The following is a 55228-nucleotide window of genomic DNA, read 5'->3' as shown; positions in this document are numbered from 1 at the left end:
GATCCCTGTTGAAAGTTCTTTTATCAACGTCGCATTTTGTTCATAGAATAACTCGTCCATTCCTTTTCCACGATCCCCTTCAACAAATCCTAGACCATGTTTTGCAATCATACGACTCAACCATTCATTATACGCCAAACTTACCGTAATATCTTCTGACGTAGCTGTCGTTTTTCCTTTTTCTACCCAAAGCCATATTTTTCCATACCCTAAATCAATTAATTTATATTCCCGATTCCCTACATCCGGTTGCTTATCTCCTGTGATCCCATTTAAATCACTTGCTTTTTTCAATTGATTAAACCAACTTTTATCGACTCCTTCTGGCAAAGAGTACGAGCCGTCACTATTCACAATCGTATTCTCTAAAATTAAACAATTTTGCATGGCCACTTTCATGTCATTCAGACTATTACTGAACAAGCCGTTTGTTTGGGAAGAAAAGGTGTGCAGCTTTTCCAATTTTTTTTCGAGCTCCCGTATATCGTCTTCGTAATCATTCGACATGCGAGCCAAATTGGATTGAACGTTTAATAAAGCATCCAAAACCTTTGCTACAGGATTATTTCGGGATAGTGCTCTAGCTAATGCTGCCGAAGCATCAACAGACGCTTTCATCGCTTTTTTCGTGGCTATTTGTTGCATTAATTTATCTTCATCCAATGTCCCCTCACCTGAAACCAATGCATCGGCAGAACTGTAGGTCTGTAACTCACTTTCAATGCTATCTATTGCAGAAGTTACTTTGCTAATGGTGGGTACAATTAAATCACTAAATAATCCTTTACCAGCCGTGTAAGCTGCTCCAGACAATGTTTTACCGTCTACCGCAGCTATCACCTGTTGACTTCCAGATTTTAATTGTTCAGAAGCTTCCTTGCCACTTTGGATGTTTTTCTGTAATGCAGAGATTAATTGTGAAGAATCTGAGTTAGAATAAATCAATCCCAAGGAATTTCACCTCTCTTTTTATATAATTCTTCGGTTTCTTTATCAAGTATTTTTCGTTGCTCGGAATAACAATTATTTAAATTATCTGCATCTTCTCGCAATTGACGAGCAAAAAAATGTTCTTGTTCTTCGTTTCTTCGTTGAATACGAATTCCTTCAGTATTACCATCAAGAACAACGTCTTCGTTTAACATGGATAGCGTACGATATCCTCGTTGTAACTCTTCTTGTAAATCTAAGAGGCTCATTTCGATCTTCTTCTGATCTTGTTTCAATTCATCCATACTTGTTTCTTTTTCTATAATGAAACGTCCATACTTGGCTCGTTCTGCATCATTTTTATTCTCCATGAATTAGCTCCTTAAAATTTGATTTTGCTGTCTTCAATTGCCATAATTTCAGCAATTTTGGGGAATTTCTGACTTTGCTCTTTCACGCAATCAATTAATTGGGCTAAATCTGACAATAATTGATTATTTATTTCTGTTCCTTGTTTCATACTAGAAACGTTACTTTTTCCTAATGTTACTTGTGTCCCTTTATTGACAGATACGGATTTTATTCCTGAAACTGCACCTGTGGCGGAGCCAATATCTGATGCAATATTCACCATATATACACCTCTTTCTTCAACTTAAAGTCATATATTATTTTATCATAGATTAAAATTCTTATACATAGCTATTTAACATCTTTGTAGCCATAATCTCGATTAACCAAAGTAACACCACCACGTACTGTAACCTTTCTTAACTTGTACCACTATTCCTATCTGTGCTCTTTGCTTCATTAATTGGCTTGTTTTATCTCCAATCCCTTATACTTTATCATGAAAAAATAATAGTAGATACTTACTTTTAACTATCAAAATAAACTAAAAATATCATCATTTATGATACGGTTCATCAATTCTGGTTAATTTTTATAGCATTGTATGCTAATGAAAAACGCTTAAAATAAGGACTTGCAGCTTATTTATTAAAAATTCATTTTCAATAATTTCGTAAGCATACGGTATTTTTGCCCCTTTTATGCTCCCTTTTATTAATAAAAAGGCATGTTGGAATAGAGGTTTTTAATATTCTGTTCGCTTTACAACGCGAACATATATTCGTATAATTTATTTAAGAAATTTCTAGAAAAGGATGATTATATGGATAAAAACAGCTATATAGGTGTTGTTGCTAAAATAAGAGTAATTAAGTCGTTTCCTAATATTTTAGTTCGATTTACTTTAAAAACGAACACGGCTAACATTAACTGTCTAGTTCATAAAAAAGACTTAGCTAACCTTATATTATTTTTAGACGAGGATAAATTTGAACTTGCTACATTCGGACATTACAATAATAGAAACCAGTTCATAATAGAAAAATTTACCATACGAAATCCTGATAGTTTCATTCGGGAATTCGTGCTTAAACCATTGTCAAAAATAGCTTAGTTTCTGCTGAAATTAGTTTCTGCTGAAACCAGTTATCGGTTTAATCTTAACGTTTTGTTTGATATACTTATTTAGAAAATTATCTTAGGAGGATTAACATGAAAAAAGTAGTTTACGGAGTTTTATTAATTGCTGTATTTGGACTTACAGCGTGTGGAAATGATAAAAAAGAAACGTCTTCTAGTAGTAAGGTGGAACAATTAGAATCTAGAGTAAAAGAACTGGAGAGTTCGTCTACTAAAGCATCTGAAATGTCAAAACAAGATGAAGAAAAAATTTTATCTGATATGACATCAGAGACAAATAAAAAGATTGCAAAAGCTTTTATGTCTCATAATTTGAAAATGGATTATCAAGATGGTTTAACTTCGTATGAATATCTACCGAATTCTTATGATCTCGAAAATAGTCAGACGAAGTTTATTAGTCAGTTTGGATTCAATGCAGAAGAGCTAGCAGACGGAGGGGGTATCGGTATAGAAACATATCAATCAATTGAAGACTTAAAGAATGGGGAAAAGTATTTAAAAGAAAGTTCTTCTAGCCCTCTTTACATGGCGACTAATGATAAAATATTATCCCTGATGTATACTTATCAACCGAAAGATTCTGCAAATAAAACAAAAATGGATGAAGAATTCAACAAATACAAAGAAGTATTTGAGAAAATCCAATAATTAAGTCATTACTATGTATAAGCCCTCCATTCAAGGAGGGCTATTTTAACGAAAAAAACGCCTAATACAAATCGATCATTGTATCATATAAATTAAATTATTCAAAAGGAAAACTCTCATGAGCTTTGTATATGAAAAATTATTCCTTATGCCTTATACTTAAAAATATTAAAGAAGGAGGAATACTTATGAAAGCTTTAGACTCAGTTGCATTAGCCTTAATTATTGTCGGTGGATTAAATTGGTTGCTAGTCGGACTATTTGAATTTGATTTAGTAGCAGCTATCTTCGGTGGATCAACTACTATACTTGCAAAAATCATTTATGTATTAGTAGGACTCTCTGCTATTTATTGTTTAAAATTATTTCCAATGATTGCTAATAAAGACAAAGTAGATACCATGTAAATATCAATCGCTTAGTAGCAACTGCTAATAAAGGTGGTTGCTTTTTTCAGAAACAAAAAAACCCACCTCAAAAGAGATGGGGTAAACTTATGTACAAGCCCTCCGTAAAGGGCTTTTTTATTTAATTAAAGAATCCATTCCTGCAAGTTGTATCAGTTCGTTCGTCATCTGGATCAACAGAAACATAGCGGCGTTTACCACACTTAAAAGCAAATTGTCCTACTTTTTATTTTAAAGCTTTAAGTTTAGTCACTTCTTCCAATCGTTTGTTAAATGGAGCTTTTCTAGAATAAGTGATATGCGGCATATCTTTGCCATTGTTACGTTTGTAAATCTCACGTAACGCCACCGCTTGATCTGGGTGTGTGAGTGCTTTAATTACCTGCCCATCAAAATAATAAAGTGTCTTGCCGCCCTCTACTTGATAAGTACATACCATTGTTATTTCCTCCTGTTGTTTCGGTTTATTTATATTTGTGTTTTGGTTATTATTTGGTGTATCACTAAATCCATTAACTAAGTCTTTTTCCAGTTGACCTGCAGTTATTCCCCACTTGTTTAGGTATGGGTACGGGTCAATATGATCGCTTTCGTTCTCTGGTTGGTTATACGTACAGTACATATGAGTTTTGATACCTTCTAAATCATTTGTATCAAGCGTTTTTGGTATTTTTGCTTCATTCGCCAATTGTCTTGCCAACTCAACCCACAACTTGTAATCACGCTCAAATTCTGCACGTGTTGCGTGGCTCTCGATTAATTCAAGCGCCGCATAAGTCTCGTAATTCCACCCTCCACCGACATCATAGGCACCTTTGCCCGTTGGAGCAGTTTGGATCGCACGACCATTCCCGACAACATGCGTATAATAGCCACTGTTAATATCTTTACGGTTCATATAGTCCGCTTCATTTTGAGAGGTACTATTAGGATTAGCCGTACTATGCAAATGTATTTGCCGATATGGGTTATAACCTAACGTCGGTAGGCCTTGCCTAATTTGTTTCGTTATCTCCATTACTATCACCATCCTTATTATATTGGCTCGTGCTGTGTAGCATAGTTGCGCCTAAAAAAGCTGTAACAGCTGTTAAGGTAGTAACTGCTAAATCAGTGTTTTCCCATCCATATGATTTTCCAAGCGTACCGATCAAGACACCCAATGCTGGTAATACAACCGATACCGCCCATTTTACTTTATTATACGTTTCGTTTGACATCTTCATGAAATCACCTCCTTATTCGGTAGTTCTAGAACTTTTTTATATAATGCTTCTCCAGTGCCGTTTCCACCTAATCCATAGTAACCTCGCCATATATAGTCTAGGTTTTCCAAATCATCAACAGGAATCCATCCTTGTTCTAAAAAAAATGAACACTGCTGATAAATTTTATCATGGAGCAACGCTAAATTTGCCTCTTCTAAATTTTTGAAACGTTGTTCTGTCTGTTGCTTACTATTTTTTAACTGCTTAAATATGTTAGTGGAGATAGCCACAATTCCTCCTAATCCTAATGCCACTAAAAAACTATTAACTTCCAGTAATTTATCTACAACTTCCACTTGCTTTCCGCCTTCCTACTCAACTCTTACCCACATATAAACCGCAATGTACGGCGGCATGTTATTATGTGATTGACCGCCAGCATTTGAAATCACCACTGGCCCTACATCCCCACTAGCCCCATAACCAGCTGTCCCACCACCAAAAGCAGTTGATTTAGAACCACCTATCGCTGTTTTTCCGGCTACAGTTAAACTTAAGTCTTTAGGGATGTGGTTTTTAGTCAATGTAACTGTTTTTTCTCCGCCTGTTTTTCCGGCTACAAAATCAGGATCAGTCGGATCAACACCTACCAATGTTCTACCATCAGCAAAGCTTTCCCATGTTCCACCAAAGAGTTGTGCTGGATCCGTCGCTTCAGTACTCTGATAAACACTACCAACTGGATAAGTCAGATCTAACAACATAGCTTTGACTGCTTGAGTTGTTTTTAACGGAGTCATATACTTATTATCAATTTTTCCAGCTTGTGCCTCTGATTGAGTAGCAATACCAAAGTTTTGGACATTCCCTAAACCAATATCTTCTTTGGTAATGCTGTCAATATCTGATTGCTTAGCGTAGCCAGCAGCATCTAAAATTTTCTGAGCATTTACAGTCAACTCGATTTGAACTCCGCAATAGTCCATATCTAAACTTGAAGAGCTAACTCCATTTGAAGCATCGGTATAACTCACTAAATGAATGTAACCATCATTAGTAATAAAGTTCTTATCGTTCACTTGAACTGTTAAGTCGACATAATCAGTCGCATTTTCTTGAATTTGATTTGTCCACGAATCTGTTGATTGTAGGTAAGTAGCGACTTTAATATTTTTGTTATTTGGTGAAGTAGCTTTTACTCTTACACTTACTGTGAATGAGACAAAATTAGTTTTTAATAACGTAGCCGATTGTGTTCGATCCAACCCCTCATATATTTGTGGAGTTAACCGTTTCGCTTCTTCCGCTACATCAAACGATGCCATGTGTTGAGGAATTACACCATTTTGGGTTGAGCCGGTAATAACACCCGAATCGTCACGGCTAGCCAACTTGTTATAATCTGCCTGAGAAACTTCATTCCAAACGTCAGTGGGTTTCTTTAACGTTGTAGCTGTAAAATCTGAAAAATATTTATGTGGATTAGTTGTTGTGTTACCAGCTGTTTTTCCGTTGAAATCCATCATCTTTTTGACGTTGGTTGAACCTGTAAAAAGTGAGATTCCTTCTGCCTTTGTCATCCGTTCGTTAAAGTCAACTTGTAAACGTGTGGCTAGTGTTGGTCTGGTGATCCCTTGTGTATCTGTACGAGCTTGAACGATTTCTGGATTGCTATCACCAGATTCTGCAACTAATTTATCAAAATCATTCCTTAATGAATCAAATTCTTGTTTATTGTTGTTAGCCGTAGACACAGCTTGATCTGCAGTAGTAATAGCTGTTTTCGAGTTAGACAAAGCTTGATCCGCTGTTTCATTAGCTTGATTTCCCGCTTCGGTCGCAATATTAACTGCCTCTTTGCCTGCTTCATCGGCTATCTTTTTTGCCTCTTTGATCCCCTCGGTCAACTCATTTTTATAACCATTTACTGTGTCAATAGATGCGTTAGATTGATCTAAAATAGCGTTAATTTTGACACGACCTTGATTAAGCGTGTCTGTTTCTTTGATTTGTTCAACTGCCATAGATTCTCACTCCTTTAGTCTGCATCGATATATTCGATAGTAGATTTTTGTAAAATTTTGTTTCCAATCTTGATGAATGGCGTACTATTATCAATTAACTGTTCAAAGTAATCGTCTAGCGTTTTGCCAATCTTATCATTAACAACAAATGGTTCTGTATCGCTGATTAACTTAATTTTTAATTTCATGTTCTTCCTCCTCGATAAGATCTATAATTTCGATTAACACAATTTCACTAACTCTAATTGTTACATTGTCAACTGCTACGCAAAACGTATCTTTACATTTTAAAATTTTATTACGTACAACCTTTGCTTCTTTTTCTTTTTCGAAGTATAGCTGCACATGAATTCCGTTTCTTAAAGTAATAACTAGATTTTTCATTTAAAATTGTCCTCCTAATTGTGATTGAATAAATACACGACAAATAACTTGCGCTTCGATACGTGCAAGTTTGTTTGGTTTTATTTGGATTGTGTGGTTACCTCTAGCTATTTTACCGCCAGTAGTTTTACGTAAAAAATCAACGATATTAAGCCTCTGTTGACTCGTGTCGTGTTGAGGAAGTGTTTTCCCATCTACGATTATATCCACGCTATTTGCGCTGTTTGGCGCCTCATATATGCCCCATTCAAGTGGGTGAGTGTGATCTGGTAACGTAACTTGGTGAGTATGTCCTGGAATCTTAACATTGTGAGAATGGTTAGGAATATTCACGTTAAAGCCATGGCTGTGATTTGGTATGGTTATATTAAAATTATGCGAATGATTTGGAATACCTACGGCATGACTATGATTACCTGATGTTCCTTCTGTCCACAAGTCTTTTGCGCCGCTTGTCGGTCCATCCACAAATATTATTTGCCCTTCATTTGCATCATATCTATTTGGCGTCTCTCCAGGCTTATGATTCACAACTCCTCTATAAGCAAACATGCGATGCCTATGATCTCCGCCCGATCCACTGGACTGAACGCTTCCTCCTCCGCTGCTCGTTGTAGAACCGCTAGAATAACCACCGCCACCAGAAGTGGTTGATCCTGATGAATATCCACCGCCAGCGGAACTCGTTTGTGTACTGGCTCCACCTGCAGAAGTAGAGGTGACTTTTGCCCCACCGCCTTTTACAGCTTTAGTGTAGCCTCGATATTTCTTCGTTTTAAACGTCAACTCGACGGTATTCACATGGAATACATCATCATCAAGATAAAACTCAATGATCGCAGGATAAGCCGTTTCACAGTTATCTTGGTAGCTGTAGTTCAAAATGTTCGTTGCACCTTGTGAATAGGTCTCATTAATCTGTTGCTTGCGTCCTAAATCTGACATAGTAGTTGTGATATCATCTTTTAAATTCCCTAAATCCAACTGCAAATCTTGCGGAGCACCAAACACATCATTTTTAGCTTCTTTCTTAATTCTCAGATTAACTGAACCATAATCATTTGTATTGATCATAGCAACGCCACCTTTACGGAGCTTATCCACGATCAGTGGATCATCAGTTAGTTTTGTTAAATCGGCAGCTGTTACGGACCAGCTAATTTTTGGAATGGACCACTTGCTTAGCATATTTATTGCGTTGTCTTTTAAAGCTTGCGGAATAGTAAATCTTTGATCTACCCATACATACTCAACCAATCCATATTTTTCTATAGACTTTTTATCCTCTACATAAGAAATACCATTATTGACTGATTTGATGTTTATTTGATTGACTCCCTCTCCAGCCCCTAAAGGAAACACTCGATTGACTAAATTATTTGGATCTCGTTCAATTTCAAAACCTTGCATGTTATAGCCTTCTTGTATTCGGGCAACAACTTCCGTTTGAGGTCTTACAAGCGACAATTCAAATGGATAAACTTGTGTGTTCCATTCCCATACATAGTCTTCATCGAAAGCTTGCGGGATACTAAAAAGCGCATCAGCTAATCCGTTCTCGTTTTCCCAAGCATACGAAAAGAATCGATTGAAATCACATTTTTTTAATACCCAATGTTTTGTTGTCTGTTTGTTTAAGACATAATTGATTACGTCAATTGTTTTACGGTTAACTAATTCATGGTAACCAAAAAGGACACTATCAAGTAGCGTCCCTAATGCGTGTATTGCTGTATAAGTAATTTTGTTATTGCTAGCATTCTTCTGGATCTTTGATGGCATAACCCGATACAATCCAATGTATTCATTTTCGTTATCAGTTAACTCTACCCATAACATTTCTTGCAAAAATTCATTTTTTTCATCGTCTAGCGGCATTGTAAATTCTATGTTGCCTATTTGATTTTCGATTTTTTCATAACTTACATTGTGAGCATTTTCGAGAATCGCTGTATATTCCCGTTTGAGATTCATCGCCATTAACAAGTTATCATCCTCCTTATAAATATCTATTTGGATAGCGGATTGTCAGAGTAAAATTGCTATCATTTGCTTGAATAAATAATGGTTCATTTGGATAAATATAAAAATCGTTCATCGGACGAATCATTGGTTTACCATTTTTTGTGATGTTAAACCTCTGAGTATCTATAATGATTTCAGCATTATCGAAATCACCCAAATCAATTGTATCGTTCCTAGTTTTTATCCATACTCCACGACCAGTACCTTTTATCGTGATAGTGGGCTTCACTTTTAGACCTTCAACGGTTGGATATATTTCAATCGGTTTTACTTCTTCGCCGTTGTCTCCCATTAAGTAAGAACGATTCTGAAAAGTAATCATCGTTGATCCCCAATAAGCTCCACCCTCAATGACAATAGGTAATTCTACGGCTCCTGATCCAGTATTACCCATTAGATAATTAGCCTGAAACGTGATTGTAGTTGATCCCCATGTCACGCTAGTTGCATCAGATCGGGTATATTTATATGGGTCACTCAACAAAATCGTGAAAGTACTAATAATTCTATTGATTCCCTCCGGAACACCAGCTGATTGTGATTTACTTCCGCTCCATATCATTTCCGGCTCATCATTAAACCATATTTCAACATCTTTCTCGCTAAAAAGCGCAATGTTTAGCCGATTAAAAAGATCTCGGAAATCTTCATTTGTAGGAGCTTCTAACAAATATTTTATTGTCAATTCTCTTTCGGGAATACGAGCATAAACATGTCTCTTACCATCTCTTATCCCCAATTGATAACTTTGAATTTCCGTAGAAGCAAGTTCTCTACCTGATACCGATAGCGTCCTATAACCTGGCACAAGTTCTTCCAAGAAATAACCATTAAAACTCATCGCTTCTTTCGGCAAACCTTTTTTTTCAGGAGTGTCTATAGTATCCACAAACTTATACATCAATATCTCCTCCCTAAAGATGTGTTTCTTTTGTTGCTGATTCCTTGTAATTCCGCAGCCATAAATGGCGCTGTTTCTTCAGCGATGACTTTACCATTCAACATAGATTCTACTGTCACATACAACGCTTGACTATTGCTGAATTGTAATTGACCGGATTGACCTAATGAATTATTGTTTACATTCATTGCAGAATTGGACAAAATATTACTAGCTTTATCAACCATCTTTGCGCTTTTTTCCATTCCAATCGCTAAACCTTCTCCGACAAATCCCCCTATTTTCATCATAACTCGCGAAGGGGAATGTACATCTAGAGCTTTACGCATTGTGTTTGCAACGTCATTCGCAATTCTATTTGCATTCGCAATTGCAGATTCTCCGCCTTGATTAATACCATCTGCAAAACCTTGCATCACATAATTACCTATTGTATTCATTTCATTAGGCAAGCCGTTAAATTCATCTTTAAGCTTTTCTGTGATAGATTGAATATTTTGAATAGGTTCATTTTCGCCATTCTTAATCCCTTGTGCTAAACCGGCAGTTATGTAGTTACCGTTTTCTACCATTACTCGAGAAGGCGAATGGATACCGAGGGAACTTCTTAGTTGTTCATCGACTGTGTCGCCCATTTTTTCGGATGCTTTTCCAGCAACCTCTGTATTTTCATTAATCCCTTTTGCTAATCCGTTAGGAGCCTCTTTTCCTGATTGATATAATTTAGGTTGTAAATCTTTGAGCGGATCAACAGCCTTATTGACCAATCCTTTTGAAGCCTCTTCAACTTGATTTGAATTCTTATCAATATCATCTTTAATTGTCCCTGTAATTCTGCCTCCGAGAGTGAATAGATCACTACTCTCAAACGCATTTTTTGAACTAACTGCAGCCTTATCCACCGTTTTGCTCATTTCATCCACAAAAGGTTGAGAACCTTCGCCAGCAGTTCTTACCATCGCTTCATTAGCAGCTTTAACGCTGTTGGAATACGTATCACTAAGCACTCTTAACTCCTCATCGCTTCGGTTAACCAACTCTGCCGCTTGTTGAGCGCCTGCAGGTCCCATCTTCTCTAGTTGAGTAATCAACCCTTGGTCGACACCTCTTTCAGCAAGCGTCGCTACATTTTCTGACCACATCCGCACAGCTTCGGCATTTTTATTCAAGTTTTCAACCATTTGTTCTAAGCTGATTGTTTGTTTTTGTTCGATGGCATCAAATGCACTAGTTGTTTTTTCTCTTAGTGAATCATATTGAGTTTGCATAGCATCAAATGCTGTTTTTTGTGACTCCGTTAAATCAGCATAATTAACCTTTTGTTGCTCAACCATTTGATTTTGTACTAAGGTTAATTCTTCAGCGCTTGCCTTCAAACCGTTGTCTCTTGTAATAGTCGCTTGAGCTATTTGCTCCTCAATGTTATTCCGATTCTCTTTAGCTGTAGTTAAAGCTTCTTCGGTGTTTTTAATCTCGTTACCCCAAGTGATGAATTTATTGTCTACTTCCTGTTTCGCTTCTTCAGCGTTTTTCAAATTTTCGGTAGCTTCGGCTCTTTTTTGATGCAACTCTATCAAACGTTCTTCTGCAGCATTTCCCATTTCTTGTTTTTCCTGTAGCTCAAGACGTTTTTCAAGCTGTTCATTGCTCATAGTAATGCCGTCAGCCTCTTCGTTATAAGCTAACCCAAGCCCTTGAACCTTACTGTTCAATTCATCAACTTTTGTTTTTAAAAGTTCTTTAGTTTCAGCAGATTTATTTTCCTGAGTGGCAAGATCGACAACCTCGTCTTTTAATTGACGATTCACGTCACTTTGAGCTCTGGTTTTCTCAATCCCTTTATCATATGATATCGTCGATTCCTCTAAAGAGTCTTTCATATCATCCTGTGCTTTTTTTAATTCTTTAGACGCTTTGGTATTTTTGTTTGTCATCCATATTACAGTTGCGCTTACAGCAGCGATCGCGCCCATAGCTATCCCTAACGGACCTAATGCAGCATATAATCCGCTAGCAGCAGCTTTAAATCCAATTGTCGCTTTTGTCGCTAACATTTGGGCTCCAGTAGAGAGACTTATTTTCCCTGTCAAAGCTCCGAGTAACACAGTAGTAGTTTTAATCGCTATGCTTCCGCCTGCTGTTGCAGCTTGATAAGCTTTCATTGATGCCATGCCTGCTTTTGTTGCTACAGTATATGTTTGAAATACATTCGTAGCTATCTTGACGGAATCACTCATTCTCGTGATCATTGGTGTTATAGTATTTATAACTTTCATAGTACCAATTGCTGTTCCAACACCTGTCAGTCCTATTGCAAGTGGTGGAAGTAAGGGCGTTAAACTACCGATAACTTTAAATAGTTGCCCAAAATATGGTGTTACTGCTTCGATTGAGCCGATAACAATCTTGAATGAGGTATTGATTCCTTCTTTCATTTTATCGAAAATCCCCATGATCCCATCCGCATTAATGCCAGCATCTTTAACAAATTGATCAAGTGCTTTGATAACATTAGCGACTCCTTTTGTGACTGCATTTCCCATGTTTTTAAAAGAAGTTCCAATACCTTTCGAGTTAGCTCTAGCAAGTTCAGCAAAACCGCCGACGCCATCATTTAATTTGATAATCTCATCATTAAATTGTGTAACGCTTATTTCTCCACTTTGGAGTGCTTTATACAAATCTTGAGTAGACGCGCCAGCACCAAGCATAGATGTTGCTGTCTTATCCAATCCAATACCCATAGTATCTTGCAGTGTTCCCCATATCTCCATATCAACCTTGCCCGAACGTAACATTTTTAAATATTGTTCTGTTCCTCGAGCCGCCTTATCTCCACTAGAACCACTAGCAAGTAATGCATTATTTAAAGCAATTGTGCTTTCTGAAGCCTTATCTGCGTCACGAAAAACCAAAAACATTTGTTGAGCTGTTCCAGTTACTTCATCCAAAGTAGATGGTAATCCATCTATCCCATCCGAAAGGATCTGCATTCCGCTGTCAGCTTCTTCTGCACTTGCCCCTAGCGATTGTAAGACAGTCGGATATTGATTCAATGTGTCAAAGCGTTTTATTGCACCACCTAAAGAATTTGTAATTGCTGAAACGCCTATATCAACTAATTTAAAAACACCAACACCTTTGGCAATGTCCAAGATGCTAGTGTTCGTTTTTTTCATTCCGTCATCTAATTTATCTGTCGTTCCTACGGCATCATTCATCTTGCTAGTAAAATCTTTATCTACCGCAGATAAAACAGCTTGTATACTGTATGATTGGGACATCGTTTACCTCCTTTCTTATATTTTCGATAGGAGCTTGTACATTTCTATTTCTGATTCATCCACGTCTAACGACTTACTAGATACGCCTGTTTCTATTAGCTTCTTATCATAAAAATCATAGAATGTAGGAAATTCTGGGACAATTTTATCTCCCTGTTTCTTCTTATTTTTGGCTACCGCAGTCTTATAAGCTAACAAATGCAGATTCTCCATTTCATCTATCTTTTGGAGCCTCATACCTTCCATCAACATCGAATATTCCCAAACAGTCATCTTTCCTATCACATCAAAGTCAGTAATGTTTAAATATCTAATTATGTTTAAAGTGATGTCATCATGAGTTAGTCGTTTATTTGAAGTTGTTTTTTCCACATCGCTAGTTTCTTTTTTGATATGTTAGACTCTCCAAGCGCTTTTAGAACTTGATTAAACAGTTCGTCCATATCTTCTGATTCTTCGATAAATTTATCGATTTGATGACCACTAGGGCGTCCTTTTTTCATATGTGCTGTTCCGTGATATATCACTTCTTGTAGTGCTGTTGCGCTTTCCGAATACAACTGTGGCAGTAAAGTATCTAGTCCAGCGCCAAACGTTAATCCTTGTCCTTCAATTCTATAAATCGTGTCGATTTCTCGATTAAACGCTAAACCAAAAATAATCTCAGTATCTTGTCCATTAATTTTTAACTCCATTAAGATTTCCTCCTAAAATAAAGGGACAGAAAAGTTCTGCCCCTTCTTCTTAAATTATTTTTTTGTCGTCCTAGCTTCTCCGCCAGTTTCTGGAACATATTTACCAGTATCACGGAATGAATATTGGATAACTTGTGATTGCTCATCAGTTACTGTAGCCATCCCTTTAGCTCCTGTACCATTGATGGCTAGACCAATAGATAACTCTGTTAAATCTTCCGCTCCGAACGTCGATTCAGTAGATGTGATATATCCTTGGTAATAAGTAGCAGGATATTTTTTCGTTTCCGCTGCTTTTGTAAGATCGTCTTCAGTAGTTTCCGTTTTAGTGATTTCCCAGATTTCGTAAAGACTCCCTTCAATGACAGCTTGTTCTAATTCGTCTTGTAACGTATCACCTTCTGCTAAAATTGAAGTAACATCCATTTCGACTGTTGCTACGCCTGGTACGTTTACATTCCCGTCTTTCGTGATCGTGTTACTTGAATCACCCTCAATCGTGCGACTGTGTTCAGTTTGAAAAGCTAAACGTTTCGCTTCAACTTTTTCAGCTTCTACTAATTTTCTAAAAAGTAAAAATACATTAATACCTTTAATTGCTGTTGCCATTAAAAATCCCCCTAATTTAAATAAATAGGCACAACTAAAATCCCATGTAATAGGACATCGGTTGTGCTTGTGTCAGTAATTGTTCTATCTTCTATTTCTGATTCTTTCACCTGAAAATGTTGGATCAAAGTATTTAATACAATGGTTTTAATTGATGAAAATTGTCTTCTTTCAGAAGCAAGCCCCCAAATATCAATAGATAAACTAATAGTTTGAATACTTCCACTCTTTGTTGGTAAGCGACCAGTATCGGTATTAATCATCTCTACAAATGGATAACCTACATCATTCATTTGTTTATATATATATATATCAAAGCCGAGTTTTTTTAGTAGTGTATAAGCCTTATCAAAAATATATTGATCATTCATTTGACTAACCTCTGCATACCACTTTTATATTTTTTCACTTGTTGCCTAAAAGCTGGTCCGATATAAGGTTGGGCTTTCATAAACCTAGTTCCTAACTCTACATATCCATCGTAGTCAGTGTGAGGCTCTGTAATACTAGTCAAGCCATTGTCTTTAATAGTTTGAGTTATTGACCTTTCAAGCGTTGCAGTATCGACTGGGGCATTCACCTCAGCTTCATGAGTTAACTCAGTACCATTCATCCTCACAACATTTTTCAAATCATCCAACGTCGCATTTCTTTTCAGGGCTTTTTTAAATTCTGATGCTCCAATAATAGTTTTTGATCTGCCCATTAATTGGTCACCTCTTCCACCACAAAAGCACATTTGCGACTCGGTTGTCTCTTCGTGGCCACTTTATACTTTTTACTCTGATAGATCACATGAGTAGGATTAAATTTCAAAAAAGTTAAAAGTCGAATAACTTTGATTCCTTTTCTCCAATCACCGAAAGTAACTTGCATAATCTCTTGTGATGCATCAGTAATATTAGCTCGTCTTTCTTTAAACTCAGTAACTTTTGTAATTTCTTTACCTTGCTTCGGATCATATTCTTTTTTCTCAATGCGAAACTCAATTTTTTCATTATATCTCATATAAAACGAGCAACTCCTTTTCGAGGAGAAACATTCTTTTCCGCTTCTTCTTTTGCTTTCCAAGCATCGATATCGTCTTGAAATTCATCCAAAAGTTTTCCGTAGTTGATTGTTTCTCCCTCTTGTCCATAGGAGTCCATCCCTTCGTTACCTTTGCGGTTGAATCGTTTAATAGTACACTCAACTACGATATAAGATAAAACGTCAGGAACAGCTTCTAGGAAGCCTAAGCGAACATTAAGCTGTTGAGAAATACGTTTGATAAAATCTATCAGTTGACTGTCTATATCAGTGTCTTCTATTTCAAGTGTTCGTTTAACTTCTTCTAAAATATCTTGATCACTCATGACTGCCTCCTTTCAAAAATAAAAAGGCTAGTCAATGACTAACCCTTTTTAGCTGCTTTTCCTGCTGGTGCTGGTAATACGGTAGCTTGGAATACGTTGTCAGCTTCTGGGAAGCTAGGTAAAGCTGTCCCTGCTGCTTTTGTCCATGTACCAACCGGATCGAGTGTTTCTTCGTATACCATTGCAATGATGTTTCCGACTGTATAATCGTTAGAACCGCCAGAAAGTAAACGAGATTCTTCAGGCGTTACACCAAAAATTGATTCCCCAGGGTTTTCTGATCCAAACATAACCAACTTATCTTCTGGGAAGTAACGCTCTTTAACTAAAATACCTGCTGCATTTTCTTTATTGTATTTTGCATCATACGTAGCGATAGTTGGTAACCCAAACTGTTGTAACATTTGATTTAATGATCCAGGAGTTGGTAATAGACCAGCATCTTTGAAATATGCTTTGACACCTGCATTTTGCAGAATAGCATTTCGAACTTTAGTTGATGTCAACATTCTAGTAGGCATAGTATCTAACGCTGATGCCCAATCTGTTAATAATCCGATGATATCCGTATCAGCTTTAGTAAAATCGGCAGTTGCTTGGTGATCTTCCGGAACTCCATAATCCACGACTAAATCAAGTCCGTTTTCATCAAGCGTTACAGTACCGTTTGCCAATACTTCCATACGCATCTTTTCAACACGAGCGTTTACAGATCCAACCATTGAATCTACATCGTTATAAACTTCTTTTTCTAAATAACTTTGTTCCGCCGCAGTACGAGGGTTACGCAAAGCAATAAGATCCTTTTCTTTTAATTGAATTTTACGCTTAATAAATGCTAATTCTTGCGCACTTTTTGACCCTACACGAGAAGCAATCTCTGCCTCGGTGTCAAATGCATGCACACTAGCAATTGTGGGAATTTTTGAACCTGCTTTTAATACATCAAACTCTAACCCTTGAACTTTACGAGACGGAAATAACGATTCTCCAAGTAAAATCGGTGCTTGTCGCCCATTTACATAATCTAATACATTTTTTTGTGAAAATAATTCTGCAATATTTGCCATTTGTTTATTCCTCCTATTTTATCCTTATTGTCCGCCACTTGGTGTAGTAGGCAGAGCTAACATTTTCCCTGTAGCATCATATAACTTAATTTCACGCATTGCTGTTTGTGCCGCATCTGTCGGTTTAACTGGTAAGCGATCGATTAAGATATGTCCTTCTACAATAACACCAACAGGTTGTGGGCCATTAGAAACATCTACATCATTAATAGTGATACCTTCTGCAGTTGAGTCGTTTTTAGGGTAAACAGAACCAGCTGGCAATACGCCATCCACCACCCCTGCGTGTGTATCGTCCACTTGTTTTGTGAAAGATAAGAAATTTGCACTTTTTAAAATATTAATATCTTTGAATGTTTGAGTTTTCTTTACATAAACCATTTAAATTCCTCCTAGTTTGTTGCCCAAGGATCTAACTCAGGCTTTTTAGTTTGATTGTTTATTTCTTTTGCCATTTGAGCACCACGAGAAAGAGTAGTTGATGTTGTGCCATCAAGTGGCATTTTAGAACCAAGTCGTTTTTCAAAGTCTTCCTTAATTGCTTCTCGTTCCACGTTGATTAAATCGACAAACGTTTTTACGCTCTCAGAAGTACCTTCTGCGCTGTCTTTGACAACAAACGATAAAATACCTTCGTTTGCTTTAATTCCTTTGTCAGCAAGCATAGAAGTAGCTGTGTTTGCCATTTCGACTAACGTCTTCTCTTTTTTTAACGCATCAATCTCTGCTTGCAGCTTTTGTTTCTCGTAATCTGTCTTTTCTTTTTCGTCCATTTCGGCTAATTTCTTTGCCTCGTCCTGTTCTTTTTGCTGTTCTGATTTCCATTTAGCAAATTTAGCGTCAATGATTTTGTTGACATCTTCATCCGAATATTTTTTATCGGATTCGTTTGTCTCTTGCTCATCTTCCAATTTTTCAACAATTTCACCGTTAGTAGCGTTATCCGGATTATCACCGCCACTATTAGATCCTGCATCTTCCGCAAAAAACTGCAAGTTCATTCTTAATTTTGTTATTTTCATGATAATCGTTCCTTTCCCATATCTTTTAACGTGGATAAATGCTTGCACTTCCATGGCTTTTAGAGTCTTCAATGCTTGGACATAATAAAAAGCCTAGTGATTTCCTAGACTTTAATCTTCTGTATAATTCATTTCATCGATCAACTTTGATTTTAACGCTTCAAGAATTCCTATCAGTTCTAGCCGATTGCTCAAAGAGTAAGACATTACTAGCCCTTCGTTTTCATCGATTCCCACAACTGCTATCTGCTCCAAATTAGTATGATTAAGTTCATCAATAATTGTTTGAACTGATACCCCTCGATCCTTCTCTTGTCGCTTTGCTAAAATGTTATTCATAGTTTTTTCTCCATCCAGCTAACAGTCTTTTCAAGGTGGAATAGCTTGCCTATTGCCAGCTTGAAAATTGTAACAGCGTCTTTCAAATCTGAATAGGCTTGCGAATAAGTTTTTTCTACTTTCATAACCCTTTACCCTCCAAATACTTCTCAAATTCTTCACGATCAAAATATGGTGCTGTACTACATCGGCAATTAGGATGAATAGGAGATGCGTTCACTCCTACTTCAAAATTATCAATCGATATCGGATCAGTTGATACGGCCTTGCATATCGGACAAGCTGTAGCTTCCCTTATGAAAATGAACTTATCAATCTTGTTAGAGTTATAGGATTGCTTCTGTACTTCTGATTGAACTCTTGCTAACTCAGTACGTGCTAATCGCTCAGCTTGGTTTTTAGCCACGTCAAAAAAATTTCTCAGTTGTCTAGCGATTTCACGAGGATTTAAACCTTGAACAATTGCTTTTAACAAAAGTTTTTCTAAAGCTGTTCTTAAATCTACTTGGATGATTCCCCAGATACGATCACTAAAGTAAGCATTTTTGTATGATCCATTAATGATTGAATCAATTTTACTTTTGTAGTCTCCAGTAACATTTCCTAAAATCCCTGACTGCCTATCGAATTCGCTTCTTGCTTCGGCTGATAGATATTCTTCAAATATTTTCTGTAACGCATCACTAGAAGCTGTTAACTCCAAAAGCAAATTAGATCTTAATAACTCGAGGCGATTGATCCTCATTTTTAAGTTATAGATTTTTAATTCACGATTGGCTTGAGACGAAAAGTCTTTTTCTTTAACGTATTTCTTAGCCTTTGACTCAAAAGCTTTAACATCCATATCAGATACTCTTTTTCTGGCCTCTTGCATAGATATGCTTTCTTTGCTTGCATACCTCCCTATAAATCCATCAATTTCTTTTTGGATTTCTGCAAGAGTATCAACGTATAGATTTTCAATTTCTTTCGCAATTTCTTTATCAGTTTTTTTACGAGCATTTATATTTTTCTGTTCTCGATCTTTCCAATAACTAATCTGGTTGTTCTTCATCATTGTTTAAATCAACCTCTTTTTCAGGTTCTTCATCGTAGACACGACTGACACTATCATCAGATTCTTTCTTAATGCGTTTGATTTCTGTTTCTACTGGAACCCCAGTCAACTTAGCAGCCATTTCGCATAATGTTTCATCAGAGACTATTCCGACCATGCCAGCAATAACTTTCATGATTTCCTCGTCAGATTGCGGAACGTTAGGTGTAAATAAAATCTCAATCTCATTTACTTTGTCATACAGTATTTCTTGTTCTTTATCTGCTGATATAAAAAGAGACTTCACTTTATCAGTAAAGCCTTGTGGTTTATTCAAATTTTCTTTCAATGACCAGGAATGAGTAAGCAATCTTAAACGCCGCATGATAGCTTTTTTAATCATGCGTTCTTTGTTCTTTCGATCGTTATCGTTCCCCCATCCTTTGAATCTAAATCCGATACCTGATTGATTACCACCCATATTTTCATCCGTAAAGTCAATCAGCGATGTAAAGCGCAACATGTCAGATACTAGCCTGTCATTATAAGCTTCTGTTCCTACTGTATCGTATTCTTTTTTGAGATAGTAGGCATCAGGTTCGCTTCCTGTTTGTCCCTCGCCATAATGCTTTTTATCCCCTAAAACCAATACTCTTGCTTTAATCATTGCGTTTAGAACTTCTAGTTTAGAATTCTCTCCCTCTTCATCTGCTGCCGTTTCTGGATTACCTTTGATAACTAAGTATGCTTCAGATGAATCTTGCTGAAAATTAGCCATAGATGATTGAGATAAGTCGTAAGCATCGATATTATCTAAAACCTTTTCGAAATCTCCTAACCGTTCCTCATTGTTAATCCATTCGTTGATTTGAACGGTATTAAAATAGGTTTGATCGTGATCATAAAGAGTTAGGTTATCGTAGTCTTGATCTTTAGTTTCGAACTGATAAAGAAATCCATCGTTGGCATAAATATCGACGTAGCTTGTTGTTTCGTCATTAAACTCCACATCGTAATGATTTACGCCACAAATAGAATTAGCATTTTTAGTTGTATCGTAGATGATAAACGTTCCTTCTGGATTAAGCTTAATCAGCGTTTCTTTTCCATATTCATCACGACCAACATACTCATAAGCTCTACCTAATACAAGCAAGTCATCCATCATTAATTGATTGTGATAATCTTCATTCGATTGACTAGCGAACTCATTAATTTTTTTCGCAATTGTTTTATCGCCACTATACTTTAATGGGTTTCCTAAAAGCACACCTTTTTTAAAATTTACAATAAAGCTTGCCCAGTCATTAGCGATCTTATTATCGGCCCGATCAGCGCTCTTATCCTTTGTAAATTTAATATTATTTTGTGCTAATGAATATCGCTTTAATTCCTGCAATCTAGGAACTTGCTTTTCTTTATGATGACGGATGATTTTAACAATCACCTTCAACGTATCTTCACTTTCAAAGTCGATCACTTCTTCTGTATATCCATCAGTTGTTGCCATTATTCTTTTTGGCAATTTATTCACTGGTAAGCGATAGACTTTGTTTGCTTCTTCATCAAACCTTGAACCGTTTAAAAGTTTCTTTTCCATTTTATCACCTACCTAATCCTAGTTTCTTGAATGTATCTATTGTTTTCTTAACGTTTATTGCTTCTGGCTTGAACGGCTCATAAAATGCCAATACTGCAGCATCAGCCACGTCGGGACTTCCTACTCCTCGTTTTTTCATATCATCCTTACTTTCGAGATGTATTTTGCCTCGGCTAGTAATCTTATATTTACGGTTACTTAATTGCTTAATTAAGACTGGATCGTTCGGTAACTGAAGAACAACTTCTTTGTTTTGGATATTGTTAGTCATGTTCTCTTCTAACATTTCTTTTAAATGGCCCCACAACTGAGTACCCAAGTTAAAGTAATAATCATCTGCGGCAGATGATCCGTTGTTAACGGGTATGATTTCATATGGCAAGCGTTCTTCTTTAACAACTTCTTTCAATCGGTCAGTTACGCCACCACCCACTCCAGTATCATCAACCTTTATTACACCTTTTTTAAGATTAGGATATTTGGACATTAAATCCTTCGCTAACATCAGAACATTACCCGCAGTTTCCATTGTGTCCTGCTTGTGGTATCTCTTATATTCCATGGCTTTATTATCAATCCGAGGAAATAAAATAGTGCTGTCATCACCGAAACGGGCAACGTCAACACCAATGTGAAATATTTGAGCTTTGTCTATGTCTGATTGTGGAATTGTGCTGTCAATGGCTAATTCCACTGTCTCCATGCTAATTAATGAATCAAGAGCACCTTTAGGAAAGTCTCCGTATATCCGTACCCTAGCAACATCGGATTCTTTACCATATTTAGAAAGTAACATCTCGATATTATCTTTACTTGTACGAGTACTATCAAAACTAGAAACTTTGTGCGTTTTATATTTGTCTCGATCGACATTGTGAGAGTCATAAAAAACACCTTCAAGCTTATTGGGGTTGCCACACATTAACAACTTATTGTCAAAGCCTGATAAAGTACCAAGGATAGCCTCCATAATTGGATCAGCTACGCCGGATGCCTCATCTACCACGATAAGCATGTGATCCTCGTGAAATCCTTGCATGTTCTCTGGTTTTGTTGCTGTCTTAGCTGTAGCAAACCATCGTTCTTCGTCGCCGACCATATAAATCTTAGTCTTCGTCCATTTGAGCAAGTCTTTGATTAATGATTGATTAAGCCATTTAGCAACCTCAGCCCACAACACATCATAGAGTTGTTGCATTGTCGGTGCCGTAGCAATAACTTTAGCGTATGGTCGACAAGTAAGAAACCAAATAATCGCCCCGGCTTCAAGTGCTGTTTTACCCACACCTTGTCCTGATCTGACAGAAACTTTCGAATGTTTAGCCAAGTCTGCTAATACATCATCTTGCCATTCGTCAGGATCCATAAAAAGAATATCTTGAAAAAAAGCAGATGGTTTATCGTAGTAATAATCAATCGCAGCACCAATATCTGTGAATGGTACAAATCTATTATTCATCTGTATCCACCGCCCGTTTGTTAGCTGCATCAATTACCGCTTGTTTCCAATCTTTAGATGCTGCGCCTTCTTTCGGACCGCTAAGTTTATCAAGTTGAGCTTGCATTGTTTCTAATTTTAAGCGTCTTTCATCTCTTTCGTCTGCCAATGATATAAATTGCTTAATAAGATTAGATAGCGTACCCATCGCTCTAGATTGAGCTGACAGGAAATTTGCTTGTTTATCCCAAGCGTATTGATATTCTCGTTTTTCCGATCGTTTGACAGGCATATTAGTCTGTGTATCTACAAGCGTGGGTTCGACGACAACCTCAGTTACGTTTGAGGTTGTGTCTAACTCATCTTGCACAAACATGATCCGTTGCGATCGGATGATAGCTGTATACTGGATCATGATGTTGTTCCAGATGATATCTGCTGGCTCAGATGTGTAAATTTCCTGAATCAACTCTTTAGTATCATCTGGCAACCATTTAGCAAACAGCCCATGCGATACAGCATTTTTATTATTAGGTGGTGCAGATCCACCCTTATTCCCTTTAGCATTATTATTGCCTTTAGCTGATTGGTAACGCTCCTTTTCATTCGTCACGTTACTATTGTCATTAGGAGCGTTACTTTTGATTTCGCTCTCCCAATTATCTTGAGATTTCCATTTACGTATCTGAGAGTCAGAACAACCTAATTCTTCAGCAATATCCTTTAGTTTCTTAGTTCCGTTGGATGCAATCCATATCTCTCTAGCTTTATCTCTATTTGGATTTCTAGCTCTAGCCATCCATATCACACCACCTCACTTTTTCGTGTTTGTTTTGTAAAACTAAAAAAACCGCCAAGAATGACGGTTAGTTGAAATATATCTCGTGAAAATGCGCCAATGCTTTATTGAGCTTTCTGTAAAAGCTACTTTCACTTATGAACATAGAAGTAGAAATTTTGATATTATTCCACTCATCAATTTGTATATATTTACGATTGATGATCGTTTTCTCAATTTCACTCAATTTTTCAACTGCGCTATTAATCTTGTCTAGTTCATCATTAGACCTTATGCGCCTTAGGCTTCTGTATCTGATTAATACATTATGCGCTTCGCTGCGTTTTCGCTTTTCGTCCAAAGGAATCACTCCTTAACAATCAAAGTTTATGTAATATAAAAAGCCACCGCATAAGCGATGACTATGTAGGCGCAATGCACCCGAATATTAATTTAAAGCGTGACAGAGTTCGAACAATCCTGGATCATTGCCTCTGTCACGCCGACTGGAGTCAAGCTCCTTGTAATACAAAGCAACCTACACGATGCGCTACGGTATAAACCGTCACATCCCTACCCCTTCGCTTCCTCGGTTGCCCTGAGATTGTTACCCAACAGTAGCCCTGGGGTAAACCAGTGATCTGATCGATTTGTGCTTAACTGTCCAATCTCTGTTTGGGTCGAACACTAAAAACCTAGGGTAATATAATCCTCCCAACTGAGATAACAGGACTCGAACCTGTAACAACCTGATTAACAGTCAGGCGCTCTACCAACTGAGCTATATCTCAATAAAACACCCACAGGCAAGAATGAAATAAACTCTATGAGGGAGAGTATCACCATCCTTATTTTTATTTGTTGTTCGCCTGCAAGTATCGTAAATAAGTGATCATCCGCTGGTATGTTAAAAGTAAGATTCATGCATCAGAAAATTAGAGTGTTCTTTCGTTTGCGGATGACCTACTTATTTCACGCTATCATAATAACATGGCAATAGTCGCATTGTGGTGCATAGAAAATGCATTTTACAATTCATTAAAAATATCTATACCGAAAAGCAATATTGATAAATCATCAATAGCATCATCTTTATTTCTTATAATCGTTGTTCTATCAACGTCGTAGCGGTCTGCTATAAGATCAATTGATATACGATTAATGTAAAAATCAATTAAAATATCGCATCTTCTGGCTTTAGATTTTTTATTTTCACCATTACAAATTTTTTGATATTTATCTAAACTATTATCAACATGCCCCATCATCTTCACTGTTTTAGCTCGGTTTTTCATAAGTGAGTCAACAGTTAAATATCCGTTATACCAAATAGACTGCTCTGCGCTTTCGTCAATTTGTTCTCGTACCCCTGCGGTATGTTCTTTTAATTTGTGATAATTTTCAAGTAGTTTTTTAGTATTATGCAATGATCTATTTTTAAATTCTTTTCTTGCTTTGTCACGCTCTTTTTTATCCAACTTGTATACTTCTTTAGCAATTTTTTTTATTGAATTTTCACTAAGCTCAACGATTTGAATTTGTTCTTCCATAAGCTAATCCTCCGTTCTATCGATATGATTTTAAAAGAAAACTCAAACAGTCTAACCAACCTGTTTTCTCATGCAAAGATTGGATTGTATCATCTTTTTCTTTCACGACCTCCAACGCCGCATCAATTGCTTTATTAATTTTTCTAAGATTTTCAAAGAAACCTATAAACATTCCTGCTGAAATTCCAGCGACAAACATAAAAATTTCTAATCCGTTCATCATGTTACCTCCCTGCTATTTGCTTATAACTTTCTTCTTGGACACCGATCAACACTGTTAGAAACCCCAATACCACAGGATGGTTATCATATTTATCGCCTAAATAACCCAGCGTTTGGACTAACCAATCCCAGTATTCATCGGTAGTAATCGGATGTTTTACTCTAATAATATTTGAAGCATCCATCCATTTTTGAATATCTGTAAAAACGTCTGACCAATTCAATTAAATCGCCTCTATTCTGATATAAATACCTGGAATGTCCGACCAGAACTTTTCAGCAATCAAACTGACCACATAGGAATCATCTTTCCAGAAATTTAATTTAGTCAAGCAATCTTGAATCAACTTATTGCTGTTGTCCAGATCTGGCTTAGTATATTTATACTCACCATTGGTATGATCACCAACAATCGGAAAACACCATTTTATGGTCATTCTTACTGGTCCACTCATTCTTTCATCTGGAACATGCTTGGCTAGATGGGCCATCAACTTAGATCTTGCTGCCTTTAAATCTCCCGGCTCATAAAATACCGGCTTGTTGTTTACCACATGAACTTTCTTTTGCTGATGAGTTGTTTCTGGTGGCACAATGTGTAGAAAAAATTCAATCATGTACCAACACCTCATTTTTTAAACGCTTTGCACACTTCGGACAATAAGGACCATCAAATGTTTTCGTCAATTGTAAATCTTGCTTATCCATTCCGAATGTAGTTTTACAATCAGAACATTTGATAAATATCTTTCCAAATAGTGTCAACTGAATTTTTTGTATACATTTTTTCATTCTTGCTCCTCCTGTTCAGTTCCGGACCACTTTCCAGTTTCTTGATCGTATTTAATATATCCTGCATCTTTAGCATAGCCTCTTAACCAATCTAATAATTCTTTCTGAGCGCCTAACCATTTAAGCACTTCGCTTTTTTCTATATCAAAATCTTGATTAGGCATTTTGTGATAAAGAGCAGGCATTCTTTTCAAGTCATCTAATCGTTTACTTCTTAATCTCTTTCTTCTTTCCAAAACTAAACCTCATTTCTTGTTATTTTATTTTGGTATATGCCGTTTCTTTTTTTCTCTGTCTCCTCCAAATTTTGTCACGCTGTATTCTATTGTCTAATCAAGGGGGGTAAACCCCTGATTAGACAAGAATAGCGGACAGCGGTATGACGGTATTTCTAGTAGTTGTCGGGGCTTGTCGGCGCTATTTAGCCCTTAACGTACAACTCGTTTTGTCGGGGCTTGTCGGCGCTATTTAGCCCAGACAATCATTTTTCTTTATTTTTATAGATGAATCCGTCTTCTGCTCTAAATATTTCGTGTTTTTTTACTCTTGTATAAACGGTGCTTCTTGCAATATCTAAATAGTCAGAAAGTTGTCCAACTTCTACAGAATCTCCATTTTCACTCAATATATTAAATGCCTCTTCTAGTTCTTTCTTGGCTTTCTCCGATCGACTCTCGTTTGATTTAGAAGTTCCTTTTTTCCATTTCTCTTTTGGATTATCCTCAAGAGTGATATCTTGTAACGAATCATCCAGAATATGAATAGGAAACTTGAACCAAGCATTGACAGTCTTGAATCTCGGAAACTCACGTAACGTACCATCTAATCGCCAAGCACTACATTGTCTGGCTGCCTCAACTGCTCTTTGACGTTCTTGTTCTACGATTGCTAGAGTTGGTTGTGCTTGAATAGCTGTCATTAAGTGATGGCTCATTTGTTTCTTACTAAGTAGATCATCAAGGCCTATCTCATTATAAGAAGGGTTATAAAACTTGATTGCTCTGGAATAGGTGTCACAAATTGCCTGATTTTCAAGTACCATATATCGATCTTCTGTGACTGGTAACTCAATCAAATCGAGGATTGCATCTGGATCTCTGGCGAATACTCCAGAACCGCTGGAACGATCCATTGAATTTTTGCCGCCTTGTGATCCCTTGCTGTGGTGATGGCAATAGATAACCGCACAACCAAGCTCAGTTGCAATCTTGTCAAATTGATTCGTAAAGTTAGCCATTTCATGTGCGCTGTTTTCGTCACCAGTTAATACTTTATAGATTGGATCAATCACAACTGCAATATACCCAGCTTTCTGAGCACGTCTGATTAACTTTGGTGCTAACTTGTCCATTGGACTTGTTTTACCACGTAAATTCCAAATATCAATATTTGCTACATTCTCATGTCCATTGCCTAATCGTTTGTAAATCTCAACAATTCGATTCTTGGCTGAATTAGCGTCAAGCTCCAGATTCACATAAAGAACTTTTCCTTGTGTACATGGGAAGCCCATCCAGTTTGTACCTTCAGCAATTGCAATAACTAGTTGCATCAACAGAAATGATTTACCAGCCTTACTAGGTCCAGCAATTAACATCTTATGACCTTGGCGCAGAACACCTTTGATTAATTCTGGCGCTAGCTCGATTTCAGTATCAAAGATATCAGCTAGACTTTCAGGATCTGGCAGATTATCGTTCATGTCTTCGATATATTCTTGCCATTCTTCCCATGATCCCTTGCCAATATTTTTAGCAATAAGGAATTGCTTTTTGTCACCTCTGATAAATCCTGGTAATCTCGTTAGTCTAGAAGGATTCTTATTTTGTTTATCTACTCTTAAACCGTTTTTTTCTACTATCTTATATAAGTAATCGACACGTTCTTGATACTGTGGGTAATTAACGGCATCAACTTTGACAATTGCATGAAGACTTTTTCCACCCGAATAAGTCAGTGCTACGATTGGCAACTCAAGTTCTCTAAGAATTTCATGCTGCTGTTCTATTTTCATGCTATCTGATTCAACTAGAGCATATCTGAAATCAACTACATTAGTATTTTTGATTCCTTCACCATCTAACGGGTTGAATCGAACCCAAGCGCCACATGATGGATTAGGATCTCCCATGACTGCACCGATGTCTCCGTTGTACTTTCTTAATCCTTCGATAAGATCACCAGCCGTTTTTGTATACACTCCAGAATTAGGAAGCCATTTTTCTATATCGCCATTTTTATGCAGATAGCCATCATTTACATAGCTGATAATATCCCCAGGAGAAAAAACAGCTTCTAAGTAATCTATAATCTCTTGTGAGGGATTCCAATGTTTTGGTTCTTGAATTTCTTTTCCCATGACCCAATCAGTTTTTACTAGTTTATAGCCCTTATCTACATCAGTAGCGATGAAGCTATCGTTCCAGTCTAGAAAAGAATCATCATCAGAATAAGAGCTTTGCCAGCCATTCTCTTTTGCTAGTTGTGTGATTGTTGCACCAGTAACTGGTGCGCCATTCCCTTTGAAAGTATCCCACTTTTTGAAACATTCCCCTGAATGATAGCGACCACTGTCTCTTTGGCTCCATCCATCCCAATCTTCTGGCGTAAATCCTTCATGCTTTAAAGCCATTCCACATTGATACCATTCTTCATACGATAGAATAGACGGATCAATGTGATCTAAAACTTCTAATAAATTAAAACTCATTCTAAGCACTGCCCCTCATTCTTCTGTTGTTAGCCTGCACTTTTGCATTTGCCCAACGGCAATTAGATGGTTCATAATTACCATCAACATTTATTCTGTCTATCGAAAGATCACTGTCATAACCATTTGCTAAAGCCCAATTTTCAAAATTCACGTAATCATTTTTCCATTCATCACAAACTGTAATTCCTCTGCCACCATAATTTCTAAACGCAAGACATTTTTTATTAAAACATCGTTTCTTCATTCCTGACCAGATTCTATAAAGTCGTTGTTTTGAACTTCCATGTTTATGATTGTTCCCCTGAATTCTGGATTCAATTTCAAGACACCCACAACTTTTTATCAAACCATTATTCAAATGATCGCTTCTTATCGATTTTTCCTTACCACATTCACACAGACACAACCAGTAAGCATGATTTCCAATATTATCTACACGCTTTAAAGCTACTAGCCGTCCGAATTTTTTATTTTCTAAATTTAATGCTGCTGGCATAATATCACCCCTCTGGTTTGTATTCCGATGCAATAATCCCGTTTGGAATACGCCATCCGTTACCTGCTATTCTGTCAATTAGTTTTCTAGCGCCTTCAAAATTCCAAGTTCCTACATGTTGGAATCCTCGTTGTTCTAAAAAGCGAATTTGTTTCGGCGTTGTTAGCCCTTCAACCTTCCTCTTGTTGAGACGATCAAGTAATAATGAAGCTTTACCAGCATTGTCAATTTCATCAGGCATTATTCCGAATTTTTCTAGTGTTTTAAGCTGATTATTCGTAGGTGGTGACATCTCGTAACCAAATGATGGTACATAACTGGATAAGTCTTCCGCTTGAATACTCATTTCAAATTGCAGAGGATCTACTAGCTTGCGTTTACGTTTCTTCATTTCAGCTAATTGTTTGGCTAGAGCTTCCTCACGTTGAGCAATAACATCATCTGCAGCCTTTGCTTCAGCTTCTTCTAAATCGATAGGACAACCAGCTTCTTCAATGTTTTCAGTCATCTTTTTGGCTACTTCTTCATTTTCAGCAATCAAATGTGCTGGATGACATAATTCATGACGTTCAGTATGCCAAAGGAAATCTAGCAGCAATAGTTCTTCTTTCCCTGGAAACAGTCTAGTACCACGGCCAACCATTTGACTGTATAGGCTCCTTACCTTCGTAGGTCGTAGAACAATAACACAGTCCACACTAGGACAGTCCCAGCCTTCAGTTAAAAGCATAGAATTGCAGAGAACATTGTACTTGTCATTTTCAAAGCCTTCTAACACCTCAGCACGATCTTTACTTTCTCCGTTCACTTCTGCCGCCCTAAATCCTTTGCGATTCAATATTTCTGTAAATTTTTGGCTTGTCTTAACTAATGGTAGAAAAATAACTGTTTTACGATCCTTGCAGTATTCCAACATTTCATCTGCTATTGAATCCAGATAAGGATCAAGCGCATTGCCTAAATCCTTCGTTTTGAAATCGCCTGCTTGTTGGCCCACTCCTGATAAATCTAATTTAAGCGGAACAGTTACCGCTTTGATTGGTGCTAAGTATCCCTCTTTAATCGCTTTTGGTAATGTATATTCGTATGCTAACGATTCAAAGTAACTACCCAAATTTCGCATATCTCCACGGTCTGGTGTAGCTGTAACTCCTAGAACATTGGCTGAGTCAAAATGTTTTAGTACACGTTGATATCCATCACTGATACAATGATGCGCTTCGTCAACTACAATGAAATCAAAGTAATCTGGTGGAAATTGACTCAAGCGTTTTTCTCGTTGCATAGTCTGAACAGAGCCAACCACAACACGGAAGAAACTTCCTAAGCTCGTTTGATCTGCCTTTTCGGTGGCTGTCTTTAGTCCTGTTGCCTTTTCTAGCTTATCGGACGCTTGATCAAGAAGTTCGCCACGATGTGCTAACACAAGTCCACGCTCACCCAAACGGACACGATCTTCAATGATCTTACTGAATACGATTGTTTTGCCGCATCCAGTCGGTAATACTAACAACGTTTTTTTCTTTCCTTCGCTCCATTCATTTTGAACGGCTGCTTTTGATTCATCTTGATACGGTCTAAGTTTCACGAATTAACCCCCTCCTGTATTATTTAAACAGTCCTCCAAAAGCTTGTTGCCTGCTCATGGTGCCGTTGCGTTTGTCTCCTTTTATTTTTAAGTCTAGATCAGGTTGTTTTGACAACTCTTTCCAACGGACCTGATCCACTGTCCCACTGCTTAACATCCTTGCTATACTCTCGCTAGCTTGCGCTGCTGTCATGCCTGTGTATATTAGATTACTCATTACTGTTGGGTATCTCCAATCAGGTATCACCCTCTACCTCCTCCAGCTTTCTGCCGCACATAGGGCAGTATTTTATCGGCACCGCTCTTGTACCGTGATACGTCACTCTAGATACTAGCAAATATTTGTATATTGATATCTCTTGCTCATGATCTCCAAAAGGCGTAGGCTCAATTCCTTTAACGATTGCTTTGCCACTTACGCAATACTCACACATCATCTATCACCATCCAATCTAACAGCAACCGTCCTCTTGCCTTTGTCACGCTTTTTTAGATACTTATCGAAATAATCGATTACAAAGCCGACCTCGTATGAGTTAAATTTTTCCACTGATACCATATTGATCGGATCGTCTGATTCATTGTCCGTTAAATAGATTGTGTAAGAATACAAATTACCATCTGTAGTTGTGCCATTTTCTTTCTGGTTTACTGTGTCTATCTCAATATGAGTTTTATCTGTATTGTAAATTTCAATTAGTTCGTACAACTTTAATCACAAAGGAGTAAAAAGCTTTTTAGTGTCGGCCGACAAACCTCCACTCCTTTCGTTTGGTTATCCTCTTAAAATTGTTTGCCGCCATGTTTAAACGGACGAGACTTGTTATACTCATGTTTTTGGATGATCGCCGATTGCAAATCAATACCATAATGCTCACTCATATCCATAATCCTGATAACTACGTCAGCAAGCTCAATCGGTACACCTTCAAGTGATCCGTCATGAGTGCTAACGTATGTTTCGTTAACTGCTAGACCTTTTCTTACCTCTTCTAACGCTTCAGACAGCTCGGAATGACAAAGAGCAATTAATGTACCAAAATCTTGTTCTTTCTCCCACCATCCGTGATCTACTGCATTCTGATGCACTTCTATTTGTAATTCGGAAATTGATTGTTTTTTCATTCCGCTTCCTCCTTCCATTGTTCAAAAATCAATTTATTTCCTGTTAATTCGTTTAATTTACAGACAAGCTCATTGTCACTATCTTCTAGCTCAAACTCCGCGAACACTAAACTTTCATACCATGCTGCCATTGTTGCTATTTCATCAACAGTGAGTTCAGTTGTGATTTTTTTATTTCTCAGTTCCGTCGGATATAGCATTTATTCTTCCTCCTCTACTGGTACAGCCATTGCCTTAATCTCTGGAAAATACTTATCTATTTGATCCTGGGTAAATTTATAAGCATTACCTTGTCTAAAACTGATCTCACCGTTATCTTTTAGACAATAGTGTAAATTGCCGTTATGCGTATAAGGTACTGGCATTGTAAAAAGCGGCTCTTTTTCCACGGTATAGCCGTCTAGCCATGCTCTAGCGAAAATTTCTACATTACTATTGATCCAGTTAAATAATTCAGGTGATCCTTTGCCGTCAAGCACATATATAATGGCAACGCCTAAACCGCCAACCGGAAACTGTTCTTTCCTCATTTCTAGATACTCAGCCACAAACTCTGGCACCAGAACTTTGTCCTGTTTGGTTGGTAGTGATGATTTATGCACAATCCGATAGCCGTTATCATAAAGTGTTTTATCGCCTCGTACTGGTACATTGAGATCTGCATGTTTAAATAAAATTCTCATATCATGATAAAAATCAGCTGGATTAAATGTGGGTTCATCAGTATCGGTTGTTTCTGCTATTTTCTTCCATGCTTGTAATTCTGTGATTTTTGAGTTGTTTAAACCAAATTTTGTAATGTACTGTAACGTCTCTTGGATGCCTTTGTTGCAGACTAACTTAAATTTGCGATCCAATTTTTCGTATTCCGCTGATTTTCTAAAAATATCAGTAAATTCCTCAATCTTTTCCATACGTTGTGTCCTCCTTATTCAAGAAAAGGCGGGTTTCCCCGCCCTTAAATTAAGCAATTATAGTGATTCTTTCTGACTCGATTTCTTCTTCTAACGCTTCAATTAAGAACTCTCGAATGTTTACTATTGCTTGGTTTCTCCATGCCCCACCATCAGCTTCAAAGATCGCAGCACGCGGACCATCTTTCATGCGGAATACAAATTGACTAGCTGGTTGTTCAACTTCTAAGAAAGTTCTGTATGGTGCCAATAAAACAGGATTAGGGATTTGAACATTCGCTTGCGTTGCTACACCTTGGTTAATAGTAATCGCTTGGCTAACACCGTCATCGCTTGCCTGTTTGACATTTTTTTCAGCTACATTTCCAACGACTTGTAACAACAATGCACGGTCATCTGGAATTTCTGAATTTTCGATCAAACTAACAAATTTTGATTGTAATGCAATGTTGAATTCTTCCATGTCATAGAAATTATCAAAATGAAATCTAGGAACGATTGCACTAGCTGTAGCTAAACATTCTCTACTTCCATCCTCTTCAATGATCCCTTTCAAGTGAACCGTTTGTTCATTTTTAATTTGTACGATCAATTTATTATCAATACGTTCTATATTCGCTTTAATATAATTCACAAATCCTGAAAGAGTATTGATTTCAAGTGGATCAGCTAGGTAAACTTTAGGTGCAATTTCTCTAGCATCCCCATTGTTGTTAATGACCATCCAACGTGTATCATTATCAAAATTAACTAAACGATCTTCTGGTTGAATTCCTTGTTCCATCAAATATTGGATTGCTTCTTTTGTCATTGTCATTTATTTATCCTCTTTTCTCTTGTAAGTTTATGATTTGTTGTTTTTGAGCTTCTTTGACAGCTTCTTCTTTTTCGATAACGTCAATAGGTTCACCGACATCCGTTTTTTGTTGGCCATCAACTGGATCAATAAAGGTCTGCCCTGGTGCCTCAGACTGTAATTCACGAGCAGCAACCTTTCCGCTGCTTAAATCCTTACCTGTTAAAATAGTAGTGTCAAAATCTCTTACTGGTGCAAGTTTTGTTGAAAAGCTACTATTTAGGACAATAACTTGACGGTTGTCATCTGGCGCAAATTCAAGTTTGATGGTGATTGCTCGTTTATCTTTCGCTTTAGTATTAGGATCATGGATATTATTAAATAATTTTTCTAACTCCCCATCCAGTTTTTCTTGGATAGCTCCATTCGCCATTGCTGATAAATTCAATTCAATTTCTTTAGACATTAAAATGCTCCTTTCTAGAATGCTCCTGGTTGAAACCCAGTATTTTGTTGTTGCGGTTGATTATTTTGATTGAAATTTTGTTGTACTGGTTGTTGATTTACATTTGTTTGTGGTTGCTGTGTGAAAGTTTGTTGTGGCGTTCCTGTTTGTGCTGTAGGTTTCAAAAATTCTTTGATTCGGTTATTTTGGCGTTCTTCCCCTTGGCTCTTGTAGCTATTGATTTCTAATTTTGCACGTCCGGTACTACCGATAATTGTTGACCAGTTCGGATTGAATGGCTGTCCAATAACTGGTGCTTGTCCAATAGCTGAAAAGAATTCTGTTAATTTCCATTGGAATTTTTTCATCATATATAAACGTTCTCTGACTACAGTTTTCCCTTCTGCTCCCGTTACTTCCAAAGATACTTCTGCATATGGCGCACCATTTGGAATCTTGTCACTAGCTCCGTCATAGATTTTGCGTTCCATATTTGTCACAGTAAATTGGTACTCTCCTGCTGGTAAAAGTGTGAACGAATTTTCTTCGGCCACAAAACCACCATTCCAGTCTAAAAACTCATTTTCGTTGTTGTTGTTCATTCAATATTCCTCCTAGAAATTTCTAATTTTTGTATTTAATAAATCCATTGCCTTACCCCAGTTACTTGATAAGTAACCCCAAAGATCGGCTGGAATATTATCCAATGGTGTATCGGCTGGCATAAAGCCGCCTTGATAAATAATTTGCATAATCTCATCGACTGTAACTTGATTAGTAACCATAAGATCAGCAACAGATTTTGGAACACTTTCAGGAATAACTTGATCTCGTTCTGGCGCAACATTTGGAATAGGAACATTTTCATCAGGTATACTTTGTGCTGCAGAAGCGACGTCAAATTTTGGATCAAGTTCTGGTTGAACTGGACTATTTTTTGGAATAGTTACTTGCATTAATGCCTGAGCAATCTGAGAATAATCAAAAGGCAATTCGTCAGCTAGTCCCATTCTATTTTTGGCATCCCAAGCTGGACGGTGAGTTGTATACATCATTCGTTGACCGCCTGTAGCCTTTTTGCTGTCTGTCTTGCTGTCCGTGATGATCGTTGTCTTGTAGTTCGCAAACAACACGGCATCGGCCCACTCTTTAACTATGGGAGCTGTCTTCTTCTCAAGCTTCAACTCATATCGATCATATGCCCCCATTTCGTCAGGCTCTTCTTTTTTCCGCAGCATTGCGTGGGCTGTGACAACAACATTGACACCAGCATCTACTACATCGCTTAATAGATTCAGTAAGCTACCCATTTCTTTTGCTAAGGCAACAAACTTTTTGCCGTAACCTTCTGAATCAATTGCTGACCATCCGTTAGAATCCATTAAATGGCGCTTGCAGATTTCTTCTGCCCAATCCATCGTATCGATCACTAATGTTTGGCAAGGCTTATTGGCCTTAACATATGACACTTGTTGTAGAAGCATCGTCCAGCTTGTTGGCTTGTCAAAACGTTTTACATTCATGTGTAACGTTGAATCCTCCGTATCAATAAACAATGGATCTGGAAACTGACTTGCAAACGTTGATTTACCGATTCCTTCAACGCCATACAAAACAATTTTTTGTGCTTTGGGTACTTTCCCGCTTGTAATATTCATTAAAATGCTGCTCCTTCCCATGATTTAGGTGCTGATGGAATGATATCGTTGACTGGTGCAACCTCGTCACCAGAAACATAACCGTCCTCGATAATTATCGAGCATTCATCACCAGTTGAAACTCTGGTTGCGATGGCTTGTAGTCCTTCATGTTCCAGCCACTTACCAAACTCTTCTAATGTTGCTAAATCCATTTGTTCTAATTTATCAATCAAAATGAACCCACAATCTGGTTTAAATTTACGAACAATCGCAGTTGAAACTCTAAGTTGTTCCGCTCCACTCATGTTGTCCCACTTCTGACCTTTATAGATAAGATCTCCATCCTCAACTGATAATTCAGGTAGTGGTAAATCAGCGTTATTCAATAAATCGGTTTTCTTTTTGCGAACATCTTCTAATTTTGATGTCAATTTTTGATACTCTTGACGCTGAACATTTGCATCTTCTTCTGCTTTGTCTTTATCCAAATTGGTACGAACTTTAGCGTTTATAGTTTCAATATCTAATAAATTACGTTCTAGCTCTGCTGTTGATTCGTCATTAAGGTTCTCAGCAGATTTTCTAGCTGTTTCAAGGTCTTTTTGTGTAGCTTCCTGTAATCCCATTAATGTTTGTAATTGGCCTTGTAACTCTTGGATTTGTTGGTTTACACGAGCTATATTATTTTCACCTTGTTGCAATTGATACTCGATCTGGCTTACTTGCTCACGTTTTCTCTGATTCTCACCATTACGAGCTAATATCTCCTGTTGCTGTTGAATCAACTCAGATGCTGATACAAGCTCTTTCGGTGCGTCAGGATAAAAGGGTTGCTCTTTAGCGAACTTCTCTTTCTGATCAGCGATTTGCCCGATTGTGCGGCGTTGATTGTAAATCTCATTCTCTTCTCGCTCAAGCTGCATGAGTTGAGGACCAACCCCGATAATTTGAAGCAAGGTATTTGCTTTTTCTTTATTGGACGATTCGATGAACTTCGGTAAATCGATGGCTAGCTCTTCCACAAATCCATTAAGTAATTGCTGACCAGCTTTTTCACCGTTAGGATCAATAACTTTCAATGTGCTATTTTTCCCCTTACGCTCAACGATCAATCCGTTACTCATAACAATATGAATATTTGGCGGTGTCACGGATCCTTCACGATGTGCTTTACTCGGTTTGTAACGATCGCCGCCTAATGCCCATGCGATGGAATCTAAAATACTCGTTTTCCCTTGGCTATTTGGACCGCCGATCACTGTCAATCCATTTTGAGTTGGTTCAACTTTCACAGCCTTTACACGTTTCACATTTTCAATCTCTAATTTATTTATTTTTACTGACATGATTTACCTCCTCTTTTAAAACTCATCCCACGGATCTTGATGATCTTCTTCTCTATCCTTCTTATTCATCTTTTTCAGTAACGTCCATACTCTCAAAAATGTTGAGATCAGGATAATTCCGATAATTATTTTTTGAATGAAAAATCCCATTTGATCACCTATTTCTTTGTATCAACAATTGCTTCGCCTGTTTGAACTTCAACCCAGCCATGTTTCATCCGTGCTTGAGCTTCTGTGTAGCGAACCAGTTCATCTGTTACAGAACTAGCAACTTTATTATTTGCTGTCGATTCTGCTTCAGCAGCTTTTACTTTTTGATAAGCATCACTATCAGCTTTAGTTTTTGCTGTTTCGGCATCCAGTTTGGCTTTTTCGTTGTCTTGACCAGCACGAATAATCCCGTCAATTGATTTTTGCGTTTCATCGTCCACCTCTGGAACTCCGACTGTTACATCCTCAACAACAAACCCTTTGGCTTCTACAGCTTTAGAAAAGTTTTCCAATAATGAAGCTTCTACTTTTGAGGAATCGCCCGAAAGAACGTTTAATAGGCTGTATTTTGAATACACTTCACGAGCTTCTTTTTGTAGTTTGGATTTTAACCATCCTTTTTCAATATCCTCTGACGTAATATTTCCGAATTCTTTGTACATTTTTGATGCATTAGTAGAATCAACTTTATAATCGTATTTGATATTAACCGTTGTTTTCTTTCCATCTGATGTTGAAACAGAAACGTCTTTTGCTTGAATTGTTTGCAAACGAATTGGGTATTGAATTACTTTATCCAATCCAACAAATTTAACCCCTTGAGACAATGTGTCGTCCTTGATACCACCGCTCATTGAATAGCGCACACCCACATATCCGTTATCGATCTTTTCAAAAAATTTGAACGCTCCGACTACTCCTAGACCGATTACAACTGCCCCTGTTACTAAAACCTTAGTTCCTGTGTTTTCTGACATTTAAAAATTCCTTCTTTCGTGTTATAATTTTTGTAAGAATAATTTATTTAATGGCTTGTATCGTTGGCAGACGATGCAGGCTCTTGTTTTTGTTCATCGTTAATTGGTAAATAACCTGTTAAAGTCAAAATTTTCAATGCAAATTGGTTTAACTCTTCTCTAGTCAACATGGGTTGAATTCCGCTAGTTATTAGCATATACTCAGCGTTTTGCGGTTCATGTTCAGCTGGCATAAATTCTCTAATCTCAGTACAGGTGTAATCTTTTGCATCTGTGAGATAAATCGAATCACCCCATCTATCTAATGAAAATTCTTGACCTGAAAAACTTAGTCTTTTTTCACTCATTTAATCACCATCTTTCAGTTTCACTGCAGTCAATGCTTTGTTTTTATCTTTACGAGATTCAAAACGTTTCTTTCCTGTCGGTGTGGTTAACCATTGTATAAAGCTTGGTTTCACTTCCAACCGCTCTGCGCACTCGTCTAGAGTTCCGATAAATTGAAATGAATCGCCTTTATAAATTGCGTATTCAATATTAGCCACTTCACATCCCCACTCTCTGAATAACATCCAGTATTAGATTGTACTGGTGATACATTTCTGTCAGCTGATCCGTTTTCTTTAAATCCTGATTTTTCAACGGTTTAGCATTTTCATTTCTGATTAATGCAGCATAGTTATCAGCTTTATCCTTTATTGCTTGGACAACTAGCTTAGTTTGTTCTGGATTTAGCAATTTATTCACACCTTTCTAATAAGCATCATTTGTTAAGATTTCAATATTCAACAAGATATCTTTTAAATAGTAATCTGCACCTTTTTCTGAATCAGATAAATCTGACTGCAAATTCTGAATAATACTTTTGACTCTTAATAGTTCATTCTTATCAAGCAATTCATTCACACTCCCACTTTCGGAAACACTTCTTCAACTCGACAATCCAATGCATCAGCTATTTTATACGCTAGTTCTAGTGATGGTTTGTACTTGCCATCACCAATGCGTACAACGGTTTTCTTTGATACGCCTACAGCATCTGCTAGTTGTTGAGACGTAATCCATTTATCTGCACAAATGACCTGCAAAGCGCTTGTAAATACTGCTTCTTTCTTTTTAAACATGGTCGGTTCCTCCCTAATTCACGTTTTTTCTACCATTCACATAAGAATGGAAATCTAACGTCCGTACAGCTACATAAGCGATAACTACTACTAAAGATATCCAAAAGGATATTGAAGCCGTAGCAATCACAAAAAGTGCCATAGGGATATCTTTTAATGTGAGTGTGCCGTTAAAAATACACAGGATCACGATTATCAGTCCTGCAAATACCCACATGCTTGATGTGATAGCCAGGAATAAAGCGAACGGTGTTTCGTCTAACGCGTTGAAAAATTTACGTTTCATTTTTTTATTGTCCTTTCTATTAGTATTGTTAGAAATCATTCACCTTGGTATACTTTATCTATCAGCAAGTGGTCTGCTGAAATAAATTAGGTGAGGTGGAAAATATGCAAAGACAATATGTCTCATCAACCAGAATTCGTAGTGTCGGTTGGTCAAATAACACTATGGAAATTGAATTCAAAGACGGAGCTGTTTATCAATATCACAACGTATCTCAGTCTGAATATCTTGCATTTATGAATTCAAGTTCTCTAGGTTCGGCATTATCAAGACTAGATAAATCACACACATACAACAGAGTTTAGTTTTCTTCTTTGATTGGTTGAAACCAGTCATCCGATACCACTTTTACCCCGTATGATTCGATCTCAACTCGGACATGCGGGTTTAATTCTTCTCGCAATATTTTTGCAATTGCCTCAGCGTGTTCGATAATTTCCTTGTTAATTTTATTCATTCTTCTTCTCCTCCTGATTTCTGTATTCTATCTACTACCCAACAGGTATACATCACCGCTAAAAACGCATAGGCTTGTACCGTCTCACCTGTGGCAAAGCAGATGATCGATACTGCTAGTAGGATTAGGTTTGCTGTTAGTTTCACATCGCTCTCGCCTTCCAACTGATGTTTATCCACTCGCTAGTGCGATAAATCATCAAACCAAATATCTTTCCTTCTCGAGTCTGCTCCTTGTGTTCAACTTGAAAACCACTACCAAGTTTTTCTTTCAAAAATTTTACAGTTCGATCGTCTCGTAACCGTCTAACGTAATAGCTTTGTTTAGTACCAAAATAAGACTCATTTTCGTCTTCTTTTTTAATGTAAATTTTAATACTGGTGAAACCTTTTTGAGCGTCCTTGATTATTCTTGTCTCCAAATTCAATTTCTTGTACCAACGTTCAAACCATTTTTCGAATGATTCATCAGTAACTTTATTAATCTGATCAATTAGACTCACTTTTCTTTTTCTCCTTCGTTTAATGAGTTTTTTAATTATGATGCTTTGCCTGCCCTGATATAGTTTCAGTTAAGAAATGGATTGCAAAATTGAATTTAAGTCATGAAGATTATAATGTTCTAGTAATTGACACAATGACTTCTTCGGTAGAAACTCACGATGCGGCTTTACTCGCCGGTGGTCCTTTAGAAAATTTATCTAACTTTTCCACACTACACACAGCCTCATGGGCAAATAAATACTGGTCAGCTAGTTCAGCGATGGAACTGCCTGAGTTGCTAATTTCTCCCTCTTTTCAAGTTATTGATATATGCTTGGTTTAGTTTTTTTAACTCCTCAGTGGAATTGTATCCACTTTTATTCAAGTTATCAGAATCGTGATTTTCCACGCTTTGCATTCTCATAGCATGATTACCACCGACATTAACGACGTTAACTCCACCACCATAAGACTTACTTTGCTCCTGACTACTCGCAATAGTTTGGAGCAATTTTGTTTGTTTTTTCTGTTCAGCTAACATTTGATTTAGTAGTTTCTCCATTCTTTTCACATCCCTACATTTAATTTCATTTCTCTGCTGCTTAACGATTTTCCATAGACTGTTAGTAGTTTTTACTAAAGCAATTTGCATAGCCTCCTCACAATCAGAACGGCTGATGCCAGGATAGGTTTGTTTCATTCTTTGAAAGAAGTTTTCAACTATATCCAAGTTTGACCACTCCTTTTTATTAGGTTTGTTCGAGATCTAAAAAAGATGGGGCTTTAGCTAAAGCTGCGAGAATTTCCGCGATTGCGTGGATTTCCTCTTTTCTATATCTTCTTAGTAATATAGTGTATAAAGTTGAAGCTTCTAAACAATATGACGTCGGCTTTGCAGTAAACAATTTATCGTATATTCCGTATAGTTCTTTTTCTGCTTCGTTTAAATCTGTTTCGGATTGGTTCATTGTTTTCCTCCTTTATTGTTAATTGAATTATGATGCTTTTTCTTTTCTGGCTTTCAGCCTATTATCAGATCGCCATTGCAAATATTTTTCAAAATGACCATAATGGATAAGGCAAATTTTGTGTGACGGATTTAAGATTGTATGTTTTATCGGGTAATTATCCCTGCAGTCTGCGATATAATCATTTAATGTTCCCAACTTTAGACCATCGATTTTTTTTAATACAACTTCTTTAGTCATATAATCTGTTTTTTCCTTATCTGGATCTTTGCGAATAATTTCAAGAAGTTTTTCACAATTTGATTTAGTTGGCATCTTTACACCTCCTTTTTAAGCTGTTTGTTTATTCTCAGTCAATCGACTATAAATTTCATCACTGACCGATAATTTCAACCCATATTTTTCTTTGACAGCCATTAATTCAACCGTGTCATCTAAAATGCGTTGTCTATCAACTAACATTTCTGGTGACATTTCATTCTTCTTAATCATCTTAGGAAATCCGTACATAATAGATACAGCTTTGTTAGATACTGTGTTAGCTTTAATGAAATTTACACGTAATGGCTTCTTTAGCGACTTTTTTAAATTCTCCATTGCTGCTTTTTGATGTTCTTTATCTAACATTCGGAAAATTTCAAAACCTTCTAATCCAGTTGATTGACGTAGTTCTTTGATTATTTTGAAAATCCAACGCTTGAATTGTTTAGCCTGTTCCATCTTTGAACTGAAAACTAAATCATAGATGCCAAATTCACTGATCATAACTGCTTTAGATTGATAGTTACTACCAGTCCCCCGAATCAGGGTAGTGGTTTTATCTTCATTTGATACGTGAGTAGCTACAGCATTTTCAGGTTTCTTATAGCCCAGCGCTTCTGCAACATCTCTTGCTACCGCCCACCATTCGTCATTGATAGAAACAAATCTAATTTGATGTCCGTTCCAGTTTTCTGTTTTCATTCCGATACTCCTTTCTCTATATCTCAATTTGAGATATATTTACTTAAAAAAATATTTCGGTTGGTTCTATATTAAAAAAATTAGCCAAAATATAAATTTCATAATCATGAAACGGGTATACACCTTTTTCTTTTAGCTCGTATTGCCTTCTCTCCAATCCTACAATCTCAGCTATATATGAGGTACTCAATTCTTTTTCTCTTCTAATAGCCCTGAGTCTTGTTTTTGGTTTTAGAAATTCCGCTTTTAAAGCTTTCTTTTTTTCTTTTGTTGTCATGTCTATACCTCCCTTCTGTAACTTACAAATCGATTATATCTCAATCTGAGATATAAAGTCAAGGTTTTTATCTCTAATCGAGATATTTTTCATTTACAATCACATTTCGTTGTGATATTATTATCGCATAAGGTTATAACAGGGGGTGATATTAGTGAAACAAAATATTCTTGGTCCCATTATTAAGGAGTTCCGAAAAAAAAGACATCTAACTCAAAAAGACGTGAGCAAATTAACTGGTTTCAGTCAAAATACTATTTCTAATCATGAAAATGGTAATCGTTCTCTCGATGAAGATGCCATTTATAAATATGCAAAGGCTTTTGATGTTAGTCCTGGTATTTTCTTCAAAAGCCTTGTTGCTAAAGCAAATTCTATTCCTGTAATAAAACCAGATCAATTAAACATCGATAACACGATAAATATTATGCGCAAACTAGAATCAGATAGAAAAGACAAAGTTTATTCTTTCGCAAAAGAACAGCTCGAAGAACAGAATAAAATAATAGAGCTGTCTCGTGTAACGGATACTGGTACCTTAGCTGCACACTCCGCTGACCCAGATAAAATATTTGATGAGGATGAAATAGATAAAATCAATGCGTATTTGGATGAGTTAGACGAGGAATATGACTCGAAGCATAAAAAATAAACTTTAGTAGGTGAGGAATTTTGAATGACTACGAATTATTAGTTGCGGAAGTTCAAAAAAGCGTGCCAATCATCGAAAAAGATTTATTTGATAAAACTGGTTGCTATGGATTATATAGGAATGGACGCATTTATATTGAACGAACGTTAAGTACGAAAAGAAAAAAAGAGGTTTTAGCTGAAGAATATGGTCATTATAAGACATCGTTTGGTAGAATAATTAGTCAAAAGACATTAGATTCTATCAAACAAGAAAAAACAGCCCGTAACTATTCTTACGAAATATTAGTTACCTTGGATGATTTAATCACATGTTCTGAGGCTGGTTTAAGCAATCATTACGAATGTGCGGAGTTTTTAAATGTATCTATAGAAACTTTGAAAAATACTTTTTTATATTATCAACAAAGATATGGTTACACCTATTTTTACAAAGGTAGAATATTTGAATTTAGAGATTTGTCCGTGATGGTATTAAATACGGGATTACTACAAAATTGAAAAGCGAGGAAATAAAATGAAAAAAATTGTTATTTTGAGTTTGTTAAGCGGATTGTTTTTAGTTGGTTGCGGAAGTAATTCCGATAAAAAAACTGAATCAACAAGCCCTAAAACTTCTGAGAGTTCAACCGCTCAAGCTGACAAAGATAAACAAAAAAATATTGAAATTGCTGTGAATTCATTAAAAAAAGGATTCTCTGCGTACCATGATATTTCGTTTGACAAAAAAACTAAAAGCTTTATTTTAAAGCCTAAAGAGGAACTTTCTGAAACTGAAACTTTAAAAAAAGTTGCTGATAGCCCTACTGAGCCAAAACACGAAGAAACATTGAAAAACATAGCTTCTAATTTTATTGAGCTTTCTACAACTATTTCAGAAAACATCGGTAAAGATTATAAGATAAAGCTTAAATATCCAGGAGATAATAATAGAGATATTTTCGTGATACAAGATGGTAATATCAGCTACCCGATTATTAACGAATTTAAGAATAAAAAGTCTAGCTCTAATGCGGAAACTAGCGAATCTGTAGAAGTTCAATCTTCAATTGATGTTGAAAATCAGCGTGTAGCTGATGAAAACGCTAAATTTAAAGTTGAAGAAGAAGCTAGTAAAGCTGCAGTGCAAGCTCAGTATGAAGAAGATCAACGAAAAGCTGATGAATTTAATGCCAAACTTCAAGCGGATGTTGAAGCAGAAAATGCTCGTGTTGAGGCTGAGGTGCAGGCTGCTCAGAAAGCTGAGCAAGATCGAGTTGATGCTGAAAATCAACGTATGGCTGAACAAGACAGAGCTAACGGCTACTAAATGATAAAAAACGTACCCCTCCGACCAAGAAGAAAGTACGCAAAACTAAAACCTAAATAGGCTTATTAGATATGCCTATCTCAAAACAAATAGGAGTGTATAAACAATGTGGATGGAACAAACCTCTGATGGCAAATTTAAGTACCGAGAAAGGTATACTGATCCCTACACAGAAAAATATCGTACTGTATCAATTACTCTCTTGAGTAATTCTAGACAAGCCCAGAACAAAGCCCAACGATATTTGAATGACGAGATAAACAAACGATTAACTAATAAAGTAGAAAGGTCAGACACCTTTAAAAACGTTCTAAAAGAATGGTTAGAAAAATACAAACATACTGTCAAAGAAACAACATATTGGCGCAACGAATGGAATGTGAAGCTTATTCGAAGATTCCTACAAGACGATATAATTGTAAAAAATATTGATGCCCCATTGATCCAAAAAGGGTTAGATAAATTGTATTATGAAGATAATTATTCGCTTTCCACTGTAAAGAACTGTAAATCTCTTATCAGAATTATTTTGGAGTATGCTCGGAGTAATAATTTAATCGATTACAACCCAGTCAACGATGTAAGTATTCACCAGAAAGTCATGAAATACGAGGAATTAGAAAAAATAGAAAGTAAGTATCTTGAAAAAGAAGAACTAAAAAAAATCCTTCATGTCCAACGGGACTTATTTAAAAGTAAACGCTTTGCAGATTTAGCAGAGTTCATGGCACTCACTGGTGTACGTTTTGGAGAAGCTATCGCCTTAGATTACTCTTGTTTAAATGGTAATACATTAAACATTGACGGGACACTTGACTACACAACAAAAGGAACTCCTGAGCTGTATAAAACCTTACCAAAGACTACTGCAGCTATCAGAAAAATAGAATTGAATCAACGCGCTATCGATATATTAAGTGACTGTAGGCTAGAGAATAGTCTTAACACTTCTGAACGTTTCACTGATAAAGGTTTCTTTTTCTCAAGCCTTCTTGGTAATCCTATAGCATTATCCAATTTTAATGATTCATTAAAACGTGCTGCGAATCATGCTGGGATAAATAAAAACGTGTCTTCCCACATTCTACGGCATACTCATATTTCCATGCTTGCAGAAAAGAGAATACCTATCAAAGCAATCATGGAGCGAGTAGGGCATACAGATGCAGAAATAACAACAAAAATTTATACACATGTTACAGAAGAAATGAAAAGGGACATTATAGAAGCCCTGGAAGAAATCGACCTATAATTGCCCCTTTCCTGCTCCTTTTACTATTTACAAATTAATAAAAATAACATAAATCCACGTCTAACAAAGGGTATTCGATATTCTACTTATGATACGGTTCCCCTCGCATTATCCGAAACCCACGGTAAATCTGCTCCACCAAAACCAATCGCATCAACTGATGTGGATAAGTCAACTTACCAAACGACATCTGTTGCTGACTTCTCTTCAACACCTCATCACTCAATCCAAGCGATCCACCAATCACAAAAGCAAGTTGACTCTTACCATTGATTCCCAACTTCTCGATTTCTTTCGAAAATTCCTCACTACTAAATTGCTTGCCATTGATAGCTAAAACAAAAACATAATCCTGATCCGATAGTTTTGCTAAAATTCGTTCTCCTTCTTTTCCTTTGACCTGCTGCATTTCTAATTCACTTAAATTCTCTGGTGCTTTTTCATCCGCTACTTCAATAATTTCCATTTTTGCATAACTTTGTAGACGTTTCATATATTCGTTGATTCCTTGAACTAGATATTTTTCTTTCAACTTACCCACAGTAATGATCTTTATTTTCACTGATTTCACGTCTCTTCCAATTATATTCTGCTACTTGTTAACAATTTTATCATGAATGATTTGACTCTTCCACATACTTTCCCACAAAGTTATACACATATGCACAGACTTATCCACAGAAACATGTCGCTTTATCCTTTGTTTTACAGTATTTTGAGATACAAACACATATTCCCGTTTATTTATCCACATTATCCACATTTTGTGGATAACTTTTTCACAGGGGTTTTCCTCTATTTTTCAAAAGTTTTTCACACTTTATTGTGTATAAGTATTTCGATAAAACTATTTTTTCATTAATTATATCTGTTTTTCTCCCTAACTTGTTCATAAAAAATTCAAAGCTATTCGGTAGACTAAACTTGTATTGAAAGACTATACTAAATATAATAAATAATGATAATTAATTAGGAGGTTGCTTGTATGCAAAGAAAAGATGTTTCACCTGATTCAGATAAAAAACAAAATGGATTATTCAAAAAATTTGGGATTGGTTTAATTGGAGGGTTACTTGGTGGCGCATTGGCTTTCGGCGGTGCGTATGTCATCATGGATCAGAATTCTTCTTCATCTAATTCACCAACAACAAATTCAGTCAAAGACAATAAAGGCGATACTAAAGTTACAAATGTTAGCTTAGATGTAAATAGTGACGTAACCAAAGCAGTTGATAAAGTGAAAGACTCTGTTGTATCTGTCATTAACTTACAAAGCCCTAGTCAAAATACTGACGCTAGCGGTTTTGGTGGATTATTTGGCGGAAATGATGGCAGTGAATCTGATAACTCCAAAACTGACGGTAGTGATTTACAAGCCGCTAGTGAAGGTAGTGGCGTGATTTACAAAAAAGATGGTAAAACAGCCTATGTGGTTACCAATAATCACGTAGTAGATCAGGCTAAAGGTTTAGAAGTCGTTTTACATGATGGGACTAAAGTTGAAGGGGAATTAGTTGGTACAGATTCTTATACTGACCTTGCGGTAATCAAAATTTCTTCTGATAAAGTTGACTCAATCGCTGAGTTCGGAAATTCTGATAACTTAAAAATCGGTGAACCCGCTCTGGCTATCGGTTCTCCATTAGGTTCAGCGTATGCTAACTCTGTAACGCAAGGAATCATTTCTTCATTAAACAGAAATATCCAAAATGAAAACAATGGCCAAGCAATCAATATCAATGCGATTCAAACAGATGCCGCAATCAACCCAGGAAACTCTGGCGGACCTTTAGTAAACATCGAAGGTCAAGTAATCGGGATCAACTCTGTAAAAATCGTTCAATCTGAAAGCCAAGTCAGTGTTGAAGGTATGGGCTTTGCCATTCCAAGTAATGATGTAGTAAACATCATCAATCAATTGGAAAAGTCTGGCAAAGTAACTCGTCCAGCTTTAGGAATTTCCATGAAAGATTTGTCTGAAGTTTCTACACAACAAAGAAAACAAGTGTTAAATCTTCCTGAATCTGTACAAACTGGGGTATTAGTTGCTACTGTTCAAACAGCCACTCCCGCTGACAAAGCAGGTCTTGAAAGATATGATGTTATCACTAAAATCGATGGGAAAGAAATTACTTCTGTAACTGATTTACAAAGCGCTCTTTATAAGAAAAAAGTCGGCGACAAAATGAAAATTACCTTCTATCGTGATGGGAAAGAACAAAATGTTGATGTTGATTTAACAATCGACCAATCTGCACTAAAAACAAATAAACAAACAAACGAATAGTGCCAATAATTAAGAGAGTAAAACAAGCTATATAGAGGATTCCCTCTATGTAGCTTGTTTTACTCTCTTTTGCATTTTTAAAAGAGCCTGTATAACTTACAATCTTTGTATTTTTTACAAGTATTGAAAGTTGTACAAATATTGAGTTAATTTTATTCATACTCTTATGCTATGATTTTTTTGTAATCGATTACAAAACAAACAAGGAGAATAAAATACATGGATAAAATTGAAGGAATAATTAATAAGCGTTTAATGCCTATGGCAATAAAAGTTCAAAACAATAAATATATGAGTGCAGTTTCCGATGGTTTTTCAATAATTTTACCAATTACAATGCTAGGTGCAATTTTCACGCTATTATCAAGCATGCAATTCGAACTCTACCAAAATTTTTTAAAGTTCACTCACTTAGCTACTATTTTTAGCTATGCTTCAAAAGTAACCACAGATATGATTGCCATTTACGTGGTATGTTCTATAGCGTATAGTTTGACGGTAAAATTAGACTTTAAAAAAGAAGCCTTCTTTTCGGCCTTGATTTCATTAGTTTTATTTTTCCTTTTATTGCCTAGTGGAGTCGAGCACCAGTTAGAATCAGGCGATATTGTAACAATCCCGAATGCTTTAGCAACAGAGTATTTAGGGGCTAAAGGTATGTTTATGGGCATCATTTTAGGTATCGTTGTTCCGATGATCTATTGCACCATCCTCAAAAAAGGAATTGTAATCAAGATGCCTGAAAGTGTTCCACCAACCATTGCAAAATCCTTTGCATCAATCGTACCAGCGTTTATTTTAACAGGAATTTTTTCTCTTGTTCGATTTGGTTTTGAGCTGACTCCTTATGGAGATGCTAATAATTTTATTTACACTATTTTAGGCGGCCCGTTACAAAATTTAGGTAACAGTCCCCTTTCATTTATCATTTTGATTATTGTTGCTCAGCTTCTATGGTTCTTTGGGATACATGGTTATATGATTATTCGGCCCATCTTACAAACTGTTTTTATTCCGTTAAGTTTGATGAACTTAGCTGCTTTTGAAGCAGGTGAAAAATTACCTAATGCCATTACCTATCAACACTATGGTACCTATGCTAATCTAGGTGGTTCAGGAGCCTTATTAGGGTTAGCGATCTTAATGTCATTTACAGCTAAAAGTGATCGGTATAAAAAATTAGGAAGAATGGCTTTACCAGCTACATTCTTTGGAATTAATGAACCTGTTATTTTTGGTATTCCGATGGTTTTGAATACGGTATTCTTTATTCCTTTTCTCATCGGGCCCATTTTGATGTTTGTTATCCCTTATTTACTTCAAGTTTTTCATGTAATTGAAACATTAAGAGGGATTCAATTACCACTTGGTACCCCCGCTTTAGTTTATGGATGGTTAGAAGGCGGATTACCTATTTTGATTGTCCAAGCTTTGTTAATAGTGGTTCAGGTTGTCCTTTGGTTCCCTTTTTTCAAAGCAGCAGATCGCCAAGCAATTTTAGAAGAACGTCAGGTTGAAGAAGCAAATAATAAAGAAAACGTTGAAACGAGGGATTCCGTTGGAGAAATTTAAAGAAGATTTTTTATGGGGAGGCGCATTAGCCGCTAATCAATCAGAAGGCGCTTATTTAGAAGATGGGAAAGGTCCGTCTATTATTGATACCTTACCTGTTGGTGAAAAGCGCAAGCGCAGCTTAAAAGATCCAGGTTATGCCTTTGAACACACCTTTGATTATTATCCAAGTCATCAATCCATTGATTTTTATCATCAGTATAAAGAAGATATAAAACTATTCGCTGAATTAGGGATCAAATGTTTACGAACATCTATTAGTTGGTCAAGAATTTTCCCTAACGGAGATGAACATGAACCTAATGAACGTGGTCTTAAATTTTATGATACTTTGTTTGATGAATTGTTAAAGTATAACATCGAACCTATCGTAACAATCAATCACTTTGATACACCATTATACTTAGCCAAAGAATATGGGGGCTGGAAAAATAAACAGCTAATTACTTTTTATAAACGGTATTGTGAGATCATCTTTAAACGTTATCATAAAAAAGTGAGATATTGGATCACGTTCAATGAAATCAATATGATTTTAAGGAATCCTTTTTTAGCCGGTGGCCTTTTAAGCAATGAAAAAGAGGCGATTTTTCAAGCTGCTCATCATCAATTAGTTGCTTCGGCAGCTGCAACAAAATTAGCGAAAGCAATTGATCCAACCATTCAAATTGGTTGTATGTTAGCAGCTGGAAGTATCTATCCCTATACTTGCAACCCAAAAGATATTCAAGCCACCGTTGAACGCAGTCGTGAGCAATATTTCTTTATAGATGTTCAAGTGAATGGTGCCTATCCTTACTTTTCACAAAGATATTTTGAAGAGCATGCTATCAAACTTGAACTATCAAAAGAAGAACTAACGCTACTTGCTGAAAATACTGTCGACTTTATTGCCTTTAGCTACTATACTAGTCGCTTAGAAACAGTAAATCCAGAGTTAAGGAACAATGCCATTGAAGGGAATGCAATGATAAGTATACGAAATCCGTATTTAAAAGATGCTGGCTGGGGAAGGCAAATCGATCCTTTAGGGTTTAGGATCACTATTAATGAAATTTATCAACGCTATCAACGACCATTATTTATCGTAGAAAATGGATTAGGCGCCCCAGACGAAAAAATCAACAATCAAATTCATGATGACTATCGTATTGATTATTTTCGCCGTCATATTGAACAGATGGCTGAGGCAGTTAAAGATGGCGTTGATTTAATTGGCTATACGACTTGGGGTTGTATTGATTTAGTGAGTGCTGGAACTGGAGAAATGGAAAAACGTTATGGATTTATTTATGTGGATTTAGATAATGAGGGAACTGGAACAAGAAGACGCTATAAAAAAGACAGTTTTAATTGGTATAAAAAAGTAATTGAAACGAATGGCTTAACTTTATAAAAAAAGCGACCGCCAAGAAAAGAGACTCATTCTAAGAAATACATAGACGGAGTGACTCTTTTTTTCTTGTCGCCTTCTTGATATTAGGAATATAGTTGATAGTACCGAGAATACAATATATCAATCAGTAGTTGCGCTTGATAAGGAGCGGCCTTTTTGATAGTACTATTTCCTAAAAATAAAACTTCATCAAAAATATTGGCAATTTTCATTTGATCATTTTGCGTGATCAATACCGTATAATAATCGTTGGATGACATGTTAAATAGCAAGTCACTGAATTTCAAAAAATAATTACCATCGGTGGATAGAATAATCACTAAACTATTTTTGGAAATCTGTTGAAAGGCTTTCCTCTGATTCATTCTTCCATTAAAATAAGTAACGTATTTTCCACAAGAAAAAAGCAGGTATTGGAATTGTTCTAAAAGTAAGCCTGAACTATGCGTACCAAAGAAATAGACATCTTCCGTATCATGGATACGTTCACATAAAAGATCAATCTGTTTTAAATCCAAATTCTTTTCTAACGATTGAAATGCTTTGGTGATTTGTTTTATATATTCATTTAATGAATGATTACTGTTAAGTTCATTCAGTGCTAATTCAAAATTATTTTTATTTATAAACTTTTTTGTATCCGACTGATAATCAATAAATGCTTGTTTCATGTCAGAAAACTTTGAGTAGCCTATTTTTTTTGAAAATCTGCTAATACTTGCCGTGGAAGTAAAGCATTCTTCAGCCAATGCTTCAATTGAAATGTCCGGAGCATTATGTCCAACTTTTTTCAGTAATGCACGCGCAATCGTGGTATTAGTATTTCCTTCAGTAGTGGAAATAACAATATCCTGAAGTTTGCCTACAATGCTCGCTTTCTCCATTATATCATCCTCCAAAATAAATACATGTTTAATAAAAGTATAACAGAAACGAACGAATAACTATATGAATTATTTAATTATACCTATTAGTTAAAACGAGCAGCAAAAAATCTTTGCCACTCGTCTTAACTTTAACTGCCTATATAATTTTTGATTCAAGTTCTTTATTTCCCTACGGAAAAAGCTTCTCCTACTACCGCATCAAAAGGTAATTCTAAAATTCCTTTTTTGGCTGGTGCATCTGGCAAACGCAACTCACCAGCTGAACAAATCATGCCAAAACTTTCTACACCTCTTAAAACGCCCGGCCAGATCATTAAGCCGTCAGGCATCATAGCACCTGGTTTTGCTACAACGACCTTTTGTCCAGCTTTGATATTCGGCGCACCACAAACAATTTGTAATACCTCTCCATTATCAACCTCTGTTTGCGTGATTGATAAATGATCCGAATCAGGATGTTTTTTACAAGATTTTACAAAGCCGATAACGATTTTTGGTTCATGATCTTCAACTAAACTTTCGGAAAAACCAGCTTTAGCAAGTTCCTCATTGACTTTAGCCACTTGTTCTTCAGTCAACTCTACTTGACCATTTCCTTCAATTGCTCCCAAAATCGTTGATGCTTCAAAAATATTCCAAGCAACGACTTGCTCCTCATCTACAACACTTACTCGTGCGACATTTCCTTTGCGTTGTACACGGTTTTCTTGTCCTTTATCGTCAGATACGATGATCATCAAGACATCACCGACATGTTCTTTATTGTATGCAAAAATCATTTTTATCTCACTCCATTTTATCTTTTATCAGGCAACACAATGTATGTCCTGTTCTATCTTAACAAATAATCTGCTTTACTGCATATTTTTTTCCAGCATTTTAAATTAGAAAAAATAAGTGAAACAAAACGGTCAACGCCTTGCTTCACCTATTTATACATTACACTTATTTATTTTTCTTTTTTTCAGGATGAACAATCAAAACATCGCAAGGAGCATGGCGGATGATGTAACTGCTGACACTGCCGATCATCAAACGTTCAACAGCATTCAGTCCAGATTGACCAACCATGATCAAATCAACATCATACTTTTCAGGTAACGCTTTACACATAACTTCTTTAGCTACGCCATAAGTTACGATCGTTTCTAATTGCGTAAAATCAACACTTTTGGCATATTCGTTACATTCAGCCATTAGTTCTTTGGCATTTTCAGTTTCTTGATCCAGCAAACTATCATTCAATGAGGAGTAACCCATCATTGTATACACTTGATTTTCTATCACATGAGCTACGATCACACGACCATTATTTCTTCTGGCTACCTCAATGGCTTGTTGATAAGCTAGTTTTCCTTGATCACTACCATCTACACCAACTAAAATATTCTTATATGTTTGTGTTAACAAAGTACTCATCCCCCGATTGATTTATTTTGACTCTTAAACCGGTTACTAATTGATCCCTGATAACTTAACTGATACTTTTTAAAAATGTTGTGATTTCTTCTTTAGTTTTGCGATCTTTATTCACCAAGCGGCCTAGCTCTTTCCCATCGTTAGTGACAACAAAGCTTGGAATACCAAAAATGTTCCACTCAGAAGCAAGTTCCATAAATTTATCTCGATCGACTTCAATAAAACGAAAATCTGGAAAAGCTGCTTCGATTTCTGGCATCACTGGTTTGATAAAACGGCAATCGCCACACCAATCTGCTGTAAAGAAGAAAACACTTTTTCCTTCTGCTACGAAACTAGCCAGCTCTTCATAAGATGTTGGAATAATCATAAACTGTCCTCTACTTTCCGTAAATGATCGTATTGACGGTTGTTTTGTCTAACCCTTTTAAAACTTGGATCAACATTTCGCGAGCTGCTTCAAAGTCTTTAATATTGAACATTGTTTGATGTGTATGGATATAACGTCCACAAACACCGATCACTGTACTCGGTACACCGTTATTTGTTGTATGCGCTGCACCTGCATCAGTTCCACCTTTAGACACAAAGTATTGGTAAGGAATGTTGTGTGTAGCAGCTGTATCTAATAAATATTCACGTACACGAGGTAATGTGATCATTCCTGGATCGTAAATACGTAACAATGTTCCTTCGCCAAGATGTCCGTAAGTGCCTTTTTTCGTTTGAATATCATCTGCTGCTGAGCAATCAACTGCAAAGAATAAATCTGGATTAAATTTATGCACAGAAGGTTTAGAACCACGTAAACCGACTTCTTCTTGAACGTTAGCACCAGCGATCAACGTGTGGCCTAATTGTTCGTTTTGTAAAGCTTCCAATGCTTCTAAGACCAATGTACAACCGTAACGGTTATCCCATGACTTACTGATGATATTTTTACCATTTGCTGTTTTGATTGTTTCCGTTTGTGGAACAATTGAATCTCCTGGACGAACACCAAAGCTTTCTGCTTCTTCTTTTGATTCAAATCCAGCATCAAACAGGATATCTGTCACTTCTAATTGTTTTTGACCACTCGTTCCACGTAATAAATGTGGCGGTACAGAAGAAGAGATACATGGATAATTGCCTTTACTTGTTTTTAAAGTAAAACGTTGTGCTGATACTACATAAGGATTCCAGCCACCTAAAGGAACCACTTGGAATAAGCCATTATCTTTAATTTGAGTCAGCATGAAACCAACTTCATCCATATGAGCCGCAACCATAACACGTGGTGTATCTTGTTCCTTAGCTCTTTTAAGTCCAAAAATCCCGCCTAAACCATCATATTGAATCTCGTCTACTAATGGTGCCATATTTTTTTTCATATACGCACGAATATCATCTTCAAATCCGCTTGTTCCTTGTAGTTCTGTTAGTTCTTTGATGCGTTGAAATGTTTTTTCTTCCATCGTTGTATTATCTGCCAGCGATCCTACTTAGGATCAGCCGTTCTTTTTTGCTAAAAAATAACATGATTTTCAAACAAAAACGGCAGATACTCCTTTCATATGATATCACATTTATTATAACGCAAATTTTTTCAATTGCCCACGTTTTTTGTTTTTCGATATTTTCGGACAATGTGTTAGAATAGAGTTAACGCTTAAGAATTTTAGCAAACATTTGAAAATACTCGGAGGTTATTCCCCATGAATGAAGAAAATGAATTAAGTTATTTTAAAGGTGGGTTAGCAATCGGCGTTAGTCTAGGTATCATAAGCGGAATCGCTTCTACATTGTGGTATCAGAAAAAACGCACACTAGATGCTGATTTAGTTTTAGAAAATGTAAAAGAAGCCTTTTTAAAAGAAGGACCGATCGAAGGATCTTGGATCGAGTTTGAGAAAAAACCATTACGGAAATTTGCGGTACATTCAAAGACTTATAATGGCGGGATTTCACGTTTAGAAGATGGTGTTATGGTTCAGTATGAATTCACTGCTGATGCATTTACAGGCACTGTGATCGATGTTCGACGAATTAAAGAGTAAACATAAAAAAACGAAAA

The 55228-nt window shown here is 36.5% G+C and carries 80 protein-coding genes and 1 tRNA gene (1 of these 81 cut by a window edge); 11 read left to right on the top strand and 70 right to left on the bottom strand.

Features of this window, described 5'->3' with window-relative positions:
• The 3 genes in view from JZO69_RS01240 to JZO69_RS01230 are tightly spaced (at most 11 nt apart) and all read right to left on the bottom strand, a layout consistent with a single transcriptional unit that may run on beyond the window.
• Positions 1 to 951, bottom strand: the 5' portion of a protein-coding gene (locus tag JZO69_RS01240) for an HNH/ENDO VII family nuclease (protein WP_207111097.1). 603 nt of this gene lie to the left of the window's left edge; only the first 951 of its 1554 coding nucleotides appear in the window; it begins with the start codon at positions 949 to 951; its stop codon lies beyond the left edge, outside the window.
• Positions 942 to 1301: a hypothetical protein gene (locus JZO69_RS01235; protein ID WP_207111096.1), complete on the bottom strand. Its 360-nt coding sequence runs from the start codon at positions 1299 to 1301 to the stop codon at positions 942 to 944. The genes JZO69_RS01240 and JZO69_RS01235 overlap by 10 nt, the downstream gene beginning before the upstream one ends.
• Before the next feature lie 11 nt (positions 1302 to 1312).
• Positions 1313 to 1564, bottom strand: a complete 252-nt coding sequence (locus JZO69_RS01230; RefSeq protein WP_207111095.1) for a hypothetical protein — start codon at positions 1562 to 1564, stop codon at positions 1313 to 1315.
• A gap of 929 nt (positions 1565 to 2493) precedes the next feature.
• Here JZO69_RS01230 and JZO69_RS01225 point away from each other — a divergent pair.
• A complete protein-coding gene (locus JZO69_RS01225; RefSeq protein WP_207111094.1) occupies positions 2494 to 3072 on the top strand; it encodes a hypothetical protein in 579 nt (192 codons plus the stop codon).
• Positions 3073 to 3260: 188 nt separating this feature from the next.
• Complete coding sequence (locus JZO69_RS01220; protein WP_207111093.1) at positions 3261 to 3479, top strand: DUF378 domain-containing protein; 219 nt, start codon at positions 3261 to 3263, stop codon at positions 3477 to 3479.
• Positions 3480 to 3705: 226 nt separating this feature from the next.
• Here the strand turns inward: JZO69_RS01220 and JZO69_RS16715 are convergent, their stop codons facing one another.
• The 53 genes from JZO69_RS16715 to JZO69_RS00960 form a co-directional block, all read right to left on the bottom strand.
• Positions 3706 to 4497 (bottom strand): N-acetylmuramoyl-L-alanine amidase, encoded by a 792-nt coding sequence (locus JZO69_RS16715; protein ID WP_207111092.1) that lies wholly within the window; start codon positions 4495 to 4497, stop codon positions 3706 to 3708.
• Entirely contained in the window at positions 4475 to 4705 is a 231-nt protein-coding gene (locus JZO69_RS01210) for a phage holin (RefSeq protein ID WP_207111091.1), read from the bottom strand. The genes JZO69_RS16715 and JZO69_RS01210 overlap by 23 nt, the downstream gene beginning before the upstream one ends.
• Complete coding sequence (locus tag JZO69_RS01205; protein ID WP_207111090.1) at positions 4702 to 5043, bottom strand: hypothetical protein; 342 nt, start codon at positions 5041 to 5043, stop codon at positions 4702 to 4704. The genes JZO69_RS01210 and JZO69_RS01205 overlap by 4 nt, the downstream gene beginning before the upstream one ends.
• 15 nt (positions 5044 to 5058) lie before the next feature.
• Positions 5059 to 6711: a phage baseplate protein gene (locus tag JZO69_RS01200; RefSeq protein ID WP_207111089.1), complete on the bottom strand. Its 1653-nt coding sequence runs from the start codon at positions 6709 to 6711 to the stop codon at positions 5059 to 5061.
• Between the two features lie 14 nt (positions 6712 to 6725).
• On the bottom strand, positions 6726 to 6899 hold the full coding sequence (locus JZO69_RS01195; protein WP_207111088.1) for a hypothetical protein: 174 nt from the start codon (positions 6897 to 6899) through the stop codon (positions 6726 to 6728).
• A complete protein-coding gene (locus JZO69_RS01190; protein ID WP_207111087.1) occupies positions 6883 to 7095 on the bottom strand; it encodes a hypothetical protein in 213 nt (70 codons plus the stop codon). The genes JZO69_RS01195 and JZO69_RS01190 overlap by 17 nt, the downstream gene beginning before the upstream one ends.
• Entirely contained in the window at positions 7096 to 9081 is a 1986-nt protein-coding gene (locus tag JZO69_RS01185; RefSeq protein ID WP_207111086.1) for a phage tail protein, read from the bottom strand.
• Between the two features lie 13 nt (positions 9082 to 9094).
• Positions 9095 to 10021, bottom strand: coding sequence for a distal tail protein Dit (locus tag JZO69_RS01180; RefSeq protein WP_207111085.1), 927 nt, complete (start codon positions 10019 to 10021; stop codon positions 9095 to 9097).
• Positions 10021 to 13305 (bottom strand): tape measure protein, encoded by a 3285-nt coding sequence (locus JZO69_RS01175; RefSeq protein ID WP_207111084.1) that lies wholly within the window; start codon positions 13303 to 13305, stop codon positions 10021 to 10023. The genes JZO69_RS01180 and JZO69_RS01175 overlap by 1 nt, the downstream gene beginning before the upstream one ends.
• 15 nt (positions 13306 to 13320) lie before the next feature.
• Positions 13321 to 13677 (bottom strand): hypothetical protein, encoded by a 357-nt coding sequence (locus JZO69_RS01170; protein WP_207111083.1) that lies wholly within the window; start codon positions 13675 to 13677, stop codon positions 13321 to 13323.
• Positions 13647 to 14000, bottom strand: a complete 354-nt coding sequence (locus JZO69_RS01165; RefSeq protein WP_207111082.1) for a tail assembly chaperone — start codon at positions 13998 to 14000, stop codon at positions 13647 to 13649. The genes JZO69_RS01170 and JZO69_RS01165 overlap by 31 nt, the downstream gene beginning before the upstream one ends.
• A 54-nt stretch (positions 14001 to 14054) precedes the next feature.
• On the bottom strand, positions 14055 to 14609 hold the full coding sequence (locus JZO69_RS01160; protein ID WP_207111081.1) for a phage major tail protein, TP901-1 family: 555 nt from the start codon (positions 14607 to 14609) through the stop codon (positions 14055 to 14057).
• Positions 14610 to 14620: 11 nt separating this feature from the next.
• Entirely contained in the window at positions 14621 to 14980 is a 360-nt protein-coding gene (locus tag JZO69_RS01155; RefSeq protein WP_207111080.1) for a hypothetical protein, read from the bottom strand.
• Positions 14977 to 15315: an HK97-gp10 family putative phage morphogenesis protein gene (locus JZO69_RS01150; protein WP_207111079.1), complete on the bottom strand. Its 339-nt coding sequence runs from the start codon at positions 15313 to 15315 to the stop codon at positions 14977 to 14979. The genes JZO69_RS01155 and JZO69_RS01150 overlap by 4 nt, the downstream gene beginning before the upstream one ends.
• Positions 15315 to 15617 carry a hypothetical protein gene (locus JZO69_RS01145; protein ID WP_207111078.1) on the bottom strand — a complete coding sequence of 101 codons (303 nt, stop codon included), beginning with the start codon at positions 15615 to 15617 and terminating at the stop codon, positions 15315 to 15317. Before JZO69_RS01145 ends, JZO69_RS01150 begins: the two co-directional genes overlap by 1 nt.
• The gene (locus tag JZO69_RS01140; RefSeq protein ID WP_207111077.1) at positions 15614 to 15964 is read right to left on the bottom strand and encodes a phage head-tail connector protein; all 351 of its coding nucleotides are present in this window, start codon (positions 15962 to 15964) and stop codon (positions 15614 to 15616) included. Before JZO69_RS01140 ends, JZO69_RS01145 begins: the two co-directional genes overlap by 4 nt.
• 38 nt (positions 15965 to 16002) lie before the next feature.
• Entirely contained in the window at positions 16003 to 17034 is a 1032-nt protein-coding gene (locus tag JZO69_RS01135; protein ID WP_207111076.1) for a major capsid protein, read from the bottom strand.
• Positions 17035 to 17058: 24 nt separating this feature from the next.
• On the bottom strand, positions 17059 to 17415 hold the full coding sequence (locus JZO69_RS01130) for a hypothetical protein (RefSeq protein ID WP_207111075.1): 357 nt from the start codon (positions 17413 to 17415) through the stop codon (positions 17059 to 17061).
• Between the two features lie 11 nt (positions 17416 to 17426).
• A complete protein-coding gene (locus JZO69_RS01125) occupies positions 17427 to 18056 on the bottom strand; it encodes a DUF4355 domain-containing protein (RefSeq protein ID WP_207111074.1) in 630 nt (209 codons plus the stop codon).
• Positions 18057 to 18167: 111 nt separating this feature from the next.
• Positions 18168 to 18395, bottom strand: coding sequence for a hypothetical protein (locus JZO69_RS01120; RefSeq protein WP_207111073.1), 228 nt, complete (start codon positions 18393 to 18395; stop codon positions 18168 to 18170).
• The gene (locus tag JZO69_RS16710; RefSeq protein WP_277989612.1) at positions 18392 to 18520 is read right to left on the bottom strand and encodes a hypothetical protein; all 129 of its coding nucleotides are present in this window, start codon (positions 18518 to 18520) and stop codon (positions 18392 to 18394) included. The genes JZO69_RS01120 and JZO69_RS16710 overlap by 4 nt, the downstream gene beginning before the upstream one ends.
• A complete protein-coding gene (locus JZO69_RS01115) occupies positions 18517 to 19452 on the bottom strand; it encodes a minor capsid protein (protein WP_207111072.1) in 936 nt (311 codons plus the stop codon). The genes JZO69_RS16710 and JZO69_RS01115 overlap by 4 nt, the downstream gene beginning before the upstream one ends.
• Positions 19430 to 21031, bottom strand: a complete 1602-nt coding sequence (locus JZO69_RS01110; RefSeq protein ID WP_207111071.1) for a phage portal protein — start codon at positions 21029 to 21031, stop codon at positions 19430 to 19432. Before JZO69_RS01110 ends, JZO69_RS01115 begins: the two co-directional genes overlap by 23 nt.
• Before the next feature lie 4 nt (positions 21032 to 21035).
• A complete protein-coding gene (locus JZO69_RS01105; RefSeq protein WP_207111070.1) occupies positions 21036 to 22490 on the bottom strand; it encodes an AAA family ATPase in 1455 nt (484 codons plus the stop codon).
• Positions 22483 to 23268, bottom strand: a complete 786-nt coding sequence (terS, locus tag JZO69_RS01100) for a phage terminase small subunit (protein WP_207111069.1) — start codon at positions 23266 to 23268, stop codon at positions 22483 to 22485. The genes JZO69_RS01105 and terS overlap by 8 nt, the downstream gene beginning before the upstream one ends.
• A 67-nt stretch (positions 23269 to 23335) precedes the next feature.
• Positions 23336 to 23608, bottom strand: coding sequence for an ArpU family phage packaging/lysis transcriptional regulator (locus JZO69_RS01095; RefSeq protein ID WP_207111068.1), 273 nt, complete (start codon positions 23606 to 23608; stop codon positions 23336 to 23338).
• Positions 23609 to 23965: 357 nt separating this feature from the next.
• Positions 23966 to 24038 (bottom strand) — tRNA-Asn (locus JZO69_RS01090).
• Positions 24039 to 24275: 237 nt separating this feature from the next.
• Positions 24276 to 24797 carry a hypothetical protein gene (locus JZO69_RS01085; protein ID WP_207111067.1) on the bottom strand — a complete coding sequence of 174 codons (522 nt, stop codon included), beginning with the start codon at positions 24795 to 24797 and terminating at the stop codon, positions 24276 to 24278.
• 16 nt (positions 24798 to 24813) lie between these two features.
• On the bottom strand, positions 24814 to 25017 hold the full coding sequence (locus JZO69_RS01080; protein WP_207111066.1) for a hypothetical protein: 204 nt from the start codon (positions 25015 to 25017) through the stop codon (positions 24814 to 24816).
• Between the two features lie 4 nt (positions 25018 to 25021).
• Positions 25022 to 25243, bottom strand: a complete 222-nt coding sequence (locus JZO69_RS01075; protein ID WP_207111065.1) for a hypothetical protein — start codon at positions 25241 to 25243, stop codon at positions 25022 to 25024.
• Positions 25244 to 25636, bottom strand: coding sequence for a RusA family crossover junction endodeoxyribonuclease (locus tag JZO69_RS01070; RefSeq protein WP_207111064.1), 393 nt, complete (start codon positions 25634 to 25636; stop codon positions 25244 to 25246).
• On the bottom strand, positions 25629 to 25811 hold the full coding sequence (locus JZO69_RS01065; RefSeq protein ID WP_207111063.1) for a hypothetical protein: 183 nt from the start codon (positions 25809 to 25811) through the stop codon (positions 25629 to 25631). The genes JZO69_RS01070 and JZO69_RS01065 overlap by 8 nt, the downstream gene beginning before the upstream one ends.
• On the bottom strand, positions 25808 to 26047 hold the full coding sequence (locus tag JZO69_RS01060; protein ID WP_207111062.1) for a hypothetical protein: 240 nt from the start codon (positions 26045 to 26047) through the stop codon (positions 25808 to 25810). The genes JZO69_RS01065 and JZO69_RS01060 overlap by 4 nt, the downstream gene beginning before the upstream one ends.
• A 245-nt stretch (positions 26048 to 26292) precedes the next feature.
• Positions 26293 to 28521, bottom strand: coding sequence for an AAA family ATPase (locus JZO69_RS01055; RefSeq protein WP_207111061.1), 2229 nt, complete (start codon positions 28519 to 28521; stop codon positions 26293 to 26295).
• Between the two features lies 1 nt (position 28522).
• Complete coding sequence (locus tag JZO69_RS01050; RefSeq protein ID WP_207111060.1) at positions 28523 to 29020, bottom strand: hypothetical protein; 498 nt, start codon at positions 29018 to 29020, stop codon at positions 28523 to 28525.
• A 4-nt stretch (positions 29021 to 29024) separates the two neighbouring features.
• Positions 29025 to 30608 (bottom strand): DEAD/DEAH box helicase family protein, encoded by a 1584-nt coding sequence (locus tag JZO69_RS01045; protein ID WP_207111059.1) that lies wholly within the window; start codon positions 30606 to 30608, stop codon positions 29025 to 29027.
• Between the two features lie 19 nt (positions 30609 to 30627).
• Entirely contained in the window at positions 30628 to 30855 is a 228-nt protein-coding gene (locus JZO69_RS01040) for a hypothetical protein (RefSeq protein WP_207111058.1), read from the bottom strand.
• Between the two features lie 186 nt (positions 30856 to 31041).
• A complete protein-coding gene (locus JZO69_RS01035) occupies positions 31042 to 31317 on the bottom strand; it encodes a hypothetical protein (RefSeq protein WP_207111057.1) in 276 nt (91 codons plus the stop codon).
• Between the two features lie 74 nt (positions 31318 to 31391).
• Positions 31392 to 31751 carry a nucleoside triphosphate pyrophosphohydrolase family protein gene (locus JZO69_RS01030; RefSeq protein ID WP_242586455.1) on the bottom strand — a complete coding sequence of 120 codons (360 nt, stop codon included), beginning with the start codon at positions 31749 to 31751 and terminating at the stop codon, positions 31392 to 31394.
• Positions 31730 to 31933, bottom strand: a complete 204-nt coding sequence (locus JZO69_RS01025; RefSeq protein ID WP_207111056.1) for a hypothetical protein — start codon at positions 31931 to 31933, stop codon at positions 31730 to 31732. The genes JZO69_RS01030 and JZO69_RS01025 overlap by 22 nt, the downstream gene beginning before the upstream one ends.
• Entirely contained in the window at positions 31934 to 32647 is a 714-nt protein-coding gene (locus JZO69_RS01020) for a DUF1642 domain-containing protein (RefSeq protein ID WP_207111055.1), read from the bottom strand. It abuts the gene before it with no gap.
• A gap of 49 nt (positions 32648 to 32696) precedes the next feature.
• Positions 32697 to 33464 carry a hypothetical protein gene (locus JZO69_RS01015; protein ID WP_207111054.1) on the bottom strand — a complete coding sequence of 256 codons (768 nt, stop codon included), beginning with the start codon at positions 33462 to 33464 and terminating at the stop codon, positions 32697 to 32699.
• Between the two features lie 4 nt (positions 33465 to 33468).
• Positions 33469 to 33909, bottom strand: a complete 441-nt coding sequence (locus tag JZO69_RS01010; protein WP_207111053.1) for a replication terminator protein — start codon at positions 33907 to 33909, stop codon at positions 33469 to 33471.
• Positions 33910 to 33923: 14 nt separating this feature from the next.
• The gene (locus tag JZO69_RS01005; protein ID WP_207111052.1) at positions 33924 to 34490 is read right to left on the bottom strand and encodes a hypothetical protein; all 567 of its coding nucleotides are present in this window, start codon (positions 34488 to 34490) and stop codon (positions 33924 to 33926) included.
• Positions 34491 to 34502: 12 nt separating this feature from the next.
• Complete coding sequence (locus tag JZO69_RS01000; RefSeq protein WP_207111051.1) at positions 34503 to 35546, bottom strand: ATP-binding protein; 1044 nt, start codon at positions 35544 to 35546, stop codon at positions 34503 to 34505.
• Positions 35546 to 36874: an AAA family ATPase gene (locus tag JZO69_RS00995; RefSeq protein ID WP_207111050.1), complete on the bottom strand. Its 1329-nt coding sequence runs from the start codon at positions 36872 to 36874 to the stop codon at positions 35546 to 35548. The genes JZO69_RS01000 and JZO69_RS00995 overlap by 1 nt, the downstream gene beginning before the upstream one ends.
• 158 nt (positions 36875 to 37032) lie before the next feature.
• Positions 37033 to 37842, bottom strand: a complete 810-nt coding sequence (locus tag JZO69_RS00990; RefSeq protein WP_207111049.1) for an SPFH domain-containing protein — start codon at positions 37840 to 37842, stop codon at positions 37033 to 37035.
• A 47-nt stretch (positions 37843 to 37889) separates the two neighbouring features.
• The gene (locus tag JZO69_RS00985) at positions 37890 to 38189 is read right to left on the bottom strand and encodes a hypothetical protein (RefSeq protein ID WP_207111048.1); all 300 of its coding nucleotides are present in this window, start codon (positions 38187 to 38189) and stop codon (positions 37890 to 37892) included.
• Positions 38190 to 38387 carry a hypothetical protein gene (locus JZO69_RS00980; RefSeq protein ID WP_242586453.1) on the bottom strand — a complete coding sequence of 66 codons (198 nt, stop codon included), beginning with the start codon at positions 38385 to 38387 and terminating at the stop codon, positions 38190 to 38192. It lies immediately after the preceding gene.
• Between the two features lies 1 nt (position 38388).
• Entirely contained in the window at positions 38389 to 38580 is a 192-nt protein-coding gene (locus JZO69_RS00975) for a hypothetical protein (RefSeq protein WP_207111046.1), read from the bottom strand.
• A 15-nt stretch (positions 38581 to 38595) separates the two neighbouring features.
• Positions 38596 to 38739, bottom strand: coding sequence for a hypothetical protein (locus JZO69_RS00970; RefSeq protein WP_207111045.1), 144 nt, complete (start codon positions 38737 to 38739; stop codon positions 38596 to 38598).
• 5 nt (positions 38740 to 38744) lie between these two features.
• Entirely contained in the window at positions 38745 to 38966 is a 222-nt protein-coding gene (locus tag JZO69_RS00965; protein WP_207111044.1) for a helix-turn-helix transcriptional regulator, read from the bottom strand.
• Between the two features lie 13 nt (positions 38967 to 38979).
• Positions 38980 to 39252: a hypothetical protein gene (locus JZO69_RS00960; RefSeq protein ID WP_207111043.1), complete on the bottom strand. Its 273-nt coding sequence runs from the start codon at positions 39250 to 39252 to the stop codon at positions 38980 to 38982.
• A 104-nt stretch (positions 39253 to 39356) separates the two neighbouring features.
• Between JZO69_RS00960 and JZO69_RS00955 the strand changes: the two genes are divergently transcribed.
• On the top strand, positions 39357 to 39557 hold the full coding sequence (locus JZO69_RS00955) for a KTSC domain-containing protein (protein ID WP_207111042.1): 201 nt from the start codon (positions 39357 to 39359) through the stop codon (positions 39555 to 39557).
• Here the strand turns inward: JZO69_RS00955 and JZO69_RS00950 are convergent.
• From JZO69_RS00950 to JZO69_RS00915, 8 genes are all read right to left on the bottom strand, one after another.
• Positions 39554 to 39709: a hypothetical protein gene (locus JZO69_RS00950; RefSeq protein ID WP_207111041.1), complete on the bottom strand. Its 156-nt coding sequence runs from the start codon at positions 39707 to 39709 to the stop codon at positions 39554 to 39556. The two genes, JZO69_RS00955 and JZO69_RS00950, sit on opposite strands and share 4 nt — an antisense overlap.
• Positions 39706 to 39873: a hypothetical protein gene (locus tag JZO69_RS00945; RefSeq protein WP_207111040.1), complete on the bottom strand. Its 168-nt coding sequence runs from the start codon at positions 39871 to 39873 to the stop codon at positions 39706 to 39708. The genes JZO69_RS00950 and JZO69_RS00945 overlap by 4 nt, the downstream gene beginning before the upstream one ends.
• Positions 39852 to 40211 (bottom strand): hypothetical protein, encoded by a 360-nt coding sequence (locus JZO69_RS00940; protein ID WP_207111039.1) that lies wholly within the window; start codon positions 40209 to 40211, stop codon positions 39852 to 39854. Before JZO69_RS00940 ends, JZO69_RS00945 begins: the two co-directional genes overlap by 22 nt.
• Positions 40212 to 40489: 278 nt before the next feature.
• Positions 40490 to 40921 (bottom strand): hypothetical protein, encoded by a 432-nt coding sequence (locus tag JZO69_RS00935; RefSeq protein WP_207111038.1) that lies wholly within the window; start codon positions 40919 to 40921, stop codon positions 40490 to 40492.
• A 19-nt stretch (positions 40922 to 40940) separates the two neighbouring features.
• Complete coding sequence (locus tag JZO69_RS00930) at positions 40941 to 41159, bottom strand: hypothetical protein (RefSeq protein WP_207111037.1); 219 nt, start codon at positions 41157 to 41159, stop codon at positions 40941 to 40943.
• Positions 41160 to 41186: 27 nt separating this feature from the next.
• Positions 41187 to 41474, bottom strand: coding sequence for a hypothetical protein (locus tag JZO69_RS00925; RefSeq protein ID WP_207111036.1), 288 nt, complete (start codon positions 41472 to 41474; stop codon positions 41187 to 41189).
• A 15-nt stretch (positions 41475 to 41489) separates the two neighbouring features.
• Positions 41490 to 42122 carry a BRO-N domain-containing protein gene (locus JZO69_RS00920; RefSeq protein ID WP_207111035.1) on the bottom strand — a complete coding sequence of 211 codons (633 nt, stop codon included), beginning with the start codon at positions 42120 to 42122 and terminating at the stop codon, positions 41490 to 41492.
• Between the two features lie 43 nt (positions 42123 to 42165).
• Positions 42166 to 42399, bottom strand: a complete 234-nt coding sequence (locus JZO69_RS00915; protein ID WP_207111034.1) for a helix-turn-helix transcriptional regulator — start codon at positions 42397 to 42399, stop codon at positions 42166 to 42168.
• Between the two features lie 154 nt (positions 42400 to 42553).
• Between JZO69_RS00915 and JZO69_RS00910 the strand changes: the two genes are divergently transcribed.
• The 4 genes from JZO69_RS00910 (at position 42554) to JZO69_RS00895 (ending at position 45611) form a co-directional block, all read left to right on the top strand.
• A complete protein-coding gene (locus JZO69_RS00910) occupies positions 42554 to 43051 on the top strand; it encodes a helix-turn-helix domain-containing protein (protein ID WP_207111033.1) in 498 nt (165 codons plus the stop codon).
• A gap of 20 nt (positions 43052 to 43071) precedes the next feature.
• On the top strand, positions 43072 to 43551 hold the full coding sequence (locus JZO69_RS00905; RefSeq protein WP_207111032.1) for an ImmA/IrrE family metallo-endopeptidase: 480 nt from the start codon (positions 43072 to 43074) through the stop codon (positions 43549 to 43551).
• Positions 43552 to 43567: 16 nt separating this feature from the next.
• Positions 43568 to 44359, top strand: a complete 792-nt coding sequence (locus JZO69_RS00900; RefSeq protein WP_207111031.1) for a hypothetical protein — start codon at positions 43568 to 43570, stop codon at positions 44357 to 44359.
• A gap of 106 nt (positions 44360 to 44465) precedes the next feature.
• Positions 44466 to 45611, top strand: a complete 1146-nt coding sequence (locus JZO69_RS00895) for a tyrosine-type recombinase/integrase (protein ID WP_207111030.1) — start codon at positions 44466 to 44468, stop codon at positions 45609 to 45611.
• A gap of 82 nt (positions 45612 to 45693) precedes the next feature.
• Here the strand turns inward: JZO69_RS00895 and rlmH are convergent, their stop codons facing one another.
• Entirely contained in the window at positions 45694 to 46173 is a 480-nt protein-coding gene (gene rlmH / locus JZO69_RS00890) for a 23S rRNA (pseudouridine(1915)-N(3))-methyltransferase RlmH (protein ID WP_207111162.1), read from the bottom strand.
• A 423-nt stretch (positions 46174 to 46596) separates the two neighbouring features.
• Here rlmH and JZO69_RS00885 point away from each other — a divergent pair, with 423 nt between their 5' ends.
• The 3 genes from JZO69_RS00885 to JZO69_RS00875 all read left to right on the top strand — a co-directional run bounded on the left by JZO69_RS00885 (position 46597) and on the right by JZO69_RS00875 (position 50866).
• A complete protein-coding gene (locus tag JZO69_RS00885; protein WP_207111029.1) occupies positions 46597 to 47898 on the top strand; it encodes a S1C family serine protease in 1302 nt (433 codons plus the stop codon).
• Between the two features lie 219 nt (positions 47899 to 48117).
• A complete protein-coding gene (locus tag JZO69_RS00880; RefSeq protein ID WP_207111028.1) occupies positions 48118 to 49470 on the top strand; it encodes a PTS sugar transporter subunit IIC in 1353 nt (450 codons plus the stop codon).
• The gene (locus JZO69_RS00875) at positions 49457 to 50866 is read left to right on the top strand and encodes a 6-phospho-beta-glucosidase (RefSeq protein ID WP_207111027.1); all 1410 of its coding nucleotides are present in this window, start codon (positions 49457 to 49459) and stop codon (positions 50864 to 50866) included. The genes JZO69_RS00880 and JZO69_RS00875 overlap by 14 nt, the downstream gene beginning before the upstream one ends.
• An 83-nt stretch (positions 50867 to 50949) precedes the next feature.
• Here the strand turns inward: JZO69_RS00875 and JZO69_RS00870 are convergent, their stop codons facing one another.
• The 5 genes from JZO69_RS00870 to pepA form a co-directional block, all read right to left on the bottom strand.
• Positions 50950 to 51750 carry a MurR/RpiR family transcriptional regulator gene (locus JZO69_RS00870; RefSeq protein ID WP_207111026.1) on the bottom strand — a complete coding sequence of 267 codons (801 nt, stop codon included), beginning with the start codon at positions 51748 to 51750 and terminating at the stop codon, positions 50950 to 50952.
• Positions 51751 to 51914: 164 nt separating this feature from the next.
• The gene (gene ytpR / locus JZO69_RS00865; protein WP_207111025.1) at positions 51915 to 52532 is read right to left on the bottom strand and encodes a YtpR family tRNA-binding protein; all 618 of its coding nucleotides are present in this window, start codon (positions 52530 to 52532) and stop codon (positions 51915 to 51917) included.
• Positions 52533 to 52698: 166 nt separating this feature from the next.
• On the bottom strand, positions 52699 to 53163 hold the full coding sequence (locus JZO69_RS00860) for a universal stress protein (RefSeq protein WP_207111024.1): 465 nt from the start codon (positions 53161 to 53163) through the stop codon (positions 52699 to 52701).
• A 64-nt stretch (positions 53164 to 53227) separates the two neighbouring features.
• Positions 53228 to 53542: a thioredoxin family protein gene (locus JZO69_RS00855; RefSeq protein WP_207111023.1), complete on the bottom strand. Its 315-nt coding sequence runs from the start codon at positions 53540 to 53542 to the stop codon at positions 53228 to 53230.
• A gap of 10 nt (positions 53543 to 53552) precedes the next feature.
• Positions 53553 to 54629, bottom strand: a complete 1077-nt coding sequence (gene pepA, locus JZO69_RS00850) for a glutamyl aminopeptidase (protein ID WP_207111022.1) — start codon at positions 54627 to 54629, stop codon at positions 53553 to 53555.
• A gap of 240 nt (positions 54630 to 54869) precedes the next feature.
• Between pepA and JZO69_RS00845 the strand changes: the two genes are divergently transcribed.
• On the top strand, positions 54870 to 55211 hold the full coding sequence (locus JZO69_RS00845) for a PepSY domain-containing protein (RefSeq protein WP_207111021.1): 342 nt from the start codon (positions 54870 to 54872) through the stop codon (positions 55209 to 55211).
• Positions 55212 to 55228 lie beyond the last annotated feature (17 nt).

The organism is Candidatus Enterococcus ikei (assembly GCF_017316105.1).
GTDB classification, from domain to species: domain Bacteria; phylum Bacillota; class Bacilli; order Lactobacillales; family Enterococcaceae; genus Enterococcus_L; species Enterococcus_L ikei.
Note: the sequence above shows the minus strand (reverse complement) of the source record. Positions and strands in the feature narration are given on the sequence as shown.

Coding starts and splice junctions, on each gene's coding strand:
- terS (WP_207111069.1), bottom strand. CDS start 23,268: ATGGCTAGAGCTAGAAATCCAAATAGAGATAAAGCTAGAGAGATATGG.
- JZO69_RS01085 (WP_207111067.1), bottom strand. CDS start 24,797: ATGGAAGAACAAATTCAAATCGTTGAGCTTAGTGAAAATTCAATAAAA.
- JZO69_RS16715 (WP_207111092.1), bottom strand. CDS start 4,497: ATGGAGATAACGAAACAAATTAGGCAAGGCCTACCGACGTTAGGTTAT.
- JZO69_RS00960 (WP_207111043.1), bottom strand. CDS start 39,252: ATGAAACGTAAATTTTTCAACGCGTTAGACGAAACACCGTTCGCTTTA.
- JZO69_RS01175 (WP_207111084.1), bottom strand. CDS start 13,305: ATGTCCCAATCATACAGTATACAAGCTGTTTTATCTGCGGTAGATAAA.
- JZO69_RS01200 (WP_207111089.1), bottom strand. CDS start 6,711: ATGGCAGTTGAACAAATCAAAGAAACAGACACGCTTAATCAAGGTCGT.
- JZO69_RS01135 (WP_207111076.1), bottom strand. CDS start 17,034: ATGGCAAATATTGCAGAATTATTTTCACAAAAAAATGTATTAGATTAT.
- JZO69_RS01140 (WP_207111077.1), bottom strand. CDS start 15,964: ATGAGTGATCAAGATATTTTAGAAGAAGTTAAACGAACACTTGAAATA.
- JZO69_RS00965 (WP_207111044.1), bottom strand. CDS start 38,966: ATGTTTAAAAAGAAAGAAGCAGTATTTACAAGCGCTTTGCAGGTCATT.
- JZO69_RS01180 (WP_207111085.1), bottom strand. CDS start 10,021: ATGTATAAGTTTGTGGATACTATAGACACTCCTGAAAAAAAAGGTTTG.
- JZO69_RS01105 (WP_207111070.1), bottom strand. CDS start 22,490: ATGAATAATAGATTTGTACCATTCACAGATATTGGTGCTGCGATTGAT.
- JZO69_RS01195 (WP_207111088.1), bottom strand. CDS start 6,899: ATGAAATTAAAAATTAAGTTAATCAGCGATACAGAACCATTTGTTGTT.
- JZO69_RS00885 (WP_207111029.1), top strand. CDS start 46,597: ATGCAAAGAAAAGATGTTTCACCTGATTCAGATAAAAAACAAAATGGA.
- JZO69_RS01120 (WP_207111073.1), bottom strand. CDS start 18,395: ATGAATAACATTTTAGCAAAGCGACAAGAGAAGGATCGAGGGGTATCA.
- JZO69_RS01020 (WP_207111055.1), bottom strand. CDS start 32,647: ATGGAAAAGATTGAGGAATTTACTGATATTTTTAGAAAATCAGCGGAA.
- JZO69_RS00995 (WP_207111050.1), bottom strand. CDS start 36,874: ATGTCAGTAAAAATAAATAAATTAGAGATTGAAAATGTGAAACGTGTA.
- JZO69_RS01115 (WP_207111072.1), bottom strand. CDS start 19,452: ATGATGAAGAACAACCAGATTAGTTATTGGAAAGATCGAGAACAGAAA.
- JZO69_RS01155 (WP_207111080.1), bottom strand. CDS start 14,980: ATGAATGATCAATATATTTTTGATAAGGCTTATACACTACTAAAAAAA.
- JZO69_RS00880 (WP_207111028.1), top strand. CDS start 48,118: ATGGATAAAATTGAAGGAATAATTAATAAGCGTTTAATGCCTATGGCA.
- JZO69_RS01055 (WP_207111061.1), bottom strand. CDS start 28,521: ATGAGTTTTAATTTATTAGAAGTTTTAGATCACATTGATCCGTCTATT.
- JZO69_RS01125 (WP_207111074.1), bottom strand. CDS start 18,056: ATGAAAATAACAAAATTAAGAATGAACTTGCAGTTTTTTGCGGAAGAT.
- JZO69_RS01220 (WP_207111093.1), top strand. CDS start 3,261: ATGAAAGCTTTAGACTCAGTTGCATTAGCCTTAATTATTGTCGGTGGA.
- JZO69_RS01070 (WP_207111064.1), bottom strand. CDS start 25,636: ATGATTGAATTTTTTCTACACATTGTGCCACCAGAAACAACTCATCAG.
- JZO69_RS00985 (WP_207111048.1), bottom strand. CDS start 38,189: ATGAGTGAAAAAAGACTAAGTTTTTCAGGTCAAGAATTTTCATTAGAT.
- JZO69_RS00895 (WP_207111030.1), top strand. CDS start 44,466: ATGTGGATGGAACAAACCTCTGATGGCAAATTTAAGTACCGAGAAAGG.
- JZO69_RS01065 (WP_207111063.1), bottom strand. CDS start 25,811: ATGAAAAAATGTATACAAAAAATTCAGTTGACACTATTTGGAAAGATA.
- JZO69_RS01080 (WP_207111066.1), bottom strand. CDS start 25,017: ATGAACGGATTAGAAATTTTTATGTTTGTCGCTGGAATTTCAGCAGGA.
- JZO69_RS01210 (WP_207111091.1), bottom strand. CDS start 4,705: ATGAAGATGTCAAACGAAACGTATAATAAAGTAAAATGGGCGGTATCG.
- JZO69_RS00930 (WP_207111037.1), bottom strand. CDS start 41,159: ATGAACCAATCCGAAACAGATTTAAACGAAGCAGAAAAAGAACTATAC.
- ytpR (WP_207111025.1), bottom strand. CDS start 52,532: ATGATTTTTGCATACAATAAAGAACATGTCGGTGATGTCTTGATGATC.
- JZO69_RS00925 (WP_207111036.1), bottom strand. CDS start 41,474: ATGCCAACTAAATCAAATTGTGAAAAACTTCTTGAAATTATTCGCAAA.
- JZO69_RS01190 (WP_207111087.1), bottom strand. CDS start 7,095: ATGAAAAATCTAGTTATTACTTTAAGAAACGGAATTCATGTGCAGCTA.
- JZO69_RS01025 (WP_207111056.1), bottom strand. CDS start 31,933: ATGCTATATCCGACGGAACTGAGAAATAAAAAAATCACAACTGAACTC.
- JZO69_RS00900 (WP_207111031.1), top strand. CDS start 43,568: ATGAAAAAAATTGTTATTTTGAGTTTGTTAAGCGGATTGTTTTTAGTT.
- JZO69_RS00950 (WP_207111041.1), bottom strand. CDS start 39,709: ATGAATAAAATTAACAAGGAAATTATCGAACACGCTGAGGCAATTGCA.
- JZO69_RS01165 (WP_207111082.1), bottom strand. CDS start 14,000: ATGGAGTTAAAAATTAATGGACAAGATACTGAGATTATTTTTGGTTTA.
- JZO69_RS01225 (WP_207111094.1), top strand. CDS start 2,494: ATGAAAAAAGTAGTTTACGGAGTTTTATTAATTGCTGTATTTGGACTT.
- JZO69_RS00920 (WP_207111035.1), bottom strand. CDS start 42,122: ATGAAAACAGAAAACTGGAACGGACATCAAATTAGATTTGTTTCTATC.
- pepA (WP_207111022.1), bottom strand. CDS start 54,629: ATGGAAGAAAAAACATTTCAACGCATCAAAGAACTAACAGAACTACAA.
- JZO69_RS00955 (WP_207111042.1), top strand. CDS start 39,357: ATGCAAAGACAATATGTCTCATCAACCAGAATTCGTAGTGTCGGTTGG.
- JZO69_RS01150 (WP_207111079.1), bottom strand. CDS start 15,315: ATGGGCAGATCAAAAACTATTATTGGAGCATCAGAATTTAAAAAAGCC.
- JZO69_RS01230 (WP_207111095.1), bottom strand. CDS start 1,564: ATGGTGAATATTGCATCAGATATTGGCTCCGCCACAGGTGCAGTTTCA.
- JZO69_RS01005 (WP_207111052.1), bottom strand. CDS start 34,490: ATGAACAACAACAACGAAAATGAGTTTTTAGACTGGAATGGTGGTTTT.
- JZO69_RS01110 (WP_207111071.1), bottom strand. CDS start 21,031: ATGGAAAAGAAACTTTTAAACGGTTCAAGGTTTGATGAAGAAGCAAAC.
- JZO69_RS01160 (WP_207111081.1), bottom strand. CDS start 14,609: ATGGCAACAGCAATTAAAGGTATTAATGTATTTTTACTTTTTAGAAAA.
- JZO69_RS00990 (WP_207111049.1), bottom strand. CDS start 37,842: ATGTCAGAAAACACAGGAACTAAGGTTTTAGTAACAGGGGCAGTTGTA.
- JZO69_RS00915 (WP_207111034.1), bottom strand. CDS start 42,399: ATGACAACAAAAGAAAAAAAGAAAGCTTTAAAAGCGGAATTTCTAAAA.
- JZO69_RS00845 (WP_207111021.1), top strand. CDS start 54,870: ATGAATGAAGAAAATGAATTAAGTTATTTTAAAGGTGGGTTAGCAATC.
- JZO69_RS01015 (WP_207111054.1), bottom strand. CDS start 33,464: ATGACAATGACAAAAGAAGCAATCCAATATTTGATGGAACAAGGAATT.
- JZO69_RS01130 (WP_207111075.1), bottom strand. CDS start 17,415: ATGGTTTATGTAAAGAAAACTCAAACATTCAAAGATATTAATATTTTA.
- JZO69_RS01235 (WP_207111096.1), bottom strand. CDS start 1,301: ATGGAGAATAAAAATGATGCAGAACGAGCCAAGTATGGACGTTTCATT.
- JZO69_RS00855 (WP_207111023.1), bottom strand. CDS start 53,542: ATGATTATTCCAACATCTTATGAAGAGCTGGCTAGTTTCGTAGCAGAA.
- JZO69_RS00870 (WP_207111026.1), bottom strand. CDS start 51,750: ATGGAGAAAGCGAGCATTGTAGGCAAACTTCAGGATATTGTTATTTCC.
- JZO69_RS01030 (WP_242586455.1), bottom strand. CDS start 31,751: ATGGAAGGAGGAAGCGGAATGAAAAAACAATCAATTTCCGAATTACAA.
- JZO69_RS16710 (WP_277989612.1), bottom strand. CDS start 18,520: ATGAAAGTAGAAAAAACTTATTCGCAAGCCTATTCAGATTTGAAAGAC.
- JZO69_RS01000 (WP_207111051.1), bottom strand. CDS start 35,546: ATGAATATTACAAGCGGGAAAGTACCCAAAGCACAAAAAATTGTTTTG.
- JZO69_RS01050 (WP_207111060.1), bottom strand. CDS start 29,020: ATGCCAGCAGCATTAAATTTAGAAAATAAAAAATTCGGACGGCTAGTA.
- JZO69_RS01010 (WP_207111053.1), bottom strand. CDS start 33,909: ATGTCTAAAGAAATTGAATTGAATTTATCAGCAATGGCGAATGGAGCT.
- JZO69_RS01145 (WP_207111078.1), bottom strand. CDS start 15,617: ATGAGATATAATGAAAAAATTGAGTTTCGCATTGAGAAAAAAGAATAT.